This is a genomic window from Pseudomonas sp. YuFO20, assembly GCF_035064975.1.
GTDB lineage: Bacteria > Pseudomonadota > Gammaproteobacteria > Pseudomonadales > Pseudomonadaceae > Aquipseudomonas > Aquipseudomonas putida_AE.
The window spans coordinates 1-57,671 of sequence record NZ_JAXDEO010000039.1 but is presented as its reverse complement, the minus strand read 5'-3'; the positions used below and the strand labels follow the sequence as shown (position 1 = coordinate 57,671).

The window sequence follows — 57,671 nt, the reverse complement described above, 5'->3', positions numbered from 1 at the left end:
CATGCGCTCCTGGGCGAGCATGCCCTGGATCAGCGACGGCACGCTTTCCAGCACGGTGATGCCCTGGCTCTGCACATGGGCGAGCAAGCCTTGCGGGTCGTGGGCGATGGCGTTCGGCACGATGTCCACCCGCGCGCCGAACAATGGCGCGGCGAGGAACTGCCACACGGAAATATCGAAGCTTTGCGAAGCGGTCTGGGCAATCACGTCGGCCGCGCTCAGTTCCAGGTATGGCACCTTGCTCAACTGGTTGTTGAGCATGCCGCGCTGTTCGACCATCACGCCCTTGGGCAAACCGGTAGAGCCGGAGGTGTAGATCACGTAGGCCAGGTTATCCGGCCCGCTGTGGATGCCCGGATTGACCACCGATACATCGCTCGCCTGCACTTCTTCCCAGACCAGCAACCGCGGCCGACTGGCGCAACCAAACTCATCCAGCAACGCCAGCGCTTGTTCGTGACAGGCCCGAGTGCAAACCAGCAGCGGCGTGCGACTCAGGTCAATGATGCGGCTCAGGCGCTGGCTCGGCAGCCCCGGGTCCAGCGGCAGATAACCCGCACCCGCCTTGAAGCTGCCGATGATCATGCCGAGCAGGTCGAGGCTGCGCTCGGCCAGCAGCGACACCGGCTGATCCAGCCCGACGCCCGCCGCCATCAGTGCATGACCGAGGCGGTTGCTGCACTGGTTCAGCTCCAGGTAGCTGTATTGCCGATCCAGGCAACTGGCGGCGACCCGCTGCGGATGCGCGGCCACCTGTGCTTCAAACAATGCAACGTAGCTCTGCTCCAGCGGGTATGCGTGTTCGCTCTGGTTGCAGCCGTGGATCAGGAAGTCCTGCTCTTCGGCACCCAGCAGCGGCAGGTCCGCCATGTCGCCATGGAAGCCTTCGACCAACGCCAACAGCAGGCGCTTGAACTCGCCTAGTATGCGCTCGACCGTGGACTCGTCGAAATAACGCTGGTCATAGGACAGGTGCAAGCCCAGGTCATCCCCCGGATAACACACCGCCGTCAGCGGGAAGTTGGTGTGGGTGCGGCCCGAGTCCGAGGTCGCGTTCAGGCTTTGCGCACGGTCCAGTACCGAGACCTCCACCGGGGCGTTCTCGAACACGAACAGGCTGTCGAACAGCGGCTGGCCCTTGGGCAGTTCGCTATTTTCCTGGATGCTCACCAGCGGCAGGTATTCGTACTCACGCAGCTGCATGTTGCTGTCGAGCAGACCGCTCAGCCATTGGCGCACGCTGCAACGCTGATGGTCTTCGGGCATTTTCACCCGCAGTGCGATGCTGTTGATGAACAGGCCGACGGTGCGTTGCATCTCCGGCATCTGCACCGGACGCCCGGCCACGGTGACACCGAACAGCACGTCGCGATCACCGCTCAAGCGGCGCAATACCAGGGCCCACGCCGCCTGGGCAAAGGTGTTGATGGTCAGCTGATGGGCCTGGGCCAGTTCACGCAGGCGTGCACCGTCGCGGGCATCGAGGCGGGTGTAGCGATCGCCGACGATCATGCCGCCGCTGTCGCCGGCATGTTCGCGCAGGAACGGCCGGTCGCTCGGGATCGGCGTGGTTCGCTCGAAGCCTTGCAGGTTGGTTTTCCACCAATTCCGCGCTTCGGCCAGGCTCTGGTGTTGCAGCCAGGCGATATAGTCGCGGTAACGCGGCGGCACGGCCAACTGCGCTTCCCGGCCTTCGCCAAGGGCGGTGTAGATCTCGAAGAAGTCGTTCATCAGCAACGAACGGCACCAGGCATCGATCAGGATGTGGTGGTTGCTCATCATGAACCAGTAACGCCCCGCGCCCACCCGGATCAGGCGCAGGTGGAAGGGTGCCTGATTGAGCAGATCGAACCCGGCCTCGCGCTCGGACTTGAGCAAGGCCTGCAGCTTTGGCTCCTGCTCGGCGTCGACGATGTCGCTCCAGTCCAGATATTCGATCGGCGTGCTGCCCGGCTTGTGGATCACCTGCAGCATGTCTTCGCCGACATTCCAGCAGAACGAGGCACGCAGGGCTTCGTGGCGGGCGATCACCGCTTGCCAGGCCTGGGCGAAACGCTGGGGATCGAGCTCGCTGTTGATGCGGTAGCGATCCTGCATGTAGTACAGGCCCGTGCCCGGTTCCAGCAGGGTGTGCAGCAGCATGCCTTCCTGCATCGGCGTCAGCGGGTAGACGTCTTCGATCGCGGCTGCGGGAATCGGCAGCGCGTCCAGTTGCCCCTGGGTCAGTTTCGCCAGCGGGAAGTCCGACGGCGTCAGGCCGCCCGCATCATCGCCCAGGCAGTGCTCGATCAAGCTGCTCAGTTCGCCCAGGTAAGCATCGGCCAATTCGCTGATGGTCTGTGGCTCGTAACGTTCGGCGCTGAAGGTCCAGCGCAGCACCAGCTCGCCGCCATAGACCTGACTGTCGACGCTCAATTCATTGGGCAGCGGCGCCCGGGCATCGTGGGCCGCGCCGATGGTTTCATCCAGCGGATGGAACAGCGCATCGGCGGCAAAGCTCTGGTCGAACTGCCCCAGGTAGTTGAAGGTGATCGGTGCCACCGGCAGTTCGGCCATGCGCTGACGACTTGGCTCATCCGCCAGATAACGCAGCACGCCATAGCCCAGCCCCTTGTGCGGCACGGCACGCAGTTGCTCCTTGATCGCCTTGATCGAAGCGCCCTGCCCGGCCGCCTCTTCGATGTTCAAAGGTGTCAGGCGCAGCGGATAGGCGCTGGTGAACCAGCCGACGGTGCGGGTCAGGTCGATCTCGTCGAACAGCGCCTCGCGGCCATGGCCTTCGAGTTGGATCAGCGCCGAATCGTTGCCGCTCCAACGGCACAATACTCGGGCCAACGCGGTCAACAGCAGGTCGTTGACCTGGGTGCGATAAGCACTCGGCGCCTGCTGCAGCAATTGCCGGGTGCGCTCGCTGTCGAGGCGCACGCTGACGGTTTGCGCATGGCGATGCTGACGGCCACCTTGCGGATGATCGCAGGGCAGCTCGGCGCTCGGCCCGGCCAATTGCGTCTGCCACCAGCCCAGTTCTTCACGCAGGGATTCGCTGCCGGCATAGGCCTGCAAGCGCGCGGCCCAGTCCTTGAAGGCGCTGGTTTTGGCCGGCAGTTTCACCGGCTGTTGTGCGTCGAGCTGGCGATAGACGTTCTGCAGATCGTCCAGCAGCACACGCCAGGAAACGCCATCGATCACCAGGTGGTGAATCGCGATGAACAGGCGTTGCTGGCCTTCGGGACCATCGACCAGCAGCACACGCAGCATCGGCCCTTCTGCAAGATCGAGGCTGCGCTGGGCATCGGCGAACAGGGCGGCGCATTGGTCCATGGACGTGACGCGCACTTGCCACAGTACCGGCACATCGGACATCGCCTGGTGCCGGGCTTGCCATTGACTGCCCACCTGGCTGAAGCGCAAGCGCAACGCATCGTGCTGTTCAATCACCGCCAGCAGCGCCTGCTCCAGGCGATGGGGTTCCAGGGTCACGCTCGGTTGCAGCAACAATGCCTGGTTCCAGTGTTGGCGTTGGGGAATGGCGGTGTCGAAGAACCAGTGCTGGATCGGCGTCAGGCGCGACTCGCCGCTGATCAAACCTTGCTCGGCGGTGACCTGCTCGGTGCGGGTCGCCACGGCGGCGAGGGTCTGCACGGTCTGGTGCTGGAACAGGTCGCGGGGGCTGAAGTGAATACCCTGCTGCCGCGCGCGGCTGACCACCTGGATCGACAGGATCGAGTCGCCACCGAGCTCGAAGAAGTTATCGTTGAGCCCGACCTGTTCGACGTTCAGCACTTCGCACCAGATCTGCGCCAACGCCAGCTCCAGCTCGTTGCTCGGTGCCACATACTGCTGGCGGTTCAACTCGGGGTCTGGCGCCGGCAGGGCGCGGCGGTCGAGTTTGCCGTTGGCGGTCAGCGGCATGCTCGCCAGCAGGACCAGGTGCGTGGGCACCATGTAATCCGGCAGCTGGGATTTGAGGTGCGACTTGAGGGCTTCGCGCAGTGCGCTTTGTCGGGACTCGTCCTGTTCGGCGACGTCGCAGACCAGATAACCCACCAGCTGTTTGCCGCTCGGTGCATCGAGCGCCAGCACCACCGCTTCGCGCACCGATTCATGCTCCAGCAACCGGGTTTCGATCTCACCCAGCTCGATGCGGAAACCGCGAATCTTCACTTGATGGTCGATACGCCCCAGGTACTCCACCAGGCCATCGGCGCGCTGGCGCACCAGGTCGCCGGTGCGGTAGATACGCCCGCCGTTGCCGGCAAAGGGATTGGCCACAAAACGTTCCGCGGTCATGCCCGCACGCTGGTGATAACCCTGGGCCAGGCCGGCACCACCGACGTACAACTCGCCGGTCGCACCCTGCGGCACCAACGCCAGGTCGGCATCGAGAATGTACGCCACGCGGTCACCGATCACGCTGCCGATCGGCACACTGCTGGCGCCTTCTTCCAACACCTGGGGCGCGAGGCTGGCCAGTGGCATGACCACGGTTTCCGTCGGGCCGTAGGCGTTGAAGAACAGCTTGGGATTGAACGCTGCACGAATCCGCGCCAGGTGTTCACCGGTCAGCGCTTCGCCGCCAGTGATGATCATGCGCACCGGCAGTGTTGCGTTTTGGGTCGCCAGCCACTGCGCCAACTGGCTGCCGTAGCTCGGGGTGAAACCGAGGATGTTGATGGGGTGGCGACGGATCAGGCCACAGATTTCTTCCGCGTCCCATTGGCCCTGGGCACGCAGCACCACCTGGGCACCGCTCAACAGCGGCACCAGCAGACGCTCGGTGGCGGCGTCGAAGTTGATCGAATAGAAGTGCAGCTCGCAGTCGTCGGGGCGCATGGCGAAACGCTCGATTACCGCGCGACAATGCATGGCGATTTCGCCGTGGGACACCACCACGCCTTTCGGTTTGCCGGTGGAGCCCGAGGTGTAGATCAGGTAGGCCTGGTGTTGCGGCAGGTTGATGTTTGGCAGTTCGGTGACCGGGTAGTTGACCAGCGCCGCGCTGTCTTCTTCCAGGCACCAGCGGCCAACGCCCGCAGGCAGATCGCCAAGGGCCTGGAACATTGTCGCGTCACTGAGCAGTAATCCGACGCCACTGTCTTCGATCATGTAGTGCAAGCGATCCAGCGGGTATTCCGGGTCCAGCGGCACGTAGGCGCCACCGGCCTTGAGGATCGCCAGCAGGCCAACGACCATCTCCAGCGAACGCTCGAGCGCCAGGCCCACGCGCACCTGCGGGCCGACGCCGCGCTCGCGCAGCATCCAGGCCTGGCGATTGGCGCGGCTGTCGAGTTCGGCGTAACTCAAGGTCTGCCCGGCGAAGGTCAAGGCCGGCGCATCGGGACGTGCTTGGGCCTGTTCGCTGAACAACTGATGGATGCACTGGTCGAGTCGATGCTCGCCCGGCTCGACGCCAAGGCTATCGAGCAACTGCTGTTGTTCGCCGGCGTCGAGCAACGGCAATTCACTGAGGCGCTGTTGCGGATCGGCAATCAGCGCCTCCAGCAGGTTGCGCCAATGGGCGGCCATGCGCGCAATGCGCGGCTCGTCGAAGAGGTCGGTGCTGTAGGTCAGGCAGCAACCGAGGCGATGATCGAGATCGGTGACTTCCAGGTTGAGGTCGAACTTGGTCGCGCGGGCATCGTTGGCCAGGTATTCGACGGTCATGCCGGCGAGGCGGCGGCTCTGCTGGAACTCCCAGCGCTGCACGTTGCACATCACCTGGAACAGCGGGTTGTAGGCGGCGCTGCGCGGTGGCTGCAAGGCTTCCACCAGATGATCGAACGGCAGGTCCTGATGGGACTGGCCTTCGATCACGGTATGGCGCACCTGCTCGAACAACTCGCCGACGGACATCTGCCCGTCCAGTTGGCAACGCAGCACCTGGGTGTTGAGGAACGCGCCGATCAGCCCTTCGCTTTCCGGGCGAATGCGGTTGGCCACCGGCGCGCCGATGCGCAGGTCGGTCTGGCCGCTGTAGCGGTACAGCAGCGTGGCGAGGGCGGCGGTCATGGTCATGAACAGGGTCAGGCCATTTTGCGCGTTGAAGGCGCGGACCCGTGCCGCCAGCTCATCGCTCAGGTCGAAACGGTACAACTCACCCTGGTGACTTTGCACCGGCGGACGCGGACGGTCGGCCGGCAATTCCAGCAGCGGATGTTCACGGCCCAGTTGCGCCGTCCAGTAGTCGAGCTGGCGCTGGCGTTCACCGGACTCCAGCCATTGACGCTGCCAGACACTGTAATCCAGGTACTGCACCGGCAACGGCGCCAGCGGCGATTCGCGGTCGTCTACAAAGGCTTCGTACAGCGCACTGAGTTCCCGGGCGAAGATGTCCATCGCCCAGCCTTCGGTGACGATGTGGTGCAGGGTCAGCACCAGGTAGTGTTCCTGCTCGGCGGTCTTGACCAGGCAGGCGCGCAGCAGCGGTCCGGTTTCCAGATCGAAGGGTTGGTGCGCCTCATCGTCGGCCAGTTGCTGCACTTGCCACTCGCGGCCATCGGCATCCAGCGCGGTGAAGTCCTTGCAGTCCAGGCGCACGCCGGCCTCGGCATGCACCTGCTGGCGCGCGACGCCATCGACGCTCGGGAAAGTGGTGCGCAAGGTTTCGTGACGCTGGATCAAGGCCTGCAACGCGGCCTCGAAACGCTCGACATCCAGCACCCCGCGCAAGCGCGCCATGCCGCCGACGTTGTAGGCCGGGCTGTCCGGCTCCATCTGCCAGAGGAACCACATGCGCTGCTGGGAATAGGACAGCGGCACCGCTTGGCTGCGGTCGACCCTGGCGATCGGCGGCTGTTCGTTGGTGCGGCCGCTGGCCTGGATCAAACGCACCTGTTCGGCAAAGGTGCCCAGCTCACTGTGTTCAAACAGCGCGCGCAGCGGCAACTCGACGTCGCAGGCCTGGCGAGTGCGTGAAATGATTTGCGTGGCCAGCAGCGAATGGCCGCCGAGGGCAAAGAAGTCATCGCACAGGCCGACTTGTGCAAGGCCCAGCACTTCACGCCAGATGCCGGCGATCTGCTGTTCCAGCGCAGTCACAGGCGCGACGTGTTCACGCACCTGCCACTGGGGTTCCGGCAAGGCCCGACGGTCGAGTTTGCCGCTCGGGCTGAGGGGCATTTGCTCCAGGCGCATCAGTTGTGCCGGGACCATGTATTCCGGCAGTTCGGCGGCCAGAGCGGTTTGCAGGCGGGTGCTTTGGGCTTCTTCGGACTCAGTGGAGTCGGCGGTATAGTAACCGATCAACTGACCGCCGGCTGACGTTTCGCGGACAAGCACCACCGCCTGGGTGACGCCGACTTGCGCCAACAGCCGCGCTTCGATTTCCTCCGGCTCGACACGGAAGCCGCGCAGCTTGACCTGCTGATCGAGACGTCCGAGGTATTCGATCACACCATCACTGGTCCAGCGCGCACGGTCACCGGTGCGGTACAGACGCGCGCCATGCTCGCCCAGTGGATCGACCACAAAACGCTCGGCGGTCAGGCCCGGACGCCCCAGGTAACCGCGGGCCAGGCCGATACCGCTGATGCACAGTTCCCCCGGCACACCGGCCGGCACCGGGTTGAGGACGCTGTCGAGGACACGGCAGACGACGTTGCCCAACGGTCGACCGATCGGCGAGCGCTCGCCATCGGCGGCGGTGCAGTGCCAATGGGTCACGTTGATCGCGGTTTCGGTCGGGCCGTAGCGGTTGTGCAATTGCACCGCCGGCAGTTGTTCCAGCACGCGGTTGCGCAGTTCGGCCGGCAGCGCTTCGCCACCGCAGAACAGCCGGCGCAGGCTGGTGCATTCGGCGCTGAGCGACTCGTCGATGAACACCGCCAGCAGCGACGGCACGAAGTGCAGCGTGGTCACCCCGTACGCTTGGACCAGCTGCGCGATGCGCTGCGGATCGCGGTGCTCACCCGGCCCGGCAAGCAGCAGCCGGGCCCCGGTGATCAACGGCCAGAAGCACTCCCACACCGACACGTCGAAACTGATCGGCGCTTTCTGCATCAGCACATCGGTTTCACTCAAGCGGTAAGTGTCCTGCATCCATTGCAGGCGTTCGGCGAGGGCCGCGTGGGTGTTGCCGACGCCTTTCGGTTGGCCGGTCGAGCCGGAGGTGTAGATAACGTAGGCCAGGTTGTCGCCGTGCAAATGCAGGCCCGGCGCATGGCTCGGCCAACTTTCCAGATGCAGGGCATCCATGGCAATGACGCTGACGCCTTCGCTGACAGGCAGGCGATCGAGCAACGGTGTTTGCGTCAGCAGCAAATCGACCTTGCTGTCGCTGAGCATGTAGGCCAGGCGCTCGGCCGGGTAATCCGGATCGAGCGGCACGTAGGCGCCACCGGCCTTGATGATCGCCAGCAGGCCGATCAGCAGTTGCGGCGAACGCTCGCAAGCAATGGCCACGCAGACATCCGGACCGACGCCTTTGTCGCGCAGGTAGTGGGCCAGGCGATTAGCCTGGGTGTGCAGCTCGGCGAAATCAAGGCTGCCGCCGTCCCACATCAGCGCGGTGCGCTCCGGGGTCTGGCGCGCTTGATGGTTGAGCAGTTCCGGTAGCCATTGGCTGGCGGGCGGGCAAGGTGCAACGGCCCATTCGGCTTGCTGATTAATTTCAGGTCCGGTCAGCAGAGGCAGGTCGCCGATGGCGGTTTCCGGTTGCTCACCGATGGCGCGCAACAGGTGGCTGTAATGCTCGGCCAAGCGCTCGATGGTCGCTGCATCGAACAGCTCGCTGGCGTAGTCGAAGGACAGGCTCAAGCGACCGTTGCGGTCTTCTTCGCTGTGCAACTGCAGGTCGAACTTGGCCTCGCGGCTGTGCCACGGCAGCTCTTCGGCGAGCAGCCCGGGCAGGCGCTTCAAGGCGCTGAGATCGCGCTGCTGATGGTTGAACATGACCTGGAACAGGCCTTGTTCACGGGCCTGGGGGAAGGCCTCAAGCAGTTGCTCGAAGGGCAAGTCCTGATGCGCCTGTGCACCCAACGCGGCCTGGCGGGTTTGCGCCAGCAGCTCAACGAACCGCAGGCGCGAATCCACCTCGGCGCGCAGCACCTGGGTGTTGATGAAGAAGCCGATCAGACCTTGGGTTTCCAGGCGCGGACGGTTGGCATTCGGCACGCCGATGCGGATGTCGCGCAGTCCGCTGTAGCGATGCAACAGGGTCTGGAACGCGGCGAGCAACAGCATGTACGGCGTGGCTTCGTGGGCATGGGCGGTGCGGCGAATGGCATCGCTCAGCGCCGCGTCCAGGCGCACGGTGTGGCGGGCGGCGCTGTGCAGCTGTTGCGCCGAGCGCGGGTGGTCGGTGGCCAGGCTGAGAGTCGGATGCTCATCGCCCAACTGCGCCTTCCAGTAAGCCAGTTGGCGCTCGCCCTCCCCTTGCGCCAGCCATTGGCGCTGCCAGCTGCCGTAGTCGGCGTACTGGGTCGGCAGCGGCGCGAGCGTGGCCTGTTGCCCTTGGGTTACCGCCGCGTACAGCCGGGAAAATTCGTCGATCAACACATTCATCGACCAGCCGTCAGCGATGATGTGGTGCATCGTCACCAGCAGCTGGTGATCTTCGTCGTCGAGGCGCACCAGCGTCACCCAGAGCAACGGACCTTTCTTCAGGTCGAACTGGGTGCGCGCTTCGTCCTCGCGGATTTGCCGGGCCCGGGCTTCACGTTCGGCCATCGGCAGATCGCTGATGTCGATGCATTGCAAATTGAATTCAGCGGAAACATCGACCTGCTGCAACGCCACACCGTCACGCTCGAAGAAGCGCGTGCGCAGGGATTCGTGGCGCTCGATCAACTGCTGGAAACTGCTGCGCAGCGCGTCTTCGTCGAGTTCGCCACGCAGGCGCAAGGCACCGGGAATGTTGTAGGCGCTGCTCTGCGGATCGAGTTGCCAGGTGATCCACAGGCGATTTTGCGCCAGGGATTGCGGCATGGCCTCGGTGCGCGACAGCGAGGTGATCGCGCCTTGGGCCAGACCTCCGTCCTGCTGTTGCCGGGCCACCGCTTCGGCGAACGCACCCAGGGTCGGCGCTTCGAACAGCAGGCGCAGGTTGAGCTCCAGGCGGAGTTGTTCGCGCAGACGCGCCACCACCTGCGTGGCCGCGATGGAGTTACCGCCCAGCAGGAAGAAGTGATCGTCGGCAGCGACCTGCTGGACCTGCAATTGCTCGCACCAGATCCGGCCGATCAGGCTTTGCAATTCCGAGCCAGATTCGCTGTTGGTTGCGCTTTCGCTGACCACCGAAGGGAACAGCGCATAACTGTCGAGGCTGCCATCCGCCAGGCGATTGCGGCACGCCGAGCGTTGCAGTTTGCCGCTGGAGGTCTTGGGCAAGGCGCCCGGATTGAGCAGCACCACCACGCTCGGCGCTTGCTGATAGGCCTCGGCCACGGCCTGGCGGATGGCTTTGATCAAGCCGTCGGGCGGCAGGATTTTCTGCACGCTGCGGCCGATTTCCGCGGCAATGCCGATGCCTTCCTCACCGTCGATATTCACCGCAAAGGCGGCGACGCGTCCCTTGCGCACCACCTCAACTTCACGCTCGACGGTCTGCTCGATGTCCTGTGGATAAAGGTTGTGCCCACGCACGATCAGCATGTCTTTAAGGCGCCCGGTGATGAACAGTTCACCCTCGCGTTTGAAGCCCAGGTCACCGGTGCGCAGCCAGCTTTTGCCGGCATGCTGGACGAAGGTCTTGGCCGAGGCCTCGGGGTTGCGCCAGTAGCCGTGGGCGATGCTCGGGCCGCTGGCCCAGACTTCACCGACCGCGTTGTCCGCCAGCTCGCTGAGCGACGCCGGGTCGATGATCAACACCGCATGCTCCGGCTGGCTGATGCCGCAGCTCATGATCGCGCTGCCCTCGCCGGCTTTGGCACGGTTTTGCGCCAGGGCCGCGTCGTCCACCCGCAGATTGCCGATGCCTTGGCCGCGCGGGGTACCGGCGACGAACAGCGTGGCTTCCGCCAGACCGTAGGAAGCCATGAAACTGTCTTCGGTGAAACCGCAGCTGGCGAACTTCTCGGCGAAGCGCTCGAGGGTGTCGAGACGAATCGGTTCCGACCCGGAATAGGCCACGCGCCAGCCGCTCAGGTCGAGGCGCTCCAGGGCCGACTCACTGACCCGTTCGCTGCACAGGCGATAGGCAAAATCCGGCCCGCCGCTGATGGTGCCGCCGTATTCGCTGATCGCTTCGAGCCAGCGCAGCGGCCGGCCGAGGAAGTACGCCGGCGACATCAACACGCAAGGCACGCCGCTGAAAATCGGCTGCAACAGGCCGCCGATCAGGCCCATGTCGTGGTACAGCGGCAGCCAGCTGACGATCACGTCGTCGGGGTTCAGGTCGATGCCGAAACCGTGGCGGATCAGCAATTCATTCGCCACCAGATTGCCGTGGCTAACCTGCACACCTTTGGGCAATGCGGTCGAACCGGAGGTGTATTGCAGGAAGGCGATGTCATCGTCTGCCAGGTCCGGCGCGACCCAGCGTTCGGCGTGGACGCTGTCGAGGGTATCGACACACAGCAGCGGCGGCGCGCCTTCAATCTGCAGCAAAGAATCGCGCAGCCCGGCGCTGGTCAGCAACAGGCGCGGCTCGGCATCGCCGATGATCGACAGCAGACGCTCCTGGTGATGCCGGCGCGCCGATTCCGGCGGATAGGCCGGCACCGCGATCACCCCGGCATACAGGCAACCGAAAAACGCCGCGACGTAATCAGGACCACTGGGAAACAACAACACCGCGCGATCACCAAAACCGGCCTCGGCCTGCAGCGCGCCGGCTATGGTGCGCGCCCGCTGATCCAGCTCGCGATAACTGAGCACCACAGCCTGGTCCCGGGTTTCGGCGAGAAAACGCAAGGCCACCCGATCCGGCGTCAGGGCCGCGCGGCGCTGGAGGGCTTGGACCAGTGTGCTGGGGAGTTCGAACGCGTCGGTCATGAGGTTTCCTGCCTGAATTCGGCTTGCAATTGGAATCGGTGTCGTAACGTCACGCCCCATTGGGGGGGCATGCAGGACGCGGTCTTCGCCGACCGCGCAAGGCATTGGCAATGCTGTGGTGTCCGGGGCTGCAGCCCGAAGCCATTCACCAATGAGAACGGATGACCTTGGCAAATAATTAGTCGACTGCCCTGCTAGCCAACCAGACCAAGGCGCGACAGCGTGTCGCAGTTCTCACTCTGCACCTTTGAGCAGCATTAGTTCTCTTTCTCAATTGACAATCATTATCATTCAACATAATTTGTCGCTCGATGTGTAGGGCGGCCCCGGCCTTCTTGTCGTCCCACTAACCTATTGGCAGCAAGGTGATCTCCATGACGGAACAAGCGTCCACAAGCAGGTGCGATTCGCCGCTACTTCAGGCATTCGTCGACAATCGACTGATACTGGTCAAGATTGCAGCCCGCATCACCGGCTGCCGCTCGCGCGCTGAAGATGTGGTGCAGGACGCGTTCTTCCGCCTGCAATCGGCGCCGAACATCACCTCCTCGTTCAAGGCGCAGCTCAGCTACCTGTTCCAGATCGTGCGCAACCTGGCCATCGACCACTACCGCAAGCAGGCCCTGGAGCAGAAATACTCCGGCCCTGAAGAAGAAGGCCTAAACGTGGTCATCCAGGGCGCCTCACCAGAAACCTCGCACATCAACTTCTCCACCCTGGAAAACATCGCCGACGCCCTGACCGAACTGCCAAGCCGGACGCGTTATGCCTTCGAGATGTACCGCTTGCATGGCGTGCCGCAGAAGGACATCGCCAAGGAGTTGGGGGTGTCACCGACCCTGGTGAACTTCATGATTCGCGATGCGCTGGTGCATTGCCGGAAGGTGTCGGGGAGTCGGGCGGATACGTTTGCCCAGCGTTGAGGCTTGATCGCCAGATCAAGAAAGACGTACTGAAATTCGCGACGAATCAGTCGCCCTGCAGCAAACCTGAGCTGTATTCACTGAAACTGCTGCCAAGCGCACTGCCCTGGAAATTCAGTTTGCCGGGGTTGTTGCTGTGGCTTGGGGTAAAGCCAGCAGACGGCTGGCAGTCTTCGGAATAACAGCTGTGGGTACTTGTCCCCGAACAGGCGCTCAACAGCAAAGCGCTGGCGATTAGCGCGACTTTGATTGTGTTTGAGATCATTTTTTAGATTCCTGTGGGAGGTGCGGTGATTTGAGCCGACGCCTTCATCCTAGGCCGCTGACCCGTCGCCTATAATGAAACCTGGATGAGTGACAGGGTTCGTTCAGGATCGGTGGTTTGCGCACAACTCTCCCGGCGTCGGTCCAACCGCTACCCTTCCCCCAAACTTATGTATTAAAGACAGCTGTTTGCCGGGAGCTTACATTCGCTCACCGGCAAGGACGCATTCCAAACAGACACTCACGCCGAAGGCACTGAGTAAAATGCGTTACATAGCCATCCTCCTCATAGTCATCATCTTCGCCATCCTTGCCTTGGCGTTGTATGGTTGGTATCGCCACCTGAAAGACGACGAAGATGACCTTGTTTAGCCAGCGCTCCTTTAAGCCTCTATCATCTCCAGCAACCGGCTAAATCTGTGCAGAAAAGAAAATGATTTATGTCGAGACACACCTCGCGACAGCCTGTTGATTCAAGCGGGCGCTTGACGGTGTAAGATGCCCGACAAACGTCCATCATCGAGGCTGCCATGACTGGGATATCCCTGGACCTGCCGGAAGACTTGTCGAATTCTCTCGTCGAACTGGCCAAGACAAACGGCCAAACTGCAAGCTACCTGGCGATGGATGTTCTGCGCGACTACATCGAGCACGAAAGGACCTTGACCGCACAGATCGAATTGGCGGTAAAGGAAGCTGACCAAGGCAATTTCGCCAGCGAAGACCAAGTGGCGGCGATGCGCGCTCGGCGCTGGAGTCGGAATGCGGGTTGAGTGGCTGGAAAAAGCACTCAAAAACCTGGAAGACGAAGCCAACTATATTGCTCTTGAAAATCCCAAGGCCGCTGACGACTTTTCCGATGCAATTTTCGCCAGTGTAGATAAATTGGCTCAGTTTCCGGCCATGGGCCGTGAAGGGCGAGTCAAACAGACGCGCGAATGGGCAGTACCAAACTGGTCCTATCTAATTCCTTATCGCGTGCGCGGCGATCGCCTTCAAATCCTCGGTGTCTTTCACACTCGACAACGCCCCCGCACCAAGTGGTGAAGGTAGAGGACTGCGCCTTCCCAACACCTCCTGTTCATCCGTATGCAATCCAAAAAACCACCTGGCCGATGGTGGCGTTACCGCTGACTTGTTCTCATGTGGCACTCAGGAACGCGAGTCGGATGCAGGCTCCCCTGGAGCTACCCCAAACAATCGATCGGCTATCTGCCGACCTCGCTCCAGCCCTTCCGCCGTCAACCAGATCGATTTGTTCTTGTTCACCGGATTACTGATGAAACCGTGCTCATGCAATCGGTTCATGATCTCGAAGTCGAACCCTTTCCAGGCATTGCCGTCGTCGGAACTGAAGGTTGCCAACAGGGCAAGCACGGCATCTTCAATCAGTTTTTCGTCGTATTCCATGATCATTGCTCCGCTCGTATTCATTGGGCTCTGCACTAGGCGCAAGCTCAGGTTGCCCGAGTAGGTTTCTGCAGTGCGCTTCCGAGTTTCGCACAGGTTTCCAGGTAATCGGTGACGGCCTCTTCAAATGCGACTCGGAGCTCACTGAGCGACTCGCCGTGAAAACCCACGACATCCTTGACATCCACGATGTGTCCAACAAACAGGCCGTCTTCGTCACTGTAGTCAATGCGGGCAGCGTAGCCGTTGCAGTTCATCATATTCACGGGATAACTCCTGCCTGGTCAAGGAAAGCCCGGGCGTTACACAAGATTCAGATTTTTGCAGGTCGGTGACCAGAATATCGAGGTGAGTCTCGATGCAGTTGTAGGAAAAGTCCGGGAATCATGTAGGGAGGTTACGTTTGCTGAACCTACCGCAGCCGCTCAACGAGGCTTCTTCGCACGCTCATACACCGCACTACGCTCCCGCTTCCCTACTGCTACCACCGAAACCACGACGCGCGCTTCAATAACCTCATATACCAACCTGTACCCGGACGATTTCAATTTGATCTTGTAGCAGTCCGGCATCCCGTGCAGCGCATCCGCTGGCACTCTGGGGTTCTCCAATCGTTCGGCGAGCTTTTTTTTGAGTTGGTCGCGCAAGGTATGGCCCAATTTGTCCCACTCCTTGCGTGCCGAAGGCAGGAATTCGAGCTTATAAGTCATCCAGTTCTACCGGCACGGGCGTTTCGTGGCGGCGGGCGCGGACCAGCTCCGCCAGATCCAGATCGTCCAGTCGCTCCATCATGGCTTCGAAGACATCGGCTGGGACCATGTAGCCCATGACCCGATTATGGTTGAGGACGGCGACCGGGCTGCCATGGGCGCCACTCAGTACTGCCGAAGGATTTTTCTTCAATTCAGATACGCTGACGGCAATATCGGCCAATACGCTTTGCATGATTAAGACTCCAAATTAGGTCTTTATACTGGTCTAAATTATCATTTTCAGCAACCTCTCCGTCGTCCCCCTTTTCCGTTCCCCGGCCCGCTTTTCACGTCCCCTTCCCAGAGGTCAACTTGTGCTTTCGCGCCTTTTTTAGAGCAGCAGTAGATTGCGCCGGAATTGCAACGATCGTGTCACACACGTCACAGACCCCAGCCAAAACGTCCTTCGCCTCGCCGTGGCGATCGCTGAATGGCACATTGCGGCGGACATAATTCGTGGTGACAATTTGCTGGCAGTGCTCACATAAAGCCCTACCGTGATCGCCTTCAAATGGAAGCTTCATAAATTAACTCACCGATAGAAAATAAATGCGCCCCCTTTCAGGTCAATAAAAAGGACGTCACTCACCGAAATATTCACAACTTGTCCTTGAGTTATGATTAGCAGAGCAGCTTCCTGCAGAATAGAAGAACTCCCAGCTTACCCATTATAGTCACAATGGATTTGCATGCTCTCTGTTTGGTTGTGGTGGATGCTGAAGTCGCACTGCTCAAGTGCTCCTTTGACGAGTTTAATAACAGTAAGGTGCTCCTCCGTTCTACTATGTTGAAGACTCAACGATGTAAAGACTCCCAGGGGCAAAAATCGCAGTCTTTTTCCATTCAGAACAATTGACACATCTACATGAGAGCCATCCACGTCATGCCCATTGGAGCCAAATATATCATCCACCTCGCTCTTTCGCCTGGGGTAGCATGTGCAAAATAGCTTGATACCTAGCCATCTTGATATGTGCCTGAACATACCAAGCCTGCTACTTTTATTTTCATATCCACGAACGAGCAGTAGCTTAATGGATGATGGGAGTTTTGACTGGACTTCAAGCAACTTAAGAAATACATTTTCTTCAATTAATACTTTAGAGGATGGCCAGCGAGGTGCAACCTTTAAACCTTTGGTTTCCCCTTTAAGTAGTATCAGCATGCTGTTCGAGCTCTTACTGGTTATTTGTTTGACTTCGTAAGAGTTTATCATGCGTAAGCGTGTTTAGCATTGTGCTCACAATTCGATGCTCAGGGAAAACATCTCAGGTGAGACGGGTGTTTTGATTGAGCGCGCACTTGACGCTTCTCAAGCGCCCGTTTTCTTGACGCATCGAAAAACACAAAGTATTTTTCACCTCCCCTCCTTTTCGGCTACCTCTGCCGTGCACCGCCCAGGCGTTAACTCGCGAAGCGGTCATACAGATGCCGACACTTACGCGGCCGCTATTTACTGGCGTGCCTCTATTTCGATATCAAGTGTATAAGGTTGATTTCATGATCATTCGTCAGGCCAATGCTGCCGACTACCCGCAACTGCTCGACATTTGGCTGCGATCCGTTAGCGCTACTCACCACTTCCTTCAAGAGTCCGACATAGACGCTCTGCTTCCGCAGCTTCGCGACATCTATCTACCCGTTGTTGACGTATGGATTGCGTTAGGCGTGAAACACTGTCCGCTTGGCTTTATTGGACTCAATCAAAACCACGTAGAAATGCTCTTCATTGATCCTGATATTCGCGGCCAAGGTATAGGCCGTGCGCTACTGAATCACGCCCGCAGTTCGCGCTATACGATGAGCGTTGACGTAAACGAGCAAAATCCCCAGGCGGTAGGCTTCTATCTCCATTACGGGTTCGTTCAAACAGGTCGCTCTCCTTTGGACGGTGAAGGCAGACCGTTTCCACTACTACACATGAACTTATCCAGCTAAGAGCACGATGAAAAGTCGGCCCTACGCTTGCGCAGTGCCGACCCATGAGTAGCGAAACCTGTGCATAAAAGGGTGAAGCCGGTGTAAACCTATTGAAGGACTAGACATATACAGGTTCGGAGAGGAAAAAGGGGACGAAAAAATAAATCTGTTCCATTTCTGCCAAAACACCATTGGAGTAAGAATGGGCTTCTACACCAATGGTGCTTTACAACTACTACGCTGACGAATAGGGCAAGCCCCCCTCGCCACAATGAACGTAGCTACTCAGGTAGCTCGAGTCGACGCCACACCTGCCCCGCTCTCCCGCCGTTTCTCCGTCGCCCCGATAATGGATTGGATGTAGGTATCCGCTGTGTCCCCGGCCCGCCGGTCCGATCGGCTTTACTCATTCAGCTTTGTAGCAGTTTTTAAGCAAGCTTTCACACAGGCCTGTCAGGGATACTATCGGTTCTTAGTTTGTAGTCTCAGGTAGTCGAGTGCGGGCGGCTGTAAGTCCCCCTATTTCAACATCCGACTGCTACGCTGAATGCTTACCTCCCCGCTGCTCGACCCAATTCGTGAGCTACATGCGCCAGAGACTCGCATGCCGACCACCTCACGTACTCCCAGGAGGGCAATGTATGCGCTTTTGAGATGGTCTATGTCCCTATGATGTGTTCAGTTGGTCTCAGATTCCCGAATCAGTTTCTTGTTGATCTTTCCAACACTGGTTTTAGGAATCTCCGTGACGAACTTGAACCTTCTCGGAATCGCCCATTTGTTGATACGGCCAGACGCCACAAACGGTTGTAGATGGGCTTCGAGCAATGCCTGGTCGAGGTGTTTGCCTGGTACGCAGACGACCAAGGCTATCGGGCGCTCGCCCCATTGCTCATCGGCGATGCCGACTACAGCGACAGCGCTGACAGATGAGTGTTCGCTGATCAGGCTCTCCAGTTCAAGCGAACTGACCCATTCCCCTCCCGTCTTGATCACATCCTTGATTCGATCCTTGATTTCCACCACCCCCCGGGAATCGATCGAAGCCATGTCACCGGTGTGCAGCCATCCGTTGTGCCACAGTTCTGCACTCTGTTCCTCATCCTTGAAATAACCTTGGGTCAACCATGGCGTTCGCACCACGACTTCACCGAGCGACTCACCATCATGAGGAACGTCATTGCCGCCCGCATCGATGATTTTCAAATCGACCATCGGTAATGGCATCCCCGTCTTGATTCGACTGGGGAGCTGAGCTTGTGCAGGTAATTCAAGATCCTGCGCATGCAGGTAGGTGGTGCAGAGCAATGGACAGGTCTCTGACATCCCCTATGCAGCATGCACACGTATGCCACGGCTGGTCGCTCGCTGCGCGATACCCATGGTCAAGGAACTTCCGCCCAGGAGCATTTTCCAGCCATACAGGTTAGTCCGGGTGGCCTCTTCGCATCCCAGGATCATTTGCAGGATTGTGGGCACGCAATGGGAAAAAGTGACCTTCTCTTCGCGAAAGAGACTGACCAGGCGATTGGGCTCGTATCGACCGGGATATACCTGCTTGACCCCCATCAATGTGGCGACATAAGGCACGCCCCAGGCATGCACATGAAACATGGGAGTGATTGGCATGTAGACGTCATCGGAACGTAGCAACGGTTGGCCTTGATAGGCACCTAACGTCCCGACTGCATTCAAGGTGTGCAGCACCAATTGGCGGTGTGAGAAATACACGCCTTTAGGATTGCCCGTAGTACCGGTTGTGTAGAAAAGGGTCGCCACCGAGTTTTCATCAAAATCAGGGAAGTCGTAGTTTGCACTGGCCTTGCCCAGCAAAGACTCATACTCCCCCAGCACGGGCAAATCCGTAACGGCTGCAACGTCGTCAGAGAGTTGGATGTAACCTTTGACGGTCGATAGCCCGTCGTGAATCTGCTCGATCAGGGGGATAAAATCGTCATGGACCAGCACCAGATCATCTTCAGCATGATTCATGGTGTAGCGCACCTGGTCTGCGGACAGTCGGATGTTCACGGTGTGCAGAACTGCGCCGATCATCGGGACCGCAAAAAAACACTCCAGATAGCGATGGCTGTCCCAGTCGAGCAGCGCTACGGTATCCCCAGCCTTGACGCCCGCCGCCGTCAGGGCATTGGCCAGGCGCTGGATTCGCTCATGAAGCATGCGGTAGCTGTACCGCAGTTTGTCCGCATAGACGATTTCCTGATCTGGTTCGTACCGTACCCCCGACAGCAGCAAGCGCTTGATCAGTAGCGGGTAGGCATAAGCGTCTGGCGCTGGCTTGATTATTTTTGTAGTCAGCATGGTGTTTTTTCTCACTCCCGTATTTCAGGTGTTGTCCCACTGTTCTCCCGCCGCTAAACAGCAAGTACAGGGACCCTATCCACTTCGAACCGTGGTGTGGCAAGGTAAGTTTTACCGGACCTTCATGCTGTACATTTGGTGCCAGCCACTGCCCATTTCACGACAAATTCCGAAAAGTACAACGCCCGAAACCCCAACATTTAAGGTCTGCAAAATTACTTTGGAGGATGCAGGCAGGACGGTTTTCATTTCTCGCTCAAACCTCTATAAAGGGCCTGATTTTGAAATATTCACTTGCCACTTCAGACGAATTTTTCACTTCTGCACTGGGCAGGATGGGGCAATAAACACAACAACAACGAGGTCAACATCATGGCCCTAATGGCACGTACAGCTGCCCTGACGAATTACCTGGAATTGTGCACGCAACTGGCTCTCAATCCTCTGCCACTGCTCAATGAGTTCGCACTCAGCAAGGCGATGTTGAAGAATCCGGAATTGCGCATCCCCATGACAGTTGTGGCAAAGTTGCTTGAAGCGTCGGCAAAGGCCAGTGGTTGCGAAACGTTTGGCCTGCGCATGGCTGAGTCACGACAGCTTTCGAGTTTCGGCGCAATCAGCTTGTTGCTCACCCACCAGCCAACCCTGCGCGATGCCTTGACCACCATCGGACAATACCGGCACCTGCTCAACGAATCCCTGGCAATGGATATCTCGGAGACAGACAAGATAGTGATCATCCGTGAGGAAATCACAATCGACCCGGCCACGCCAAAGCGGCAAAGTATCGAACTGGCAATCGGGGTGCTGCATCGACTTTGCAGTGCGTTGCTCGGCAAGAGTTGGCGCCCTCAGAGCGTAAGCTTCACTCACAACGCCCCGGCAGACCTGAACGTCCACCGTCGGGTATTTGGCTGTAACGTTGAATTCAACTGCCAGTTCAATGGCATTGTCTGCCTTGTCGCTGATTTGAATACGGCGAATCCTACCGCTGACCCGGTAATGGCGAACTATGCACGAGAGTTTTTCGAAGCATTGCCTGGGGCCAGCAAGGGCTCGACCCTGAATGAAGTACGCCAAGCCATTTACCTGCTGCTACCCATGGATCGGGCCTCGATCAGTCTGGTCGCCCAATCCCTCGACGTAAATGTGCGCACCTTGCAACGCAGACTGGAAGACAGCGGCGTCAGTTTCTCCGAACTGCATGATCAAGTACGACGCGAACTTTTGAACCGTTACATGGCGAACCCACGTTACTCCTTCAGTCAGGTCGCAGGTCTGCTTGGCTACTCGACCCCAAGTTCATTCACCCGCTGGTTCACCGCTCAGTACGGCATGACACCGACAGCCTGGCGGCGCCAAAACCTCGACTACCAGGAATAGAACAAGTATCAAGCTCGGGAAGTTTTTGCACCCAGGGGGCACCATTGCAGTGCCCCCATGCGCCTCTCCCCGGCCCTTAGACAGTCAGCTCACTGCGATCACGGAAGTACTCCAACGCCTCGGGATTGGCGAGTGCCTCGACGTTCTTCACCGACTCACCATGAACGACATTACGAACAGCCAGCTCAACGATCTTGCCGCTCTTGGTCCGGGGTATATCCACGACTTGCAGGACCTTCGCAGGAACGTGACGTGGTGTGGTGTTGTTGCGCACCTGCTGTTTAACCCGCGCCACCAGATCATCGTCGAGCTGTTGGCCATCACGCAGCTTCACGAACAGAACGACGCGGGTGTCGCCCGCCCATTCCTGCCCGATCACCAACGATTCGACAATTTCCGGCAGTAGCTCAACCTGGCGGTAAATCTCCGCAGTGCCGATGCGTACGCCTCCGGGATTCAGGGTGGCGTCGGAGCGCCCGTAGATAGCGAAACCGCCACGACCATTGATCTCGGCAAAATCGCCATGGCACCAGATGTTGCTGAAACGGGCGAAATAGGCCGCGTGATAGCGCGAGCCATCAGTGTCATTCCAGAAACCTACCGGCATGCATGGGAACGGCCGGGTGCACACCAGCTCACCTTTGACTTCGCGTACGGATTCACCTTGCTCATCGAAAACCGCCACCGCCATGCCCAGACCCGCACGCTGGATTTCACCGCGATACACAGCCTGGATAGGTACGCCGACCACGAAGCCCGACAGAATGTCGGTCCCGCCGGCGACCGAGGCCAGGTGCAAGTCGCTCTTGATCTCGCGGTAGACGTAATCGAACCCCTCTGGAGCCAGTGGGCTGCCGGTCGACAGAAAAGCCCGCAACGCCGTCAACGAATGGCTGTGCCGTGGCGAAAGCTCCTGCTTGAGCAACGCATCGATAAACTTCGCCGACGTGCCGAAATGGGTCATGCCTTCGTCGTCGGCGTAATCGAAAAGAATACTGCCAGGACGTCCGTCACGGCCTGCGATAAAGGGTGATCCGTCGTAGAGCAGCACCGTTGCCCCGGATGCCAGGCCGGACACCAGCCAATTCCACATCATCCAGCTGCAAGTGCTGAAGTAGAACAGGCGATCATCGGCATGCACATCGGTGTGCAACTGGTGTTCCTTGAGGTGTTGCAGCAATGAGCCGCCATGACCATGAACGATGCACTTGGGAACACCGGTCGTTCCCGAGGAAAACAGGATGAACAACGGATGGTCGAAAGGCACCTCGACAAACGCGATCTCGACAGCGGCATAGGGCTCGATAAAGTCAGCGAAACGAACTCCGCCGACAATATTGGCAACATCCGGCACGTCCTCGACATACGGCACGACTACGGTACGCAGGAGGCTCGGCAGTCGAGCCGCTACTTCAGCATTTTTCGCCAGGCAATCGACGCGTTTGCCGTTGTACCAATAGCCGTCTACGCACAACAGCAGCTTGGGCTCGATTTGCCCGAAACGGTCGAGCACTCCCTGCACACCGAAGTCGGGTGAGGCCGAGGACCAGACTGCGCCGAGCGAGGCGGTGGCCAGCATGGCAACCAGGGTTTCGGGCATGTTTGGCATGACGGCTGCAACGCGATCGCCCTTGCCGATGCCCAATGCTTCCAGGCCCTGGCGAAAGCGAGAAACCTGGTTATAGAGTTCAGCTCGGGACAAGCGCCGGCGGACCTTGTCTTCACCCCAGAAGACCAAGGCATCTGCGTCGTCGCGGCGCGCCAGCATCGACTGCGCGTAGTTCAATTGCGCATTCGGGAACCAGCGTGCTCCGGGCATCTGGCCACTGTTTTCCAGCACCACATCACCCAGTTTGCCGACGCCGCCACAAAATTCCCAGACAAGCGGCCAAAACTGCTCAATCTCTTCGACCGACCAACGCCACAATGCGTCGTAGTCAGTGAAATCATGCCCGGTACGCGACTGCGCAAATTGCATGAAAGCCATCAGGCGCGTGTTGGAGATGCGCTCGGCGCTGGGCTGGAAAATGGGTTTCTCGTTCATATCAGTCTCTCTTGGTACAGGCAGACGGCCAGAGCGAAGCGGCCGAAATAAAAGGTGCTCAGGTCAAGCCCGGATGCAGCAACATCAACGGATGAATCTCATGGCGCCGCTCCCACCACCGGGGCGGAGCCAGGCGCCCGCAACTTTCCGATATCGCGGTGGTAGTGACGCTTGCCGTACCAGAACACCAGGGCAGACGCGACGGCCATCAGCGGGATGATCTGGAAGGCGTGGTCCAGGCTGACCGCATCGGCCAGCATGCCGGTGACCAGTGGGCCAGGCGCCAGCCCCAAAATATTGTTGGCCAACGCCAGCACCGCGAATGCCGTGGCGTGCACCGAGGGATGGGTCAGATTAGCCACCATGGCACCGGCCGGCCCGCAAGTGCCACTGGCAACCAGCATCCCCATGCTGATCAAGGTGAGTTGCAAGGCACCGGGCGGCAAATGGAAAGCCACTCCCAGTAACAAACCGCTGATCAGGCAATAAGCGATGGCCAGGGTGATTTTGCGGTCTGGTGCATTGCGGCACAGGCGATCACTCAACATGCCACACAGGATCATGCCGCCACCGCCGATCAGGACGATCAACGCCGAAAGCATGCCGGCCTTGTCAGTGTTCATGTGGTAGTAGCGATTCAAATAGCTCGGAAACCAGGCGAGTACCGAGCCAACGACAAACAGCTGGAGGCCATTGCCAATGTAGGCGCAGATCACCGAGCGACTGGCAAACAGTGTGGCCAGTGGCCGTTTAACGGGGGCTCCTGCGGCCCGGCCCTGCGAACTGCATGGGCGTTGCGCGGTAATGCGTCGCTCACGCACGACAATCAGGTAAATCACCGCCAGGCACATCCCGAACAGTGCCATGCTGGTGAACGCGACACGCCACCCCAGGTGCGCAGCGATGACGCCGCCCAACGCCATGCCCAGCACCGAACCGAACATGCTGCCGGCCATGAACGCGCCCGACAGGGAGGCGCGCATGTGTTTGGGGAAAACGGATAACACCACGGCAATACCGACACTGCCATAGGCGGCCTCACCGGCACCTACCAGAAAGCGCGCAACAAACATCTGATTGAAGTTTTCCGCAATTGCGCACCCCAGTGTCGCCAGGCTCCAGAACATGGCCATCAGCACCAGGCTCTTGACGCGTCCCCAACGGTCCGCGAGCAACGACAATGGAATGGTCAGCACACCGACCATGACCGAGACGATACTGCTGAGCATCCCCAACTGTGCGTCACTCAGCGCCCATTCGGCCTTCAGTAGCGGGAAAACCGCGTTGAGCACCTGGCGTGACATGTAATCGGAAATCAGCAGGCCAAAGGTCAGTGCGAACACAACCCAGGCAAACGTACGGGGAACGCTGACGGCGACGTCCGCGCCGTCACCGACGGTGGCGTGATGGAAAGCCATGGCAGATCCTTGATTCGATGTGTCTTGTTGTTATTAGGTTAGACGGCAGGGAACGTTAAGCGTCCCCTGCCCTGGCCAGTCTGGCTGGCCATCGATAGCACAGGTCTTGGGTGAGGGTAGATCCGTTACTGATGCGGCTTGCGATTCGGTGTGAATCCGTTCGCGGCCAGGGTTTCATCCGCGTCCTTGTAGAACGTGCCGATCTTGTAGATTTCGCGCGCCTCCTTGCCATTGGCAACCGGTCGTGCACATTCATTGGCGATGCGCACCAGTTGCTGGATCTGCTCCACGCTGCTCATCTTGCGCGAACGATCAGGTGTCCAGATCGTGTCTTCGATACCACAGCGCACATGCAGGCCCATCGCAATGGCCATCATGTTGAGCGGCAGCACGTTGTTCATCTGGCCCTCGAATGTCAGCACTGCACCGTCCGGCACTGCGCGCATGAAATTGGTCATGTTGTACGGCGTCATCGCGTCAGCGCCGCCACCGATGGGAATCCAGGTCAGAATCAAAGGCACGTTGCAAACGCCGCGGCGCATCATGCGCTCAACGGTTTCCAGCGAGTTGATGTTGCCCATCTGGAACTGCACCTGGATGCCATTCGCGCTCAGGCGCTTGACGTGCTCTTCCACCCACCCGGGGCCGGCCGGAATGGTCATTTCGCGGTAGGCGAGCTGCTTCACCGGATCAGCGAACGAAGTTCCGGCGAGATCGTCCTCGGACAGCGCCTCGATGATGTTGAACTGGTTCGAGTTGATAGCCAGGGTCACCTGATCCGGCTTCGGTGTCAGCTCGGCCAGCATGTGGCGTGTGTCGTCAGACAGCCATTTCGCGACCTCGCCTTCCGATTCGGGCGCAAATGAAATCGAGCCGCCCACCTGAATGATCATATCCGGTACAGCTTCACGTACTCCGGCGATCAGTTCGTTGAACTTGGACAAGCGTTTTGAGCCTTTGCCGTCGAGTTCGCGCACATGCAGGTGCAGCACAGTGGCACCGGCTTCATAGCAGTCGACAGCCTTCTGAACTTGCTCATCCATGGTGACCGGAATGTCTTCCGGGAAGTCACTGACCTCGAACTGAGGGCCATAGGGAGCCACAGTGATGACCAGTTTTTCCTGGTTTTCGGGGTACAGCGAACCGTCAATGAAATTCATGGGTATCTCCGAGGACGTATTGTTGGGTGACGCGTTTTTGTCAGTCGACAGGAAGAAATATCTAATAGGGCTTGGTGCCTATGATTCCGGCTCGGTCCATCTTTCGATGGCACGCCGGATAATCCATTACTGCATAGTGTTGCGTAGCGCTGTTGTCCCAGATGGCGACACTGTTGGGCTCCCAGCGCCAACGCACCTGGTACTCCGGGATGTATGCCTGACTTAGCAGATAACGCAGCAATTCCCCGGCACCGGGGTTCGCGTCCTGCCCATAGCGGACATGCTCACTGGTGTGAAAATTGGTGAAGTGCGTGGTAAAGACATTCACGTACAACACCTTCTCGCCAGTTTGCGGATGCGTTCGCACGACTGGATGCTCTGCGTCCGGAAATCGGGCTTTGAGTGCCAGACGCTTATCCATCGGCATCGATGCGCCAAAGGTGGCCTCGATACTGTGGCGAGCCCTCAAGTTGGCAATCTTGTCCTTGATATGGGCAGGCAGGTTTTCATAAGCCAGCGCCATGTTTGCCCACATCGTGTCTCCGCCAACTGGAGGGCATTCAACGCACCGCAACACTGCTCCGAAGGGTGGTGCTTCCCGCCAGGTGGCATCGGAGTGCCAAGCATTTTCGTATCGGTCGGGTGATTGATCCGGTGTCTTGTAGATACGGACCAGGCCTGGATAATCCGGATCACTGCCCGCGACCGGGTGATCCTCGAGATCACCAAAGCGCCGCGCAAACGCTACGTGTTCTGCGCTGCTGATGTCCTGATTCCTCAGGAACAGGACACGATACTTGAGCATTGCCCCGCGGATCTCGGCGAACAAATCGTCATCGTGAATGGCATCCGCCAGCTTCACGCCCACCAGTTCGGCGCCCAGCGCACAGGTTTGTTGTTTTATGTGCATTACGCAAAGTCTCCTGATTCTTCCTTGACGTCACGGAACCAGCACAGTCGCCCCGATCGTCTTTCGCGACTCCAGCATGCGATGCGCTTCGGCGGCCTCGGCGAGCGCGAAGATCTGTTTCGGCTCGCTCGAAATTTTCCCGGCAAGCACCAGGTCGAACAGCTCCTTGGCCATGGAGAGCATGTGCGAGCGAGGCTTGATGTAATGCACCATCGCCGGGCGCGTGAACCAAATTGACCCCTTCAGGGCAAGCGTCAGCGCATCGACATTGACGGGGCCGGAACTCGTGCCGTTGCTGACGAGGGTGCCACGCACTTGCAGGCTGTCCAGCGAAGCCTGCAGGGTGTCCTTGCCAACAGAGTCATAGACGACGGGTACACCTTGGCCATCCGTCAGTTCGCGCACACGCTCTGCGATGTTCTCGCGAGAGGTGACGATCGTATGCGTGCAACCGTTGGCCTTGGCGATTTCCGCCTTTTCGTCACTGCTGACGGTGCCGATCATCGTGACCCCAAGCGCACGCGCCCATTGGCAAGCGATCAGGCCGACGCCACCGGCAGCCGCGTGGTAGAGAATCGTCTCGCCACCCTTCAACGGATAAACCTGACGGAAAAGATATTGCGCCGTCAGGCCCTTCATGATGAGCGTCGACGCTGTGCGATCCGATATCCCGTCTGGCAACGGAATCAGCACCTCGGCGGGAATCAAACGCACGTCGGAATAGGCACCTTGCGGCCCCATCAGATAACCGACCCGGTCTCCGACCTTGATATCGGTCACACCCGGCCCTACCGCTTCGACGACACCGACAGCGTCCGAACCGAGGCCGCCCGGCAGTTGAGAAGGGTAATAGCCAGTGCGGTGGTAGATGTCGATGAAATTGACCGCGATGTAGCTATGTCGAACGCGAGCCTGTCCCGGCCCCGGTTCACCGACCTCGACGTCTTCACAACAAAGCACTTCGGGTCCACCGGTTTCGTAAAAGCGAACAGCTTTGGCCATCTCGTTTCTCCAGTCTGAATTTTCTTGTCGGCGCTAGGGCCCTTTGGACTGGAATATACGAATGTTCGAACGTGGGTTATGTACATCTCGCGACGGAGACTATCCAGTTCATGACACACCGTTTCGCAAATCAGTGGAAATGTTGAATTGCCGAGAGTGACTTGGGGGCAGTATCGGAGATGGGCGGCGCGCTGAATGTCGGTGAGGGTTTCGGGGCGGGTCATCTTCTGCCACTCGAACACCTGGCGCGAGCTGAGCGCTCATTTGAATTGGCTCTTGATAAGAATCACTGAGTGTTTTTTAAACACGCGCTCCAGGACCGTTGAAAACGCAGCTAATTACGGCGTTTCCGATGGCTGTGGAAGGCGCAAGACTCACCAAACCCCCAATCCTGATAAACTCCCCCACCTCCCAGCCTCACCATTCCAGATCCCCCATGTCCGTATCCAACGCCACACCCGCCCCGCTCTCCCGCCGTTTCTCCGTCGCCCCGATGATGGACTGGACCGACCGTCACTGCCGTTTCTTCCTGCGCCTGCTTTCCAAACACGCGCTGCTCTACACCGAAATGGTCACCACCGGTGCCTTGCTCAACGGTGATCACGAGCGGTTCCTGCGGCACAACGAGGCCGAGCATCCGTTGGCGTTGCAGTTGGGTGGCAGTGTGCCGTTGGACTTGGCGGCTTGTGCGCGGATGGCGCAGGAGCATGGGTACGATGAGGTGAATCTGAATGTGGGCTGCCCCAGTGACAGGGTGCAGAACAATATGATCGGCGCGTGCCTGATGGGGCATCCGCAGTTGGTGGCCGATTGTGTGAAGGCGATGCGCGATGCGGTGTCGATTCCGGTGACGGTGAAGCATCGGATCGGGATCAATGGGCGTGACAGCTATGAAGAGCTGTGCGATTTCGTTGGCACGGTGCGTGATGCCGGCTGTACCAGTTTTACCGTGCATGCGCGGATTGCGATTCTTGAGGGGTTGTCGCCGAAGGAGAATCGCGATATTCCGCCGCTGCGTTATGACGTGGCCGCGCGGTTGAAGGCGGACTTCCCTGAGCTGGAGATTATTCTCAACGGCGGGATCAAGAGCCTGGAAGCCTGTCACGAGCATTTGCAGACGTTCGACGGGGTGATGCTCGGGCGTGAGGCTTATCACAATCCCTATGTGATGGCCGAGGTGGATCAGCAGTTGTTTGGCAGCACCGCGCCGGTGATCTCTCGCGCCGAGGCGTTGGCGCAGTTGCGGCCTTATATCGCTGCGCACCTGGAAGCCGGTGGCGCGATGCACCATATCACTCGCCATGTGCTGGGGCTGGGTACCGGGTTTCCGGGGGCGCGCAAGTTTCGCCAGTTGCTGTCGGTGGATATCCACAAGGCGAAAGATCCGCTGGCCTTGCTGGATCAGGCGGCCGGGTTGCTCGAGGGGCGTTGATCGCCCCGTTGTTTCAGCGTTTGGGTAAGTCGATGGTCACTTTCAAGCCGCCCCACTCGCTTTCTTGCAGCAGTAGCTGCCCTCCCCAGCTGTCGACGATGTCGCGCACGATGCCCAGGCCCAGGCCATGGCCGTCGGTCTGTTCATCCAGGCGGGTGCCGCGGCTGATTACCTGATCGCGCTGGTCCTGGGGAATGCCCGGGCCGTCGTCTTCCACGTTTAATTCGTAGGCTTGCGCGGTTTCGATCACGCTGAGGCGAACTTCGGCGTCCGCCCATTTGCAGGCGTTGTCCAGCAGGTTGCCGAGCAGTTCCAGCAGGTCTTCGCGGTCCCAGGGCAGCTGCAGGCCGCTGGGCGCGACATAGCTGAGGTGCAGGTGTTCGCCGTGGATCATGTTCAGGGTGGCGAGCAATCCTGGCAGTTCGGCGTCGCAATCGAACAAGGCCCCGGGCAATGCGTCGCCGGCCAGGCGGGCGCGGTTGAGTTCGCGATTGAGTCGCAGGCGGACCTGTTCCAGTTGGTCCTTGAGGACCTGGCGCAGTTGCGGGTGGGCGTCGAGTTGTTCGCTGGAGGCCAGGCTCAACAACACCGCCAGCGGGGTTTTCAGGGCGTGACCGAGGTTGCCCAGGGCATTGCGGGAGCGCTTGAGACTGTCTTCGGTGTGGGCCAGCAAGTGGTTGATCTGGGTCACCAGTGGTTCCAGTTCGATCGGCACCTGATCGTCGAGTTGCGAGCGCTGGCCCTGTTGCAGTTGCGCGATCTGTTCCCGGGCCTTTTCCAGCGGGCGCAAGGCGCGGCGCACGGTGAGCCGTTGCAGCAGCAGGATCAGCAGCAGGCCCGCCAGCCCCAGGCCGAGGCCAATCTGTTGCATGCGCTGGAAGCTCTCGCGCACCGGGGTGTAGTCCTGGGCCACGCTGATGGAAATCGACTGGCCGAGGCGCCGATAGTCCGAGCGCAGCACCAGCAGCTGTTGGCCTTCCGGGCCCAGTTGCAGGTTGCTCTCCAGGCCCGGCCGTTCGAGGCGTGGCAGTTCCTGGTCCCAGAGTGAACGGGAGCGCCAGTGGCTGTCAGCAAAATCGATGCGGAAATAGTGGCCGGAAAACGGCCGCTGGTAAGCCGGCGACAGCAGACGCTCATCCAGTTGCAAACCCTGGGGGCCGCGCACCAGCGCCACCAGCAGGTTTTCGCTGTCGTTGCGCAAGCCGGCTTCGAGGTAGCGCTGCAATCCCACTTCGAACAGCCACAGGCTGGTTTGTGCCAACACCAGGCCGACGATCACCATCACACTGATCAGGCCCAGGCTCAAACGGCGCTGGATCGACCTCACCGGGCTTGCCCACCCAGCAGGTAACCCTGGCCGCGACGGGTTTCGATCACGTCGCGCCCGAGTTTGCGCCGCAGGTGGTTGACGTGGACTTCCAGCACGTTGGAATCGCGCTCGGTTTCACCGTCGTAGAGGTGTTCGGCCAGGTGGCTTTTGGACAGGATCTGTTCCGGGTGCAGCATGAAGTAACGCAACAGGCGAAACTCGGCGGCCGTGAGCTGGATGTCGGCGCCATCGCGGGTCACGCACTGGCGACCCTCATCCAGTTGCAGGCCGGCGGCCTTGAGGGTCGGTTGATTGACCTGGCCGTGGGAGCGGCGCAACAGGGCCTGGATGCGCAGGTGCAGTTCTTCGGGGTGGAAAGGTTTGGTCAGGTAGTCGTCGGCGCCGGCCTTGAGGCCTTCGATGCGCTCGGCCCAGGAACCGCGGGCGGTGAGGATCAGCACCGGCGTCGCCAGGCCAGCGGCGCGCCACTGGGTCAACACGTCTAGCCCGGGCAGCCCCGGCAGGCCGAGGTCGAGGATGATCAGGTCATAGGGTTCGGTGCTGCCCTGGTGCACCGCGTCGCGACCGTCGGCCAGCCAGTCCACGGCATAACCTTGGCGATTGAGGCCGGCCACCAGTTCGTCGGCCAGCGGCACGTGGTCTTCCACCAGGAGCAATCGCATCGGTCAATCTTCCTTGTCTTTGAGTAAATGGCCGGTGGTGGCGTCGATGTCCAGTTCGCGGACCACACCCTCGGTGGTCAGCAATTCGACTTCATAAATGTAGACGTCGTGCTTCTCTTCGAGCTCGGCTTCCAGCAGCTTGGCCCCCGGATAACGATCCAGCGCTTTTTGCAGAAGCTGCTCGAGCGGCAGGATCACGCCCTGTTGGCGCAGGCGCAGGGCCTCGTCCTGGTCGAGGTCGCGGGCCATGACCACCGAGCAGAAAACCAGCAGCGCCAGGGCCATGCGGCCGCTGACGCGTCGAGGGGAAAAGGAATGCAGCGTCATTACGTGTCCTGATGATCCTTGAGAATCTGCCCGCTGACCGCGTCCAGCTCCAGGTCCCACTCGATGCCCTGCGGGTCGCGCAGTTCAACCTGGTAGATGTACTTGCCGTACTCTTCTTCCAGTTCGGTTTCGGTGACGGTGGAGCCGGGATGCTTGGCCAGCGCCGTGGCATTGAGCTTCTCGAAAGACACAATGGTACCAGCGTCGCGCAGCCTCAGGGCTTCGTCGGGGCCGAGGTCGCGCGCCTGGGCGAGGTTGGCGGTCAGGCCGATGAGGGATGCGGCGAACAGGGCAGTAAAGGATTTCATGGGTGTCTCCGTATTTTTTATGTGTTGCCTACGGGGGCCACCTTAGCGAAACCAACTTAATTGAAACTGAATTGCCATCATGCGCGACTATTGTGCCAGCACCTCGTCGGCCCTGCCGCCTTCGCGCTGGATCACCAGGTGGATGAAGTGCAGCTTGGCGATCACCGCGGGCGGCAGCACGAAGGGGTAGAAATCCGGCTGGCCCATGCTGCGCGACAGCTCGTTGAGCATGCCGGCCAGTTCGATCCAGGCGTTGACGAACGACAGGAAGGCGCCGCCGCCGGGGTGCTGTGGATCGTACAGGGTGCAGGAGGGAAACGGCTGGTAGTCGAAGTCCATTTCCCGCGCGCTCATGCCAAAGCCGAGCGCGGTGTCGACGGCGTCCATCATGTGCAGGTAGTGAGCCCAGGTTTCGGCCCAGTCTTCCCATGGGTGCATGGTGGCGTAGGCGCTGACGTACTGCTGCTGCCAGTCGAGCGGCGCCCCTTGCTGATAATGCCGTTCCAGGGCATCGGCGTAGCTGGCGCGTTCATCGCCGAACAGATCGCGAAAGGGTTGCAGCCAATCGCTGTTGGCAATCAGGCGGTCCCAATAATAATGCCCGACTTCGTGACGGAAATGCCCGAGCAAGGTGCGATAGGGTTCGTGCATCTGCACCCGCACCTGTTCGCGGTGGGCGTCGTCGGCTTCCTTGATGTCGAGGGTGATCAGGCCGTTGGCGTGGCCGGTGGTGGGTGCCTTGCCTTCGAGGTCGACGCCGATGACGTCGAAGGCCAGGCCGGTTTCTTCGTCCTGGGTTTTCGGGATGACTTGCAACCCGAGGCTGAGCAACTGCGCGATCAGGCGGCGCTTGGCGGTTTCCACCTTGCGCCAGCGCTCGTGGTTTTCGGCGATGGATAAATCGGGGATGGTACGGTTCAGGCTGCAGGCGATGCACAGGGCATCTTGGTCGTTGGCTGGCAGCAGCCAGTTGCAGGCGGCTGGGGAATCGAGGTTGGCGCAGCGACGGAATACGCCGGCTGCGGGATCGGCGTCGAGTAGCCAGGTGTCGGGCTGCTCGCCCGGTTGTAGCGAGGACAGGCGACTCTGCTCGGGTTGGTAACCCAGGGCTGCGGAACAGGCCAGGCACTGGCTGTTGCGAAAGAACAGCGACTGGCCGCAACGACAGGGCCAGATTTTGCTGTTGCGCGAGCTTTCGCCCATGAAGGGGGCGGCGATGCGCGAGCTGAGCTGTTCGAAGAAGCGGTACATGAGCGATCTCTCCCTGGGGCTTGCCAAGACTAGATCATTGCTGGGGGGTGATCGTTCCCCCGCTTTGCGGGGGTGAATCAAAAGATCGCAGCCTTCGGCAGCTCCTACAGGGGGACGGCGGCGTTTGCGCGATCCTTGTAGGAGCTGCCGCAGGCTGCGATCTTTTGATCTTGAGGGCGTCAGACCGTGATGTTGTGCCCTTTCAGGAACTCGACGAATGCTTCTTCATCCAGCACCTTTAGCCCGAGCTCATTGGCCTTGGTCAATTTAGACCCCGCGCCAGGCCCTGCGACCACGCAGTGGGTCTTGGCTGATACGGAACCGGCCACTTTGGCGCCGAGGCTTTCGAGTTTGTCCTTGGCCACATCGCGGCTCATCAGTTCCAGCGAACCGGTGAGCACCCAGGTCTGTCCGGCCAGTGGCAGGCCTTCGACGACTTTCTTCTCGCTCTGCCAGTGCATGCCGAAATCGGCCAGTTGTTTCTCGGCGTCCTCAGCCAGTTGGCGATTGGCCTCAAGGGCGAAAAACTCGCGAACGGAGTTGGCCTGTTTCTCGGGCAATGCCTGACGCATGTCCAGCCAATCGGCGCTGATCACCGCTTGCAGCGAACCGAACTTGTCGGCAAGTTTTTGCGCCCCGCCCGGCCCTACCGAAGGGATGTGCAGCTTGTCGAGGAAACCGCCCAGTGTGGTGCTGGCGGCGAACTCGGCGCCCAGCTCGCCCTGGTCCTGAATCTGCAAGCCGTGCTTGAGCAGTTCCTCGATCACCTGCTGGTTGTGCGCGTCTTCGAAGAAGCTGTGAATTTCGTGGGCCACTTCCAGTCCGACGTCCGGCAGGTAGGTCAGCACTTGCGGCAAGGCCTGCTGCACCCGCTCCAGTGAACCCAGGGAACGCGCCAGCACCTTGGCCGTCTCTTCGCCGACATCGGGAATTCCCAGGGCGTAGATGAAGCGGGCCAGGCTCGGCTTCTTGCTGTCGGCGATGGCGCTAAGCAGCTTGTTGCTCGACAGTTCGGCAAAACCTTCCAGATCGACGATGTCTTCGAACTTCAGGGCGTACAGGTCGGCCGGCGAACTCACCAGGCCTTCATCGACCAACTGCTCGACGCTCTTGTCGCCCAGGCCTTCGATGTCCATGGCCCGGCGGGAGACGAAGTGAATGATCGCCTGCTTGAGTTGCGCGCCACAGGCCAGGCGCCCGACGCAGCGATACACCGCGCCTTCGCTGACGGTCTCGCGGCCCTTGCTGCGCTTGACCAGCTGGGTGCGCTCGACGTGGGAGCCGCACACCGGGCATTGCTCTGGAATCTGCACCGGCCGGGCGTCTTCCGGGCGACGCTCGGTGACCACTTGCACCACTTGCGGAATCACGTCGCCGGCGCGGCGGATGATCACCGTGTCGCCGATCATCAGGCCCAGGCGCGCCACTTCGTCCATGTTGTGCAGCGTCGCGTTGGCCACGGTGACACCGGCGACCTTGACCGGCTTCAAGCGCGCCACCGGCGTCACCGCACCGGTGCGACCGACCTGGAACTCGACGTCGAGCAACTCGGTGAGTTCTTCCATGGCCGGGAATTTATGGGCGATGGCCCAGCGCGGTTCGCGGGCGCGGAAGCCCAGTTCACGTTGGGAGGCGATGCTGTTGACCTTGAACACCACGCCGTCGATTTCATAGGGCAGCGCGTTGCGGCGTTCGCCGATGTCGCGGTAGTAGTCCAGGCATTCGTCGATGCCGTTCGCCAGTTTCAGCTCGTGGCTGATGGGCATGCCCCAAACCTTGAGCTGCTGCAGATTGCCGATGTGGGTATCGGCGATGTCCGCGGACACCTGGCCAATGCCGTAGCAGCAGAATTCCAGCGGACGGTTGGCGGTGATCTTCGAGTCCAGCTGGCGCAAGCTGCCGGCCGCGGCGTTGCGCGGGTTGGCGAAGGTCTTGCCACCGACTTCCAGTTGCGTGGCGTTGAGCCGTTCGAAACCGGCCTTGGACATGAACACTTCGCCGCGCACTTCCAGGGTCGCCGGCCAGCCGGTGCCGTGCAGCTTGAGCGGGATGTTGCGCACGGTGCGCACGTTGACGCTGATGTCTTCACCGGTGGTGCCGTCGCCGCGCGTTGCTCCGCGTACGAGCATGCCGTCCTGATAGAGCAGGCTGACCGCCAGGCCATCGAGCTTGGGTTCGCAGCTGTATTCAACCGCCGCGCCAGCGCCGAACAGATCACCGGCCGGCAGGTCCAGGCCTTCGGTCACCCGACGGTCGAACTCGCGCATGTCGGTTTCTTCGAAGGCGTTGCCCAGGCTGAGCATCGGCACTTCGTGGCGCACCTGGGTGAACGCCGACAGCGCGGCGCTGCCGACCCGCTGGGTGGGCGAGTCGCTGGTGACCAGGTCGGGATTGGCCGCTTCGAGGGCCTTGAGCTCGTTGAACAACCGGTCGTACTCGGCGTCCGGGATGCTCGGCTCGTCCAGCACGTGGTAGCGATAGTTGTGCAGGTCCAGCTCGGCGCGTAGCTCTAGAATGCGGTCTTGGGCGGCAGTCATGGGTGTTCTCTCATAAAGCAAAAGAGCAGCCGAGGCTGCTCAATTTGTTGATGCTGTACAAATCATTGTAGGAGTCCGGCTTGCCGGCGAAGGCGTATTTGAGATCGCCATCGCCGGCAAGCCGGGCTCCTACAGGGTGTGGAAATCGCCACACACTGCTGGTTTTAACGTTTTTGGGTCAATGCGCGGCGTTCAAATTCAACGATGCGCTGACGGTAGTGCTCGATCGTCTGGGCGGTCAGTACGCTGCGCTGGTCGTCCTTCAGTTCGCCGTTCAGCTCTTGCGACAATTTACGCGCCGCCGCCACCATCACGTCGAAGGCCTGCTTCGGATGACGCGGGCCTGGCAGGCCGAGGAAGAAGCTCACCGCCGGGGTGCTGAAGTGGTCGATGTCGTCCAGGTCGAACACGCCCGGCTTGACCGCGTTGGCCATGGAGAACAGCACTTCGCCATTGCCGGCCATGCTTTCGTGGCGGTGGAAGATGTCCATTTCGCCAAAACGCAGGCCGCTTTCGAGAATGTTCTGCAGCAGGGCCGGGCCTTTGAAGCCGGCAGGATCGCGGCAGATCACGCTGATGACCAGCACTTCCTCGGCTTGCGGCTGTTCCTTGTCGCTGACCGCTGGCGCAGGCTTGGTGTCATCCGGGAAATCGTCGTCTCGGCTGCTGAAGCTCGGGCCGCCGTCCAGGTCCAGGCTGAGGTTCATGTCGCCCTGGGAAGGCTCGCCATGGCCACGCTTGCCGCGCTTGGAGCCCGAATCGCGGGAGTCCCGGGCCGGCATGCTCACCGACGGCAGGTCGTGCTCGTCCAGTTGCGGTTCCTTGTGCGTATCCAGCACGCGGGACGGGCCCAACACCTCGGGGCTGGCGTCCTCTTCGGGCAGGTTGGACAGGCTCCGGTCGAGACGGAATTTCAGTTTTCCCTTGCCGCCGCGCATACGGCGCCAGCCATCAAAAAGAATACCGGCAATGACAATAATGCCGATGACGATCAGCCACTCGCGCAGACCGATTTCCATGTAATCCCGTGCCTCTATAAAAAATGCTGAAAAATAAGGGGCTTACATTCTGTAAACCGCTTTAAAACGTGGCGCCAACTCTATGTTCTGACAGGCGTTTTACCCACGTATACGAAAAATTGACATTAAACTAGCACGACCAAAGGCAACTTTACACCGTCTGGCACGTTGGTCCCGCGAATATGTCGATTGGCCAGCAAGTCGGCATGGCAAATTGAGTCCCACTGTAAAAAAATCCCCCCTGAAAGCCACGCCTCAGGCATCCACCATCGCCATGGCCTCCTCGACATCCACCGCCACCAGACGCGAGCAACCCGGTTCGTGCATCGTCACCCCCATCAATTGCTCGGCCATTTCCATGGCGATCTTGTTGTGGGTGATGTAGATGAACTGCACCGTCTGCGACATCTCCTTGACCAGTCGCGCATAACGTCCAACGTTAGCGTCATCCAATGGCGCGTCCACTTCATCGAGCATGCAGAACGGCGCCGGGTTCAACTTGAAGATCGCAAAAACCAGGGCCAATGCGGTCAGGGCTTTTTCGCCACCGGAGAGCAAATGGATGGTGCTGTTCTTCTTTCCGGGCGGCTGCGCCATGATCGTCACCCCTGTATCGAGTAGATCTTCGCCCGTCAGTTCCAAATACGCGCGGCCTCCACCGAAAACTTTTGGGAAAAGTGCCTGTAAACCGCCATTGATCTGATCAAAGGTATCTTTGAAACAGTTTCGGGTTTCCTTGTCGATCTTGCGAATCACGTTTTCGAGCGTATCGAGGGCTTCGACCAGATCGTCGTTCTGGGCGTCCAGATAACGTTTACGCTCCGATTGTTGCTGGTACTCATCGATGGCCGCGAGGTTGATTGCGCCCAGGCGCTGGATCCGCGCGGCGATGCGCTCAAGCTCTTCCTCGGCGGCTTTCTCGCTGGCCTCGGCGGTCAGGGTGGCCAGCACGCCGTGCAGGTCGTAACCGTCTTCGAGCAACTGGTCCTGCAATGCCTTGCGCCGCACGGTCAGGGCCTGCCATTCCATGCGCTGGGTTTCCAGCTGGCTGCGAATCAGCTGGGACTGTTGTTCGGCCTGGTTGCGACGCTTCTCGGCCTCACGCAGTTCGCGGTCGGCATCTTCCAAGGCGATCTGCGCGGTCTTGAGCTCTTCGTCGACGGTCATGCGCTTGTCGAGCAGTTCTTCGAGTTTCAGGCGCAACTCTTCCAGCGGCGCCTCGCCCTCCTCCAGATTCAGACTCAACTGTTCGCGCTTTTCCGTCAGGCGTTCGGCCTGCATTTCCAGGCGCTCCAGGGCCTGGCGCGTGGAATCGTGCTGGGCCTTGAGCGAGCCCAGGCGCACCGCCAGTTGGTGGGCGTGATCCTTGTGCTGGCGGGCCTCCTGGCGCACCCGGTCAAGGCGTTCGCGCAAGCTGTCGCGCTGGGCCAGCAGCAGCTCGCGCTGCTCGGTGTCCAGGGCCATGGCGTCGAGGGCTTCCTGCAATTGCAGGCGCGCTTCACCGATGCTTTCGTGCTCCAGGGCGCGCTGCTCGCCCAGTTCCTCGATTTCTTCGTCAAGACGGGTGCGGCGCAGGGCCAACTGCTCGGCCTTGGCTTTGCCGGCCGACAGCTGGGCCTTCAACTCGCCTTGCTGACGGGCTTCGTCCTGCAGCAAACGACGCAGGTGTTCGCGACCGTTTTCCTGCTGACGCTGTTGCGCCCGCAGGTTTTGCAATTCGGTTTCCAGGGACTCGACCGCCGCTTCGCGCTCTTCGCGCTCCAGGCCCAGTTTCTGGATTTCCTGGCCACGGGCGAGCATGCCGCTTTCCGCTTCACTGGCACGGCGCACCCGCAGAAAGTGCCGGCCGACCCAATAGCCGTCGCGGCTGATCAGGCTCTGGCCGGCGGCCAACTGACCGCGCAAAGCCAAGGCCTCTTCGAGGCTGTCGACTGGTTTGACCTGCCCCAGCCATGGCGACAGATCAATCTGCGCCTCGACCTTGTCGAGCAAACTGCCAGGCACTCGCTGGCCATCGCTGGCCGGGCTGAGCAGGCGCAGATCGCCCTGGGCAAAGCTGGACAGGTCGATGTCGTTGAAGTCATCCACCAGCACTGCTTGCAGGTCGGCACCGAGCACGGTTTCCACCGCCAGTTCCCAACCTGCTTCCACCTTCAGCCCTTCGGCCAGGCGCGGGCGATCCGCCAGATGCTGCTCACGCAGCCACTCGGCGGTGCCGGTGCCCGGATCGAGCGCGGCTTGTTGCAGGGCTTCGAGCGAGGCCAGGCGACCGTTGAGCCGCTGCAGATCGCCCTGGGCCTGTTGCTGTGCCGTCAGCGCGTGCTGCAATTGCTGGCGCAATTGCTCGAGCTTTTCGACCTGAGCTTCTTCACTGGTCTGCAAATCCTCGAGGGTCGCCTCGGATTCAGCGAGCTGCTCGCTGAGCTGCATGATCGCTGCATCTTCCGGATCCGCCGAGAGCAAAGCGCGCTCTTCGCCGAGGCGTTTCTGCCGATCGGCCAGGCGCTCCAGGCTGGTTTCCAGTTGCTGGATGCGTGACTGCTGGACTTCCGACTGGCGCCGCGGCTCGGCAGCGCTCAGATTGAAGGTGTCCCACTGCTCCTGCCAGCCGTGCATGGTGGTTTCGGATTCTTCCAGTGCGGCGGCGGCCTCTTCGGCGGCGGCGCTGGTGACTTCCTGCTCCGGCGTGAGCATGTCCAGCTCTTCGCCGAGAGTCAGCAGCAGCGTGCGGTCGTGGCCCAGGTGCGACTCGGTCTCCAGGCGCGCGCGCTCGGCTTCCTTTAAATCGTCCTGCAACTGGCGCAAGCGCTGCTGACCGTGCTGGATGCTCTGTTCGACCCGGGCGATGTCGCCGCCGACCGAATAGAAGCGCCCTTGCACCAGATTGAAGCGCTCGGAGAGGTCGTGATGGCCATCGCGCAGGCGTTCGATACTGGCATCGGCGTTGCGCTGTTCGGCCACCAGGGCTTCGAAACTGATTTCCTGGGTGCCGATGATCGCTTCGCGCTGGCCGACCTGTTCGTTCAGGTCCTGCCAGCGCAGGGCCGACAGTTGCGCCTTGAGCTGACGCTCTTCGCCTTTGAGTTCCTGATACTTCTTGGCCGCTTCAGCCTGGCGGTGCAGGCGTTCGAGCTGACGTTCCAGCTCTTCGCGCAAGTCGGTCAGGCGCTCGAGGTTTTCGTGGGTGCGGCGGATGCGGTTTTCGGTTTCGCGCCGACGCTCCTTGTACTTGGAGATCCCCGCCGCTTCTTCGATGAAGTTGCGCAGGTCTTCAGGCTTGGACTCGATCAGCTTGGAGATCATCCCCTGCTCGATGATCGAGTAGCTGCGCGGGCCGAGGCCGGTGCCGAGGAAGATATCGGTGATGTCACGGCGCCGGCATTTGGTGCCGTTCAGATAATAAGTGGTCTGGCTGTCGCGGGTGACTTTGCGGCGGATGGAAATTTCCGCATAAGCGGCGTATTCACCGAGCAAGGTGCCATCGGTGTTATCGAACACCAGCTCGATGCTCGCCTGGCTCACCGGCTTACGGCTGGTCGAACCGTTGAAGATGACGTCGGTCATCGACTCGCCGCGCAGGTTCTTCGCCGAACTTTCGCCCATCACCCAGCGCACGGCGTCGATGATGTTCGACTTGCCGCAACCATTGGGCCCGACCACCGCCGCCATGTTGCTGGGGAAGTTCACCGTGGTCGGGTCGACGAAGGATTTGAACCCCGCCAGCTTGATGCACTTTAGCCGCACGCTTATGCGTCCGTCAGGGCAGAGATCACCAGATCGCAGCTGCGCTGGCCGTAAGCGGTCAGCACTTCGCGGATCTGTGCAAAGTCACGGGCGATCACGGCGGCGAGCAGGCGCTCGAACAAAGCCAGGTATTCGCTCATCGAGGCCTTGCGCTGGTCCAGGGCGAGGAAATACGCACGGCTCATGGCCGGCTGCAGGTTTTCGACGGTTTCCTGCAGGTACGGGTTGTTGGCGAACGGATAGGTGGCGCGCATCACATTGAAACTGTCGTCGACGAAGCTGTGGATGTCCTGGCGCTCGAAGCTGGCCGTCAGGCGCTGCTGGATTTGCAGGAATGGCGCCAGGTCGGCCTGGACTTTCCAGCCGTTGGCCACGGCGTTGGCGAGCAGGATGTACATCTCGCTCATCAGCGTGCACAGGCTCTTGACCTTGTGCGCGGTGAGCTCGGTGACGTGGGCGCCCCGGCGCGGCAGGATGGCGATCAGGTGCCTGCGCTCGAGAATCAGCAAGGCCTCGCGAACCGAGCCGCGGCTGACGTCGAGTGCCTGGGTGACCTTCTGTTCCTGGATGCGCTCCCCGGGCTTCATCTCGCCGCGAATGATGCGTTCGGCGAGGTGATGCGCGATTTGCTCGGCGAGGCTGTCCGGCGCCTTGAACGTCATGGTTGTCCTTCAAACTCTTCGATTTGCACAAGCGGCGCAGTGTAGCGCAATTGATACGTCATGGCGCAGGGCCTGCCCGGTGGTTTTGGCACGATTCAAGCAAAAAGCAAGGTATTGATCGAGGGTCAATACTGAAGAAAACAGGCGTTAATCGACAAAATGCATTTTCCTGACCTTTAAGTCAGAAAATCATTGACCGGAAAGTCAGACCTGCTAAATTCGGTTCATGGCGGTTAACAACAATAATGAGTCTGCGAGGCCTTCCGTGATCCAGTTTTTACTCAACCAGGAACTCCGTAGCGAGCACGCCCTGGACCCGAACCTGACCGTGCTCAATTATCTGCGCGACCATGTGGGCAAACCCGGCACCAAAGAAGGCTGCGCCAGCGGTGACTGTGGCGCGTGCACCGTGGTGGTCGGCGAGCTGCAGACCGATGACGACGGCCGCGAACACATTCGCTACCGCAGCCTCAACTCGTGCCTGACATTCGTGTCGTCCCTGCACGGCAAGCAACTGATCAGCGTTGAAGACCTCAAGCACAAGGGTGAGCTGCACAGCGTGCAGAAGGCCATGGTCGAGTGCCACGGCTCGCAATGCGGGTTCTGCACCCCGGGTTTCGTGATGTCGTTGTTTGCCCTGCAAAAGAACAGCGACGCACCGGATCAGCACAAGGCCCACGAAGCCCTGGCCGGCAACCTCTGCCGCTGCACCGGTTATCGGCCGATCCTGGAAGCCGCCGAGCAGTCCTGCTGCGCCAAGCAACCGGATCAGTTCGATGCCAATGAAGCCCAGACCATCGCCCGACTCAAGGCCATCGCGCCGACCGACATAGGCGAACTCAACAGCGGTGACAAGCGCTGCCTGGTGCCGCTGACCGTGGCCGACCTGGCCGACCTCTATGACGCTTATCCACAGGCGCGGCTGCTGGCCGGCGGCACCGACCTGGCGCTGGAAGTGACCCAGTTCCACCGTACCCTGCCGGTGATGATCTATGTCGGCAACGTCGCCGAGATGAAGCGCATCGACCGCTTCGACGACCGCCTGGAAATCGGTGCCGCCACCGCCCTCTCCGACTGCTACGAAGCGTTGAAGGCCGAGTACCCGGACTTCGGCGAACTGCTGCAGCGCTTCGCCTCCTTGCAGATCCGCAACCAGGGCACCCTGGGCGGCAACATCGGCAATGCCTCGCCCATCGGCGACTCGCCACCGCTGCTGATTGCCCTGGGCGCGCAGATCGTCCTGTGCAAAGGCGATACCCGCCGCACCCTGGCCCTGGAAGATTACTTCATCGATTACCGCGTCACCGCACGCCAGGAAAGCGAGTTCATCGAGAAGATCATCGTGCCGCGCGCCAGCGTCGAACAGCTGTTCCGCGCCTACAAGGTGTCCAAGCGCCTGGACGATGACATCTCTGCGGTGTGCGCGGCGTTCAACCTGCACCTGGAAAACGGCGTGATCGCCGATGCCCGCGTGGCGTTCGGTGGCATGGCGGCCATTCCAAAGCGCGCCAACAGTTGCGAAACCGCGTTGATCGGTGCGCCCTTTAACAGCGACACCGTTGAACGTGCCTGCGCTGCCCTGGCGGAAGATTTCACGCCGCTGTCGGACTTCCGCGCCAGCAAGGAATATCGCCTGCTCAGCGCGCAGAACCTGCTGCGCAAATACTTCATCGAACTGCAAACGCCGCACATCGAGACTCGGGTGACCGCTTATGTCTAACCATCACGCCGTAGAGAAGACCCAGGCCGAACTGGCTGAACTGTTCGCCAAGGACCTGACCACCGGTGTCGGCCGCAGCGTCAAGCACGACAGCGCCGCCAAGCATGTGTCCGGTGAAGCGCAGTACATCGACGATCGCCTGGAATTTCCCAACCAGCTGCACGTTTATGCACGCTTGTCCGACCGCGCCCACGCCCGGATCATCAGCATCGACACCCAGCCGTGCTACGCCTTCGAAGGCGTGCGCATCGCCATCACCCACGAAGACGTGCCGGGCCTGAAAGACATCGGCCCACTGCTGCCGGGTGACCCGCTGCTGGCCATCGACGACGTGCAGTTCGTCGGCCAGCCGGTGCTCGCCGTCGCCGCGAAAGACCTGGAAACCGCACGCAAGGCGGCGATGGCCGCGATCATCGAATACGAAGACCTCGAGCCGGTGCTGGACGTGGTCGAAGCCTTGCGCAAGCGCCACTTCGTGCTCGACAGCCACACCCATCAGCGCGGCGATTCGGCCACGGCGCTGGCCACCGCCGAGCACCGCATCCAGGGCACCCTGCACATTGGTGGCCAGGAACACTTCTACCTGGAAACCCAGATTTCCTCGGTGATGCCCACCGAAGACGGCGGCATGATCGTCTACTGCTCCACGCAGAACCCCACCGAAGTGCAGAAGCTGGTGGCCGAAGTGCTGGACGTGTCGATGAACAAGATCGTTGTCGACATGCGCCGCATGGGCGGCGGCTTTGGCGGCAAGGAGACGCAAGCGGCGAGCCCGGCGTGCCTGTGCGCGGTGATCGCGCACCTCACCGGCCAGCCGACCAAGATGCGCCTGCCGCGGGTCGAAGACATGCTGATGACCGGCAAGCGTCACCCGTTCTATGTCGAATACGACGTCGGCTTCGACAGCACCGGGCGCCTGCACGGGATTGCCCTGGAACTGGCCGGCAACTGCGGCTGCTCGCCGGACCTGTCGGCATCGATCGTCGACCGCGCGATGTTCCACTCCGACAACTCGTACTACCTGGGCGACGCGACCATCAATGGTCACCGCTGCAAGACCAACACCGCCTCGAACACCGCTTACCGTGGCTTTGGCGGCCCGCAAGGCATGGTCGCCATCGAAGAGGTGATGGACGCCATCGCCCGGCACCTGGCCCTCGACCCGCTGGCGGTGCGCAAGGCCAACTATTACGGCAAGACCGAGCGCAACGTCACCCACTACTACCAGACCGTCGAGCACAACATGCTCGAGGAAATGACCGCCGAATTGGAAGCCAGCAGCCAGTACGCCGAGCGCCGCGAAGCGATCCGCCGCTACAACGCCAACAGCCCGATCCTGAAAAAGGGCCTGGCCCTGACCCCGGTGAAATTCGGCATCTCCTTCACCGCCAGCTTCCTCAACCAGGCCGGCGCGCTGGTGCACGTCTACACCGACGGCAGCATCCACCTGAACCACGGCGGCACCGAAATGGGCCAGGGCCTGAACACCAAGGTCGCGCAGGTCGTGGCCGAGGTGTTCCAGGTGGAAATGGACCGCGTGCAGATCACTGCGACCAATACTGACAAGGTGCCGAACACCTCGCCGACCGCTGCGTCCAGTGGCGCCGACCTCAACGGCAAGGCTGCGCAGAATGCCGCAGAGACCATCAAGCAACGCCTGGTGGAATTCGCCGCTCGCCAGTACAAGGTCAGCGAAGAAGACGTGGAGTTCCACAACGGCCACGTACGGGTTCGCGATCACATCCTGACCTTCGAAGCGCTGATCCAGCAGGCGTATTTCGCCCAGGTGTCGCTGTCGAGTACCGGGTTCTACAAGACCCCGAAAATCTACTACGACCGCAGCCAGGCCAGGGGGCGTCCGTTCTATTACTTCGCCTTCGGCGCCGCCTGCTGCGAGGTGATCATCGACACCCTGACCGGCGAGTACAAGATGCTGCGCACCGACATCCTCCACGACGTCGGCGCCTCGCTGAACCCGGCTATCGACATCGGCCAGGTCGAGGGCGGTTTCATCCAGGGCATGGGTTGGCTGACCATGGAAGAGCTGGTGTGGAACAACAAGGGCAAGCTGATGACCAACGGCCCGGCCAGCTACAAGATCCCGGCCGTGGCGGACATGCCGCTGGACCTGCGGGTGAAGCTGGTGGAAAACCGCAAGAACCCGGAAGACACGGTGTTCCATTCCAAGGCCGTGGGCGAGCCGCCGTTCATGCTCGGCATCGCCGCGTGGTGTGCGATCAAGGATGCGGTGGCCAGTCTGGGTGATTACAAGCATCAGCCGAAAATCGACGCGCCGGCGACGCCGGAGCGGGTGTTGTGGGGGTGTGAGCAGATGCGCCAGTTGAAGGTGGCGAAGGCGGCCGAAACCGAGGTTGAGTTGGCTCCGCTCTGATACCGAGGCGCGGCCAATCGCCAGCAGGCTGGCTCCCACAGGGGAATGCATTCCAATGTGGGAGCCAGCCTGCTGGCGATGAGGCCGGGACAGACACCAGAGATGTTGAGGTGAAACATGTACAACTGGATCGACGCCCTCGCCGACCTGCAAAACCAGGGTGAACCCTGCGTGTTGGTGACCATCATCGAAGAGCTCGGCTCGACGCCGCGCAATGCCGGTTCGAAGATGGTCGTCAGCGCCCGCCAGACCTTCGACACCATCGGTGGCGGGCACCTGGAATTCAAGGCCATGCAGATCGCCCGCGAGATGCTCGCCAGCGGCAAGCAGGACACCCATCTGGAGCGCTTCAGCCTCGGCGCCAGCCTGGGCCAGTGCTGCGGTGGTGCCACCGTGCTGCTGTTCGAACCGATGGGCCAGGTCCAGGCGCAGATCGCCGTATTCGGCGCCGGCCACGTCGGCCGTGCGCTGGTGCCGCTGCTGGCCAGCCTGCCCTGCCGGGTACGCTGGATCGATTCGCGCGAAGACGAATTCCCGCAACAGATCCCCCACGGCGTACGCAAGATCGTCAGCGAAGAACCGGTGGACGAAATCGACGACCTGCCCGCCGGCAGCTACTGCATCGTCATGACCCACAACCACCAACTCGACCTCGAACTCACCGCCGCCATCCTCAAGCGCAACGACTTCGCCTACTTCGGCCTGATCGGCTCGAACACCAAACGGGTGAAATTCGAACACCGCCTGCGCGACCGCGGTTTCGACAGCGGCGTCGTGCAACGCATGCGCTGCCCGATGGGCATCGGCGAAGTCAAAGGCAAACTGCCTGTGGAAATCGCCATCTCCATCGCCGGCGAGATCATCGCCACCTACAACGCCAATTTCGGCCAGCAAACGTCCAGCGCCGAACCGATTGCCAAACTGCTGCCCGTTTCACGCCGCAGTCAGGCGACAAAATTGAAAGCCTCCAATTGATGAGCTTCATAAATAGAGAATAATCATGCCCCTGACTCGCAAAGCCTACCGCGCCGCCATTCTGCACAGCATCGCCGACCCTGCCGAAGTCGGGATCGAAGCCTCGTACGAGTATTTCGAGGACGGCTTGCTGGTGATCGACAACGGCAAGATCAGCGCCCTCGGCCACGCCAGTGAATTGTTGCCAACCCTGCCGGCCGATATCGAGATCACCCATTACCAGGATGCGCTGATCACCCCCGGGTTCATCGACACCCACATCCACCTGCCGCAAACCGGCATGGTCGGCGCCTATGGCGAGCAACTGCTGGACTGGCTCAACACCTACACCTTCCCCTGCGAAAGCCAGTTCGCCGACAAGGCCCACGCCGACCAGGTCGCGGACATCTTCATCAAGGAACTGCTGCGCAACGGCACCACCACCGCGCTGGTGTTCGGTAGCGTGCATCCGCAATCGGTGAACTCGTTCTTCGAAGCCGCCGAGCAGTTGGACCTGCGCATGATCGCCGGCAAGGTGATGATGGACCGCAACGCCCCGGACTACCTGACCGACACCGCCGAATCCAGCTACCTGGAAAGCAAGGCGCTGATCGAGCGCTGGCACGGCAAGGGTCGCCTGCACTATGCGGTCACCCCGCGTTTTGCCCCGACCAGCACCCCGGAACAGCTGACCCTGGCCGGCCAGTTGCTGACCGAATACCCGGATCTGTACATGCAGACCCACATCAGCGAGAACCTCAAGGAAATCGAGTGGGTCAAGGAGTTGTTCCCGGAGCGCAAGGGTTACCTGGACGTCTACGACCACTACCAATTGCTCGGCGAGCGCTCGGTGTTCGCCCACGGCGTGCACCTGTGCGATGACGAATGCGCGCGACTGGCGGAAACCGGTTCGGCCATATCGTTCTGCCCGACCTCGAACTTCTTCCTCGGCAGCGGTTTGTTCAACCTGCCGATGGCGGAGAAGCACAAGCTGAACGTCGGCCTGGGCACTGACGTGGGTGGCGGCACCAGTTTCTCGCTGCTGCAAACCCTCAACGAAGCCTACAAGGTCATGCAACTGCAAGGCGCGCGCCTGAGCCCGTTCAAGTCGCTGTACCTGGCGACCCTCGGCGGCGCCCGTGCACTTCGCCTGGAAGACAGGATCGGCAACCTGCAGCCGGGCAGCGATGCCGACTTCCTGGTGCTGGACTACAACGCCACGCCGTTGCTGGGTTATCGCTTGCAGCAGGCCAATAACATTGCCGAGACGTTGTTTGTGCTGATGACCCTGGGGGATGACCGGACTGTGTTGCAGACTTATGCGGCGGGGAATCTGGTGCATCAGCGGTAAGGTTTTTCGGGCATAAAAAATCCCCCGTAATCGTCAGATTCCGGGGGATTTTTTGTGTCTTTGCGGCCGCCTTCGCGAGCAAGCCCGCTCCCACATTTGATCTGTGTCGTTCACAAATCCCCTGTGGGAGCGGGCTTGCTCGCGAATCAGGCGACGCGGTCTCTCAGATTTTCGCCGGCGACCGCCCCGGCTTCTTGGTCTGCAACAAATGCGAGAACACCGCATGCAAATCATCCGACGCACTTTCCTCATCGAGATTGAGTTTGCTGTCGATGTGATCCATGTGATGCATCATCAGGTTCACCGCCAGTTCCGCGTCGCGCTTTTCAATGGCGTCGATCAACTGGGTGTGCTCGTCGTAGGAGCAGTGGGAACGGTTGCCGCTTTCATACTGGGCGATAATCAGCGAAGTCTGGGACACCAGGCTGCGCTGGAAGCTGATCAGCGGGGCGTTTTTCGCCGCTTCGGCCAGTTTCAGGTGAAATTCGCCCGACAGGCGGATGCCGGCGCCCCGGTCGCCACGGGAAAAGCTGTCGCGCTCGTCGTTGACCATCTGCCGCAACTCGGCAATCTGTTCGGCGGTGGCGTGCTCGACCGCAAGCTCGGTGATCGCCCGCTCCACCAGACGCCGGGCCATGAACACCTGGCGCGCCTCTTCGACGCTCGGGCTGGCAACCACGGCGCCGCGATTTGGCCGCAGCAACACCACGCTTTCATGGGCCAGGCGCGACAGTGCGCGGCGAATGATGGTGCGGCTGACCCCGAAAATTTCCCCCAGCGCTTCTTCGCTCAACTTGGTGCCGGGCGCCAGGCGCTGTTCGAGGATGGCCTCGAAGATATGCGCGTAGACAATATCGTCCTGGGTTCCGCTGCGGCCGGCTTTGCCTGCTCGCGGCTGTTTCTTTAGGGGTTGCAACTGTTCGTTCATGGGCACTCGAGTCGGAAGAACTGCGGCGAATTGACGGTGACTGTAATACGGCACAGTGGGTCGCTGGCAAGTATCGCGTAAAAATCACTACGATTGTACACAATGGTTAGTGCCAACACGACTGTACGGCTGTTTGTCACATCCGCTGTATGGCAACAATACATTACGTTTGAGTTTAGGCTTGTTCGCAGAATCCGCCTTTGTTCGCAATCCCTGTGGGAGCGGGCTTGCTCGCGAAGAGGGCGTGTCAGCAGACATTAATGTAGCTGACGGACCGCATTCGCGAGCAAGCCCGCTCCCACAGGGGTTCAGTGTTGCAGCGGACATCTTCATACGTATAAAGGAACACCGCCGTCATGAACGACGCCACGCATACCCAACTGCGCCCCTTGGCCGATACCTCTCCATCAGCCATCGTCGCCGGGTTCATCGCCATGATGACCGGCTACACCAGTTCCCTGGTGCTGATGTTCCAGGCCGGGCAAGCGGCCGGGCTGACCAGCGGGCAGATTTCGTCGTGGATCTGGGCGATTTCCATTGGCATGGCGGTGTGCTCGATCGGCCTGTCCTTGCGCTACCGCACCCCCATCACCATTGCCTGGTCCACCCCGGGCGCTGCCTTGTTGATCACCAGCCTGGGGGGCGTGACCTACGGCGAAGCCATCGGTGCCTATATTACCTGCGCGCTGCTGGTGACGATCTGCGGGCTGACCGGCAGTTTCGAACGCCTGGTGAAAAAGATTCCCGCGTCCCTGGCGGCGGCATTGCTGGCGGGGATCCTGTTCAAGATCGGCAGCGAGATTTTCGTCGCAGCGCAGCATCGCACTGCGCTGGTGCTGGGCATGTTCTTCACCTACCTGGTGGTCAAGCGCCTGTCGCCGCGTTATGCCGTGTTGGGCGCATTGCTGATCGGCACGGCCTTGTCCGGCCTCATGGGGCTGCTGGACTTCAGCGCGTTCCATCTGGAAGTGGCCACGCCGGTCTGGACCACACCGCACTTCTCCCTCGCCGCGACCATCAGTATCGGCATCCCGTTGTTCGTGGTCGCGATGACTTCGCAAAACATGCCGGGCATCGCCGTGCTGCGCGCCGACGGCTACAACGTGCCAGCTTCGCCGCTGATCACCACCACCGGCATCGCCTCGCTGCTGCTGGCGCCCTTCGGTTCCCACGGCATCAACCTGGCGGCCATCAGCGCGGCGATCTGTACCGGGCCCCATGCCCATGAGGATCGCAACAAGCGTTATACGGCGGCGGTCTGGTGCGGGATTTTCTATGGCATCGCCGGCGTGTTCGGCGCGACGCTGGCAGCCTTGTTTGCCGCGCTGCCCAAGGAACTGGTGCTGTCGATTGCCGCACTGGCGTTGTTCGGTTCGATCATCAACGGCCTGAGCATCGCCATGAGCGAAGCGAAGGAGCGTGAAGCGGCGCTGATCACCTTCATGGTCACGGCATCGGGGCTGACGCTGTTTTCCATCGGTTCGGCGTTCTGGGGGATTGTGGCGGGGGTTGTGACGCTGGTGATTCTGAATTGGCGTAAAGGCTGAAGATCGCAGCCTCGTTTCACTCGACAGCTCCTACAGGGGATCGCGTTCCAATGTAGGAGCTGCCGAAGGCTGCGATCTTTTGATCTTCCCAAAAAAAACGGCGACTCAATGGTCGCCGTTTTTTTATAACATCAGGCTACCGGATTGATCGGCTTTTCCGGGTACCAGACGTCCAGCAGCGGGCTGACTTCAACGCTGGTCAGCTCGGTGCGGCCTTTGAGCCAGGCTTCAACGGCAGCGCGTTGTTCAGCGCTGACCGAGCCACGCTTGATCAGGCAAACCAGACCGTAGTCATCACCGCCGACATAGCCCAGACCGTTGGCTTCCATGGCATCTTTGAGGAACGCCTCGAGGAAGGCATCAATGGCTTCTTCGGACAGATCTTCCTTGAAATCCAGGTTCAGTTCGAAACCCAGCTCTTGAAATTCATCAACGCACAGTTTTTTGCGCAGACGCTGGGAGCGGTTAGTCGCCATTGGAACAATCCTCTTAAGTAATAACGGGCCGCACTTTAGCAGTTTAAGCCGCCAATTGCCCGACTCTCTGGGGCGCAACGCCTACCGTCGGTAAAAAATAGCCCATTGGTGGCCCCGCGCACGGCACAAGCCGTGGCACCTTGGGGCATAATGCCGACACTTTCATGACCACTGAGGGAATTTATCTTCATGCCCTCGTCTTTATTTCCCCCTCGGCTGTAGGGTTTTATGTACATGATCAAATCGTTGCGTCCATTGCTCCTGGCCGGCCTGCTTTTCCCCCTGGCCCTCCCCGTTTCCGCTGAACCGATCAATACCAGCCTGTCGCCCAACGTCGAAAAAGCCCTCAAGGCCAGCAAATTGCAGGACAACGCCCTGTCGCTGGTGATGATTCCACTCAACGGCCCCGGCACCCCGACCATCTTCAACGCCGACGTCTCGGTCAACCCGGCGTCGACCATGAAGCTGGTCACTACGTACGCGGCCCTGGAAATGCTCGGCCCCAATCACCAGTGGAAAACCGAGTTCTATACCGATGGCACCCTCAGCGGCGGCATCCTCAACGGCAACCTCTACCTCAAGGGTGGCGGCGATCCGAAGCTGAACATGGAAAAACTCTGGCTGCTGATGCGCGACCTGCGCGCCAACGGCGTGACCCAGGTCACCGGCGACCTGGTGCTGGACAAGAACTTCTTCATGCAACCGCAACTGCCCGAGTTCAACGACGACGGCAACGACGACAACAAGCCGTTCCTGGTCAAGCCCGATGCGTTGCTGGTCAACCTCAAGGCCCTGCGTTTCGTTGCGCGCAATGACTCGGGCAGAGTGCTGGTCTCGGTGGAGCCGCCGATCGCCAGCATCCGCATCGAAAACCAGGTCAAGGCGCTCAATTCCAAGCAATGCACCGGTGGTGTGCGCTACAACCCGGTGCCCCAGCCCGATGGCAGCGTGACCGTGACGGTCGGCGGCCAGTTGGGCGAAGGCTGCAGCTCGCAGACCTACCTGTCGTTGCTGGACCACGCCACCTACACCGCCGGCGCCGTTCGCGCGATCTGGAAAGAACTGGGCGGCAGCATCCAGGGCAAGGATGTGCTGGCGCCGACACCGAAGGGCGCCAAGGTACTGGCGCGGGCATTTTCGCCGGATCTGGCGGAAATCATCCGCGACATCAACAAATACAGTAACAACACCATGGCCCAGCAGCTGTTCCTGAGCCTGGGCCAGAGGTTCCGCACCGATGCCGACGCCGACGACGCCAAGGCCGCCCAGCGCGTGGTGCGTCAGTGGCTGGCGAAGAAAGGCATTACCGCGCCGCACCTGGTGATGGAGAACGGCTCCGGCCTGTCCCGTGCCGAACGCGTCAGTGCCCGGGAAATGGCGTCGATGCTGCAAGCCGCCTGGCGCAGCCCTTACGCCGCCGAGTACATCAGTTCGATGCCGATTGCCGGCACCGACGGCACCATGCGCAAACGCCTGAAGACCACCGCCATGCGCGGTGAAGCCCACGTCAAGACCGGCACCCTGAACACCGTGCGGGCAATCGCCGGCTTCAGCCGCGACGTCAACGGCAACACCTGGGCGGTGGTGGCGATCCTCAACGACAAGGCACCGTTTGGTGCGTCGTCGGTGCTCGACCAGGTGCTGCTGGACCTGTATCGCCAGCCGAAACTGGCGCAGACCGCTTCGGTGTTGTAATCCCCACCGAACCCATGTGGGAGCGGGCTTGCTCGCGAATAGGGAGTGTCAGGCGACATTATTGTTAACTGACACACCGCTTTCGCGAGCAAGCCCGCTCCCACAGGTATTGCGTACAGTCCGCATCAGTTCATTTCGCCCTGCACCCGATCCCTGCCCTCCTGCTTCGCCACATACACCCCCGAATCCGCCCGCAACAACAACGCATCCGCGCCCTCGCCCTCACGCCAGCTGGCAATGCCGAAACTGGCGGTGACCACGCCGACTTCATCGATCGGCGCGCTGCGCAGGCATTGCCACAACTCCAGCGCCAGCAGATGGGCCTGCTCGCCGCCGATGTCCGGGCACAGGACCATGAACTCCTCACCGCCCAGGCGGCAGAACACATCGGTGCGCCGCAGCCGATGGCCAACGCGTTCGCACACCGCCTGCAACACCCGATCGCCCACGGCATGGCCGTACTGGTCATTGATGCGCTTGAAGTGGTCAATGTCGAGCATGATCACCGACAGATCGCCACCCCCGCGCTCCACCCGGGCCATCTCGGTGGTCAGGCGCTCCTGGAAATAGCGGCGGTTGTGGATGCCGGTCAGGGCGTCGGTGACCGACAGCGCCCGCAGTTCTTCTTCCACCCGCTTGGTGTCGGTAATGTCCGAGATGTAGCCATGCCAGAGTACGCCGCCGCCGGGCAGTTCTTCCGGGGTCGCCTCGCCGCGGACCCAACGCAGGCCGCGCTGGGGCAGTTGCACGCGGTATTCCTCGCGCCAGTGGCTGAGGGTTTCGGCCGAGTCCCGGATCGAGGCACGCACGCGCGTGGTGTCCTGGGGATGAATCCGCGTGAAAATCGCTTCGGCGTTGAGCAGCAGCACGTCCGGCTCCAGCTCATAGATCTCGCGAATGCCGTCGCTGGCGTAGATCACGCTGAAGCGCCCGTCGAACTCCATCTTGAACTGGTAGATCCCGCCAGGCACATGGGCGCTGAGTTTCTTCAACAACAGGTCCCGTGCGGCCAGGGCCTCATGCACGCGCTTGCGTTCGGTGATGTCGATGCAGATTGCCAGGTGCCCGACCCACAGGCCCTGCTCATCGAACACCGGCGTGGCCAGCATGTTGACGATCAGATGGCTGCCATCGCCACGCACCAGCGTCCACTCCCGCGCCTCATGGCCGCCCTCGACGCGCCCCTCGACCAGCATCGCATGACAGGCCGGTACCGGCTTGCCGTAACAGGCACTCAATTCTGCCGAACGTACCGCGAGCTCCCGGGGCAAGTGCAGGTTTTCCAGGGTCATGCGCCCGACCACTTCGGCGACGGTATAACCGAGCATGTGCTCGGCGCCGGCGTTGAAGGTGCTGATCACCCCGCGCAGGTCCGTGGCGATGATCGCAACCTGGGTCGCGGCATCCAGCACCCCGCGCAACTGGCCATGGGTGCCGCGCAGCTCCTGTTCGCGGGCGCGCAGTTCCTCAGTTCTTTGCTCGACCATCTTCAGCGCCCGTTGCCGCTGACTGACCAGCACATAGAGCAATGCGCTGAGCAACACGCTGAGCAAGCCACCGAGCACCATCAGCGTGGTCACCGAAGAGTGATTGGCCCGCAGGAAAGCCTCGCTGGGCTGGATGTCGACCTGATAATCATGGTCGGCCAGACGTAACAGGCGAGTCGCGGACAGGTCACTGAGCGCGGGCGCATTGGGCGATTGAAACAACACCTCATGCTGCTCATCGGTAGACAGGTCGAGAATGCGCACCGAGAGATAATCACGGTCCACCTCCGGCAGACCGTCCGCCAGCAACTGGCGCATGCTGATCACTGCCATGACATAACCGAACGGCTTGCCCGTTGCGTCGGCGGCGCTACTGCGCAGCATGACCGGGGCAATCAAGAGTACGCCTCGCGCATAAGCCGGCTCGATATTGACCAGGTGCAGCGGTTGCGACACGGCCATGCCCCGGCGCTGCTCGGCCCGTTCCAGCGCGGCGCGACGCAAGGGCTGTGCCAGCAAGTCATAGCCCAGTGGCGCACCGAGTTTGCTCTGTGTCTGGCTATACAACACCGCTACGTACTCATCCCGCTCGCCGGCCACTTGCAACTGGCCGTCGGCATTCAGTTCGCGCAGCGTGAACTCGCCCAGGCCCTCCTCGCGCGCCCGGCGCTCGAAGGCTGGTCGCTGGTCGCGAGTGATCCGTTCGGCAAACGAGTACGCCTGGGTCCGGTGCAACAGGGGTTGGGTGTAGCCGTCGAATTCCGCGCGGGAGACCGCATCGGAGTTGGCAAAGAACCGGCGCAGGCCATCGAGGCGCTGTTCCTGATCCTGGAAGCGTTCTTCGATACGGCTGTAGCGTTCGCTGGCCAGCAACTGGAAGCGCTGGCGCAATTGATGGTGAAACAGGTTCAGCGTCGACCAGGCGAGCAATGCCGTGAGAGTCCCGCCGATGAGCAAGACCATGAGCGCGACCAGCCCGGCCGAGACATCTTCGCTGATAAAACCCAGGATCTTGGGGCGCACGGCGTGCAACGACATAGACGCAACTCAAAACGCCAGGTGCGGGAAAGCCCATTGGCCATGAGTTGAGTTATAGCTATTAGCCACTAATTTGACCAGTACCGTGGGGCCCGGCTTGTCGGCGAAGGCGATCCTGAAATCGCCTTCGCCGACAAGCCGGCGCCTACAGTGCCATTCACCCCATCAACGGGCAGTGATTTTCCAGGCACGGTGGATCTTGGTGTTACGGGAAAAATCCGCGTCGATGGTCTGGGCGGTGATCTCTTCGATCGCGTAGCGCTCGCTGAGGTTAGGCTCGAGCTCGAACTTGCGGAAGTTGTTGGAGAAGTACAGCACTCCACCCGGTGCCAAGCGCGCCATGGCCAGGTCGATCAGTTGCACCTGGTCACGCTGCACGTCGAAGATTCCTTCCATGCGCTTGGAGTTGGAGAAAGTCGGCGGGTCGATGAAGATCAGGTCGTACTCTTCACGGCAGGCTTCCAGCCAGACCATCACGTCACTCTGCTCCAGGCGGTTCTTGTCGGAGAAACCGTTCAGCGACAGGTTGCGACGCGCCCAGTCCAGGTAGGTTTTCGACAAGTCGACGCTGGTGGTACTGCGCGCGCCGCCCTTGGCCGCATGGACACTGGCCGTGGCGGTGTAGCAATACAGGTTGAGGAAGCGCTTGCCGGCGGCCTCTTTCTGGATGCGCATGCGCATCGGCCGGTGGTCGAGGAACAACCCGGTATCGAGGTAATCGGTGAGGTTGACCAGCAGCTTCACCCCGCCTTCGTTGACCTCGACGAACTTGCCCTGGGCGGCCTGGCGCTCGTACTGCCTGGTACCGCTCTGACGCTCGCGGCGCTTGACCACCACGCGGCTCTTGTCGACGTTCAGGGCCTGCGGGATCGCCGCCAGGGCGTCGAACATGCGCGCCGAGGCCTTCTCCGGATCGATGGATTTCGGTGCGGCGTATTCCTGGACGTGGACCCAGTCGTGGTACAGGTCGATGGCCATGGAGTATTCCGGCATGTCGGCATCGTAGACGCGATAGCAGTCGATGCCTTCACGCTTGACCCACTTGCCCAGCGCCTTGAGGTTTTTCTGCAGGCGGTTGGCAAACATCTGCCCGCCTTCGCTCAGGCGCGGCTGCTCGATCACCGGTGCCGGTGCCGGCGTCGGTTTGATCGGGTTGCCGTTCTTGTTGTACTGGCGCTCCTGCGGCTCGCTCGGCGCCTGGTCGTAGGCCGCCTGCTCACGCTCGGCCTGACGCTGTTCCGGGGTACGACGTTCGCCGGTGACGAATTGATCCGGCAATACCTTGATCAGCAACAGCTTGCACGGCAAGGCGCCGTTCCAGAACGAATACTGCTTGTGGCTGCGGATACCCATGCGCTTGCCCAGGTCCGGGGCGCCGGTGAACACCGCCGCTTCCCAGTTCAGGCACGCCTGACGCAGGCGTTCGCCCAGGTTCTGGTAGAGGTAGAGCAGGCTCGCCTCGTCGCCCAGACGCTCGCCGTACGGAGGGTTGCAGATCACCAGGCCTTTCTGGTTCTGGTCCGGACGCGGCTCGAAGGTCGCGACTTCGCCCTGGTAGATCTTGATCCACTCGCTCAGGCCGGCACGCTCGACGTTGTTGCGCCCTGGTTGAATCAGGCGCGGGTCGGCTTCATAACCGCGAATCCACAACGGTGGCTTGGCCAGGCCGGCCGCCGCACGTTCACTGGCTTCTTCATGGAGCTTTTTCCACAGTGCCGGCACGTGGCCGAGCCAGGCGGTGAAACCCCATTGCTCGCGGCGCAGGTTCGGCGCGATGTCGGCAGCGATCATCGCCGCTTCGACCAGGAAGGTGCCGACACCGCACATCGGGTCAGCCAGGGCGCCGCCTTCAGCGGCGATGCGTGGCCAGCCGGAACGGATCAGGATCGCCGCCGCGAGGTTTTCCTTCAGCGGCGCCGCACCTTGCTGCAGGCGATAGCCGCGCTGGTGCAGGCTGTGGCCGGAAAGGTCGAGCGAGAGGATCGCTTCACCGCGATCCAGGCGCAGATGGATGCGCAGGTCCGGGTTGAGCTTGTCGATGGATGGACGGTCGCCCTGCGGGGTGCGCAGTTTGTCGACGATGGCGTCCTTGACCTTCAAGGCGCCGAAGTGGGTGTTGTCGATGCCTGAGCCGTGACCGCTGAATTCGACGGCCAGGGTGCCGTCATTGAGCATGTGGTCCTGCCACTCGATGTCCAGCACGCCGTGGTAGAGGTCTTCGGCGTCTTTCATCGGGAAACGCTTGAGGACCAGCAGCACCCGGTTGGCCAGGCGCGACCACAGGCACAGGCGATAAGCGGTTTCCATGGTGGCCATGCCACGCACGGCAGAAGTGTGCTCACGCGCTTCCTCAAGGCCAAGCCCGACGGCTTCCTCGATGAGCAGGCCTTCAAGGCCTTTAGGGCAAGTGAGGAAGAGTTCGAAACGATCGGACATGGGGATTCGGAGCCTTTGCTGAGTGGACCGGCAACGCATTGCCGGCCCGGTTTTCAATCAGGCGCTTTTCTCGAAGAGCGCCCGCGTGGCACGAAGGTGTGCCATTCCACCCTTGCTGCCCGGGTTAAATGAGCTTAGATGCAAGGACAGATAAAAAGGTTGATGCAACAAAATGACATAAGTCGACCCTTCGTCGAATAGTCCGTCCCGGCAACAGGAGGCATTCTCAGCAAAAGATTAACCTGATCATCCAACGCAGGGCCGATCATACCGGGGTTTGATCAATAAAGACGCCACAAACATCATGTTACTTAGTGCCATAGCACATTAACGGTTACGTCCTTATGACAAAACGATCATTCCCTCGATGTGACGCATTGGTTAGAACTCAACACAGGTTGGCGCCGCAATGACGTCAACACCTTGGCTCGTCACGCCGGCAACGAGCCCCAACGGCAGGTTTTTTCTGCCAGACCTCGATTGAGGTCAACGCGATACATACAGTCAACAAGTGAGGGCAACACCCTATGAGAAGACTTAAGCGTGATCCGTTGGAAAGAGCATTTTTGCGCGGATATCAATATGGCGTTGGTGGTAAATCCCGTGAGCTTTGCCCATTTACTCTACCGTCGGTACGCCAAGCCTGGATTAACGGCTGGCGAGAAGGACGCGGCGACAACTGGGACGGTATGACCGGCACTGCGGGAATCCACAGACTCAACGAACTTCACGCCGTCGGCTAACACAGGGCACACACTCCGACACACAATCTGATTTGTAGCGAATTAACCACGCACGTCCCATCCGGACGGCGGGCTACGGCCCAGGGGCTCCTTAGAAGGGGCCCTTTTTTATGTCTGCTCTGCGGTCAATCCCGATTCTCTGTAGGAGCCCGGCTTGCCGGCGAAGGCGTCCTCGAGATCGCCATCGCCGGCA

General features: G+C 60.7%; 36 protein-coding genes and 3 pseudogenes (1 of these 39 running past the window's edge). 13 read left to right on the top strand and 26 right to left on the bottom strand.

The genetic code is table 11. The annotated features are described in order from the left end of the window. Positions 1–11,931, bottom strand: partial view of a non-ribosomal peptide synthetase gene (locus SOP85_RS21210; RefSeq protein ID WP_323628121.1) — the 5' portion only. 1,065 nt of this gene lie to the left of the window's left edge; only the first 11,931 of its 12,996 coding nucleotides appear in the window; its start codon is at positions 11,929–11,931; its stop codon lies beyond the left edge, outside the window. A gap of 374 nt (positions 11,932–12,305) precedes the next feature. Between SOP85_RS21210 and SOP85_RS21205 the strand changes: the two genes are divergently transcribed. Then, positions 12,306–12,854 (top strand): RNA polymerase factor sigma-70, encoded by a 549-nt coding sequence (locus SOP85_RS21205; protein WP_188265168.1) that lies wholly within the window; start codon positions 12,306–12,308, stop codon positions 12,852–12,854. Between the two features lie 46 nt (positions 12,855–12,900). Here SOP85_RS21205 and SOP85_RS21200 read toward each other — a convergent pair whose 3' ends face one another. After that, positions 12,901–13,119 carry a hypothetical protein gene (locus SOP85_RS21200; RefSeq protein WP_323607107.1) on the bottom strand — a complete coding sequence of 73 codons (219 nt, stop codon included), beginning with the start codon at positions 13,117–13,119 and terminating at the stop codon, positions 12,901–12,903. 529 nt (positions 13,120–13,648) lie between these two features. Between SOP85_RS21200 and SOP85_RS21195 the strand changes: the two genes are divergently transcribed. Continuing rightward, positions 13,649–13,891: a CopG family ribbon-helix-helix protein gene (locus SOP85_RS21195; protein WP_323607106.1), complete on the top strand. Its 243-nt coding sequence runs from the start codon at positions 13,649–13,651 to the stop codon at positions 13,889–13,891. Further along, positions 13,881–14,165, top strand: a complete 285-nt coding sequence (locus tag SOP85_RS21190; RefSeq protein ID WP_046816215.1) for a type II toxin-antitoxin system RelE/ParE family toxin — start codon at positions 13,881–13,883, stop codon at positions 14,163–14,165. Before SOP85_RS21195 ends, SOP85_RS21190 begins: the two co-directional genes overlap by 11 nt. 105 nt (positions 14,166–14,270) lie before the next feature. Here the strand turns inward: SOP85_RS21190 and SOP85_RS21185 are convergent, their stop codons facing one another. The 4 genes and pseudogenes from SOP85_RS21185 to SOP85_RS21170 form a co-directional block, all read right to left on the bottom strand. Next, positions 14,271–14,528, bottom strand: coding sequence for a DUF6429 family protein (locus SOP85_RS21185; protein WP_323628129.1), 258 nt, complete (start codon positions 14,526–14,528; stop codon positions 14,271–14,273). Between the two features lie 36 nt (positions 14,529–14,564). Continuing rightward, positions 14,565–14,794 (bottom strand): annotated as a pseudogene (locus SOP85_RS21180) (type II toxin-antitoxin system HicB family antitoxin); the annotation flags it as partial. A 159-nt stretch (positions 14,795–14,953) separates the two neighbouring features. After that, positions 14,954–15,238, bottom strand: coding sequence for a type II toxin-antitoxin system RelE family toxin (locus SOP85_RS21175; protein ID WP_046816214.1), 285 nt, complete (start codon positions 15,236–15,238; stop codon positions 14,954–14,956). Beyond that, positions 15,228–15,473 (bottom strand): type II toxin-antitoxin system Phd/YefM family antitoxin, encoded by a 246-nt coding sequence (locus tag SOP85_RS21170; protein WP_008056440.1) that lies wholly within the window; start codon positions 15,471–15,473, stop codon positions 15,228–15,230. Before SOP85_RS21170 ends, SOP85_RS21175 begins: the two co-directional genes overlap by 11 nt. Before the next feature lie 1,307 nt (positions 15,474–16,780). On the opposite strand from SOP85_RS21170, the gene SOP85_RS21160 reads away from it, so the two are divergent. After that, positions 16,781–17,218 carry an acetyltransferase gene (locus SOP85_RS21160; RefSeq protein WP_323628120.1) on the top strand — a complete coding sequence of 146 codons (438 nt, stop codon included), beginning with the start codon at positions 16,781–16,783 and terminating at the stop codon, positions 17,216–17,218. Between the two features lie 660 nt (positions 17,219–17,878). Here SOP85_RS21160 and SOP85_RS21155 read toward each other — a convergent pair. Then, positions 17,879–19,522: pseudogene (locus SOP85_RS21155) on the bottom strand (fatty acid--CoA ligase). A 372-nt stretch (positions 19,523–19,894) separates the two neighbouring features. Between SOP85_RS21155 and SOP85_RS21150 the strand changes: the two are divergent. Then, positions 19,895–20,905, top strand: coding sequence for an AraC family transcriptional regulator (locus tag SOP85_RS21150; RefSeq protein WP_274073287.1), 1,011 nt, complete (start codon positions 19,895–19,897; stop codon positions 20,903–20,905). Between the two features lie 76 nt (positions 20,906–20,981). On the opposite strand, the gene SOP85_RS21145 is transcribed toward SOP85_RS21150, so the two are convergent. The 6 genes and pseudogenes from SOP85_RS21145 to SOP85_RS21120 all read right to left on the bottom strand — a co-directional run. Then, positions 20,982–22,949 (bottom strand): acetoacetate--CoA ligase, encoded by a 1,968-nt coding sequence (locus SOP85_RS21145; RefSeq protein ID WP_323628119.1) that lies wholly within the window; start codon positions 22,947–22,949, stop codon positions 20,982–20,984. 98 nt (positions 22,950–23,047) lie between these two features. Then, positions 23,048–24,367 carry an MFS transporter gene (locus SOP85_RS21140; RefSeq protein WP_323607103.1) on the bottom strand — a complete coding sequence of 440 codons (1,320 nt, stop codon included), beginning with the start codon at positions 24,365–24,367 and terminating at the stop codon, positions 23,048–23,050. Between the two features lie 125 nt (positions 24,368–24,492). Beyond that, the gene (locus tag SOP85_RS21135) at positions 24,493–25,527 is read right to left on the bottom strand and encodes a 3-keto-5-aminohexanoate cleavage protein (protein ID WP_323628118.1); all 1,035 of its coding nucleotides are present in this window, start codon (positions 25,525–25,527) and stop codon (positions 24,493–24,495) included. A 61-nt stretch (positions 25,528–25,588) separates the two neighbouring features. Beyond that, entirely contained in the window at positions 25,589–26,437 is an 849-nt protein-coding gene (locus SOP85_RS21130; RefSeq protein WP_274073248.1) for a TauD/TfdA dioxygenase family protein, read from the bottom strand. 30 nt (positions 26,438–26,467) lie between these two features. Then, on the bottom strand, positions 26,468–27,439 hold the full coding sequence (locus tag SOP85_RS21125) for a quinone oxidoreductase family protein (RefSeq protein ID WP_323628117.1): 972 nt from the start codon (positions 27,437–27,439) through the stop codon (positions 26,468–26,470). Positions 27,440–27,609: 170 nt separating this feature from the next. Continuing rightward, positions 27,610–27,699 (bottom strand): annotated as a pseudogene (locus SOP85_RS21120) (DNA adenine methylase); the annotation flags it as partial. Positions 27,700–27,875: 176 nt separating this feature from the next. Here SOP85_RS21120 and dusA point away from each other — a divergent pair. After that, positions 27,876–28,871: a tRNA dihydrouridine(20/20a) synthase DusA gene (gene dusA / locus SOP85_RS21115; RefSeq protein ID WP_323628116.1), complete on the top strand. Its 996-nt coding sequence runs from the start codon at positions 27,876–27,878 to the stop codon at positions 28,869–28,871. A 13-nt stretch (positions 28,872–28,884) separates the two neighbouring features. Here the strand turns inward: dusA and SOP85_RS21110 are convergent, their stop codons facing one another. From SOP85_RS21110 to SOP85_RS21070, 9 genes are all read right to left on the bottom strand, one after another. Next, complete coding sequence (locus SOP85_RS21110) at positions 28,885–30,198, bottom strand: sensor histidine kinase (protein WP_323607100.1); 1,314 nt, start codon at positions 30,196–30,198, stop codon at positions 28,885–28,887. Further along, entirely contained in the window at positions 30,195–30,863 is a 669-nt protein-coding gene (locus tag SOP85_RS21105; protein WP_274073201.1) for a response regulator transcription factor, read from the bottom strand. Before SOP85_RS21105 ends, SOP85_RS21110 begins: the two co-directional genes overlap by 4 nt. A 3-nt stretch (positions 30,864–30,866) precedes the next feature. Beyond that, the gene (locus SOP85_RS21100) at positions 30,867–31,190 is read right to left on the bottom strand and encodes a PepSY domain-containing protein (protein ID WP_274073200.1); all 324 of its coding nucleotides are present in this window, start codon (positions 31,188–31,190) and stop codon (positions 30,867–30,869) included. Further along, positions 31,190–31,498: a PepSY domain-containing protein gene (locus SOP85_RS21095; protein ID WP_274073199.1), complete on the bottom strand. Its 309-nt coding sequence runs from the start codon at positions 31,496–31,498 to the stop codon at positions 31,190–31,192. Before SOP85_RS21095 ends, SOP85_RS21100 begins: the two co-directional genes overlap by 1 nt. An 87-nt stretch (positions 31,499–31,585) precedes the next feature. Continuing rightward, positions 31,586–32,749 carry a zinc-binding metallopeptidase family protein gene (locus SOP85_RS21090; protein WP_323628115.1) on the bottom strand — a complete coding sequence of 388 codons (1,164 nt, stop codon included), beginning with the start codon at positions 32,747–32,749 and terminating at the stop codon, positions 31,586–31,588. A gap of 179 nt (positions 32,750–32,928) precedes the next feature. Beyond that, entirely contained in the window at positions 32,929–35,286 is a 2,358-nt protein-coding gene (ligA, locus tag SOP85_RS21085) for an NAD-dependent DNA ligase LigA (protein ID WP_323607096.1), read from the bottom strand. Positions 35,287–35,450: 164 nt separating this feature from the next. After that, on the bottom strand, positions 35,451–36,305 hold the full coding sequence (zipA, locus tag SOP85_RS21080; protein ID WP_274073196.1) for a cell division protein ZipA: 855 nt from the start codon (positions 36,303–36,305) through the stop codon (positions 35,451–35,453). Between the two features lie 255 nt (positions 36,306–36,560). Further along, complete coding sequence (gene smc, locus SOP85_RS21075; RefSeq protein WP_323628114.1) at positions 36,561–40,049, bottom strand: chromosome segregation protein SMC; 3,489 nt, start codon at positions 40,047–40,049, stop codon at positions 36,561–36,563. Between the two features lie 2 nt (positions 40,050–40,051). After that, complete coding sequence (locus tag SOP85_RS21070) at positions 40,052–40,711, bottom strand: GntR family transcriptional regulator (RefSeq protein WP_274073194.1); 660 nt, start codon at positions 40,709–40,711, stop codon at positions 40,052–40,054. A gap of 265 nt (positions 40,712–40,976) precedes the next feature. Here SOP85_RS21070 and xdhA point away from each other — a divergent pair, with 265 nt between their 5' ends. The 4 genes from xdhA to guaD all read left to right on the top strand — a co-directional run bounded on the left by xdhA (position 40,977) and on the right by guaD (position 47,128). Next, complete coding sequence (xdhA, locus tag SOP85_RS21065) at positions 40,977–42,431, top strand: xanthine dehydrogenase small subunit (RefSeq protein ID WP_323628113.1); 1,455 nt, start codon at positions 40,977–40,979, stop codon at positions 42,429–42,431. Beyond that, positions 42,424–44,823, top strand: a complete 2,400-nt coding sequence (gene xdhB, locus SOP85_RS21060; protein WP_274073192.1) for a xanthine dehydrogenase molybdopterin binding subunit — start codon at positions 42,424–42,426, stop codon at positions 44,821–44,823. The genes xdhA and xdhB overlap by 8 nt, the downstream gene beginning before the upstream one ends. 117 nt (positions 44,824–44,940) lie before the next feature. Continuing rightward, positions 44,941–45,798, top strand: coding sequence for a xanthine dehydrogenase accessory protein XdhC (gene xdhC, locus SOP85_RS21055; protein ID WP_323628112.1), 858 nt, complete (start codon positions 44,941–44,943; stop codon positions 45,796–45,798). Positions 45,799–45,823: 25 nt separating this feature from the next. Continuing rightward, positions 45,824–47,128 (top strand): guanine deaminase, encoded by a 1,305-nt coding sequence (gene guaD, locus SOP85_RS21050; protein WP_274073190.1) that lies wholly within the window; start codon positions 45,824–45,826, stop codon positions 47,126–47,128. Positions 47,129–47,291: 163 nt separating this feature from the next. On the opposite strand, the gene SOP85_RS21045 is transcribed toward guaD, so the two are convergent. After that, the gene (locus tag SOP85_RS21045; protein WP_046816196.1) at positions 47,292–48,056 is read right to left on the bottom strand and encodes a GntR family transcriptional regulator; all 765 of its coding nucleotides are present in this window, start codon (positions 48,054–48,056) and stop codon (positions 47,292–47,294) included. 356 nt (positions 48,057–48,412) lie between these two features. Here SOP85_RS21045 and SOP85_RS21040 point away from each other — a divergent pair, with 356 nt between their 5' ends. Continuing rightward, positions 48,413–49,603 carry a benzoate/H(+) symporter BenE family transporter gene (locus tag SOP85_RS21040; protein WP_323607095.1) on the top strand — a complete coding sequence of 397 codons (1,191 nt, stop codon included), beginning with the start codon at positions 48,413–48,415 and terminating at the stop codon, positions 49,601–49,603. Positions 49,604–49,734: 131 nt separating this feature from the next. On the opposite strand, the gene SOP85_RS21035 is transcribed toward SOP85_RS21040, so the two are convergent. After that, a complete protein-coding gene (locus SOP85_RS21035) occupies positions 49,735–50,079 on the bottom strand; it encodes a YggL family protein (protein ID WP_274073188.1) in 345 nt (114 codons plus the stop codon). Between the two features lie 234 nt (positions 50,080–50,313). Between SOP85_RS21035 and dacB the strand changes: the two genes are divergently transcribed. Next, positions 50,314–51,774, top strand: a complete 1,461-nt coding sequence (dacB, locus tag SOP85_RS21030) for a D-alanyl-D-alanine carboxypeptidase/D-alanyl-D-alanine endopeptidase (protein WP_323628111.1) — start codon at positions 50,314–50,316, stop codon at positions 51,772–51,774. A gap of 125 nt (positions 51,775–51,899) precedes the next feature. Here the strand turns inward: dacB and SOP85_RS21025 are convergent, their stop codons facing one another. Together SOP85_RS21025 and rlmKL are read right to left on the bottom strand one after the other, a co-directional pair. After that, positions 51,900–54,299 (bottom strand): sensor domain-containing diguanylate cyclase, encoded by a 2,400-nt coding sequence (locus tag SOP85_RS21025; protein ID WP_323628110.1) that lies wholly within the window; start codon positions 54,297–54,299, stop codon positions 51,900–51,902. 165 nt (positions 54,300–54,464) lie between these two features. Beyond that, the gene (gene rlmKL / locus SOP85_RS21020) at positions 54,465–56,735 is read right to left on the bottom strand and encodes a bifunctional 23S rRNA (guanine(2069)-N(7))-methyltransferase RlmK/23S rRNA (guanine(2445)-N(2))-methyltransferase RlmL (RefSeq protein WP_274073185.1); all 2,271 of its coding nucleotides are present in this window, start codon (positions 56,733–56,735) and stop codon (positions 54,465–54,467) included. A 527-nt stretch (positions 56,736–57,262) separates the two neighbouring features. On the opposite strand from rlmKL, the gene rmf reads away from it, so the two are divergent. Next, positions 57,263–57,478 (top strand): ribosome modulation factor, encoded by a 216-nt coding sequence (gene rmf / locus SOP85_RS21015; RefSeq protein WP_003223300.1) that lies wholly within the window; start codon positions 57,263–57,265, stop codon positions 57,476–57,478. The last annotated feature ends 193 nt before the right edge of the window (positions 57,479–57,671 follow it).

Coding starts and splice junctions, on each gene's coding strand:
- SOP85_RS21035 (WP_274073188.1), bottom strand. CDS start 50,079: ATGGCGACTAACCGCTCCCAGCGTCTGCGCAAAAAACTGTGCGTTGAT.
- dusA (WP_323628116.1), top strand. CDS start 27,876: ATGTCCGTATCCAACGCCACACCCGCCCCGCTCTCCCGCCGTTTCTCC.
- SOP85_RS21160 (WP_323628120.1), top strand. CDS start 16,781: ATGATCATTCGTCAGGCCAATGCTGCCGACTACCCGCAACTGCTCGAC.
- SOP85_RS21025 (WP_323628110.1), bottom strand. CDS start 54,299: ATGTCGTTGCACGCCGTGCGCCCCAAGATCCTGGGTTTTATCAGCGAA.
- SOP85_RS21100 (WP_274073200.1), bottom strand. CDS start 31,190: ATGACGCTGCATTCCTTTTCCCCTCGACGCGTCAGCGGCCGCATGGCC.
- SOP85_RS21135 (WP_323628118.1), bottom strand. CDS start 25,527: ATGAATTTCATTGACGGTTCGCTGTACCCCGAAAACCAGGAAAAACTG.
- SOP85_RS21125 (WP_323628117.1), bottom strand. CDS start 27,439: ATGGCCAAAGCTGTTCGCTTTTACGAAACCGGTGGACCCGAAGTGCTT.
- xdhB (WP_274073192.1), top strand. CDS start 42,424: ATGTCTAACCATCACGCCGTAGAGAAGACCCAGGCCGAACTGGCTGAA.
- SOP85_RS21175 (WP_046816214.1), bottom strand. CDS start 15,238: ATGACTTATAAGCTCGAATTCCTGCCTTCGGCACGCAAGGAGTGGGAC.
- SOP85_RS21105 (WP_274073201.1), bottom strand. CDS start 30,863: ATGCGATTGCTCCTGGTGGAAGACCACGTGCCGCTGGCCGACGAACTG.
- SOP85_RS21185 (WP_323628129.1), bottom strand. CDS start 14,528: ATGGAATACGACGAAAAACTGATTGAAGATGCCGTGCTTGCCCTGTTG.
- SOP85_RS21095 (WP_274073199.1), bottom strand. CDS start 31,498: ATGAAATCCTTTACTGCCCTGTTCGCCGCATCCCTCATCGGCCTGACC.
- SOP85_RS21090 (WP_323628115.1), bottom strand. CDS start 32,749: ATGTACCGCTTCTTCGAACAGCTCAGCTCGCGCATCGCCGCCCCCTTC.
- SOP85_RS21205 (WP_188265168.1), top strand. CDS start 12,306: ATGACGGAACAAGCGTCCACAAGCAGGTGCGATTCGCCGCTACTTCAG.
- SOP85_RS21140 (WP_323607103.1), bottom strand. CDS start 24,367: ATGGCTTTCCATCACGCCACCGTCGGTGACGGCGCGGACGTCGCCGTC.
- SOP85_RS21040 (WP_323607095.1), top strand. CDS start 48,413: ATGAACGACGCCACGCATACCCAACTGCGCCCCTTGGCCGATACCTCT.
- guaD (WP_274073190.1), top strand. CDS start 45,824: ATGCCCCTGACTCGCAAAGCCTACCGCGCCGCCATTCTGCACAGCATC.
- SOP85_RS21170 (WP_008056440.1), bottom strand. CDS start 15,473: ATGCAAAGCGTATTGGCCGATATTGCCGTCAGCGTATCTGAATTGAAG.
- zipA (WP_274073196.1), bottom strand. CDS start 36,305: ATGGAAATCGGTCTGCGCGAGTGGCTGATCGTCATCGGCATTATTGTC.
- dacB (WP_323628111.1), top strand. CDS start 50,314: ATGATCAAATCGTTGCGTCCATTGCTCCTGGCCGGCCTGCTTTTCCCC.
- SOP85_RS21150 (WP_274073287.1), top strand. CDS start 19,895: ATGGCCCTAATGGCACGTACAGCTGCCCTGACGAATTACCTGGAATTG.
- rmf (WP_003223300.1), top strand. CDS start 57,263: ATGAGAAGACTTAAGCGTGATCCGTTGGAAAGAGCATTTTTGCGCGGA.
- SOP85_RS21145 (WP_323628119.1), bottom strand. CDS start 22,949: ATGAACGAGAAACCCATTTTCCAGCCCAGCGCCGAGCGCATCTCCAAC.
- SOP85_RS21195 (WP_323607106.1), top strand. CDS start 13,649: ATGACTGGGATATCCCTGGACCTGCCGGAAGACTTGTCGAATTCTCTC.
- SOP85_RS21200 (WP_323607107.1), bottom strand. CDS start 13,119: ATGATCTCAAACACAATCAAAGTCGCGCTAATCGCCAGCGCTTTGCTG.
- rlmKL (WP_274073185.1), bottom strand. CDS start 56,735: ATGTCCGATCGTTTCGAACTCTTCCTCACTTGCCCTAAAGGCCTTGAA.
- SOP85_RS21070 (WP_274073194.1), bottom strand. CDS start 40,711: ATGACGTTCAAGGCGCCGGACAGCCTCGCCGAGCAAATCGCGCATCAC.
- SOP85_RS21130 (WP_274073248.1), bottom strand. CDS start 26,437: ATGCACATAAAACAACAAACCTGTGCGCTGGGCGCCGAACTGGTGGGC.
- SOP85_RS21045 (WP_046816196.1), bottom strand. CDS start 48,056: ATGAACGAACAGTTGCAACCCCTAAAGAAACAGCCGCGAGCAGGCAAA.
- SOP85_RS21190 (WP_046816215.1), top strand. CDS start 13,881: ATGCGGGTTGAGTGGCTGGAAAAAGCACTCAAAAACCTGGAAGACGAA.
- xdhC (WP_323628112.1), top strand. CDS start 44,941: ATGTACAACTGGATCGACGCCCTCGCCGACCTGCAAAACCAGGGTGAA.
- ligA (WP_323607096.1), bottom strand. CDS start 35,286: ATGACTGCCGCCCAAGACCGCATTCTAGAGCTACGCGCCGAGCTGGAC.